This window comes from Paracoccus denitrificans (assembly GCF_900100045.1).
Classification (GTDB): domain Bacteria; phylum Pseudomonadota; class Alphaproteobacteria; order Rhodobacterales; family Rhodobacteraceae; genus Paracoccus; species Paracoccus denitrificans.
This window is the reverse complement of the sequence record NZ_FNEA01000016.1, coordinates 56,205-113,875: the sequence shown is the minus strand read 5'-3', so window position 1 is coordinate 113,875 and position 57,671 is coordinate 56,205. Positions and strand designations below refer to the sequence as shown.

Below are 57,671 nucleotides of genomic sequence, written 5' to 3'. Positions count from 1 at the left end.
GCGGCTGGCCTTCTGGGCGCGGCGCTGGGGGCCCTACAGCACGCCCGACGGCGATGACGGCATCATCCTCGACACCACCGGCGCCGCGCATCTTTTCGGCGGCGAGGCGGCGATGCTGGCCGAGATCCAGGCCGGCTTCGCCCGCGCCGGGCTGACCGCGCGGCTGGCGCTGGCGCCGACGCGCGGCGCAGCCTGGGCGCTGGCCCGCTTTGGCCCCGAGCGCGCGATCTGCACCGATCCCTTGCCCGCGCTGGCACCGCTGCCGGTGGCCGGGCTGCGGCTGTCGGGGGAAACCCTGCTGCTCTTGCGCCGGTTGGGGCTCAAGACCATCGGCGACCTTGCCGCCATCCCGCGCCTGTCGTTGATGCGCCGTTTCGCCCGGGCCGAGCCGCAGGACAATCCGCTGGTCCGCCTCGACCAGGCGCTGGGGCGCGCGGCCGAGCCCTTGGACGCGCCCGAGCCCGCCCCGGAATTCGCCGCCGAGGCCCGGCTGGCCGAGCCGGTGATGGACCCCTCGGACTGGCTGCCGGGACTGCTGGCCGATCTTTGCGCCCAGATGGCGGCGGCGGATCGCGGCTGCCGGCGGCTGTGCCTGTCGGTCTTTCGCGTCGATGGCGAGCGGCGCGACATCCGCGTCGCCATGGCCGCGCCCACGCGCGACCCCGGCCACCTGCTGCGCCTGTTCGACGGTCGGCTGGAGCGGCTGGACCCCGGCTATGGCTTCGACCTGATCCGGCTGGCGGCCGAGGCGGTCGAGCCGCTGGCCCAGGCCCAGCCCGGCCTGGACGGCGCCGCGCCGACGGGACTGGCACTGGCGCGGCTGGTGGACCGGCTGGCGGCACGCTTTGGCGCCCAGACGATCAGCCGGCCGCTGCCGCGCGAAAGCCATGTCCCCGAACGCGCGGAAGCCCCCGGCCCGCCGCTGGCCGCCACCCCTGCGCCGCCCGCGCGCCCCGACCGGCCGATCCGCCTGCTCAACCCGCCCGAAGAGATCCGCGTGCTCTACGCCATCCCCGAGGGACCGCCGGCCCAATTCGTCTGGCGCCGCCAGACCCTGCGCGTCGCCCGCCACGCGGGGCCCGAGCGCATCGCCCCGGAATGGTGGCACGACCGCCCCGGCACGCGGCTGCGCGACTATTTCCGCATCGAGGACGACAGCGGCCTGCGCCTGTGGATCTATCGCGAGGGGCTGGTTCATGACGGCCGCGGTGGGGCGCCACGCTGGTTCCTGCACGGGATATTCGCCTGATGCCCGACCATCATGCCCGCCCCGAGATCCTGCTGCCCCCGGTCGAGCACCCGAACCCGCCCGCGGATTACGTCGAACTGGCGGTGACCAGCGCCTTCAGCTTCCTGCACGGCGCCTCGCATCCGCGCGAACTGGCGCTGGCGGCGCATCTCATGGGCTATGACGCGCTGGGAATCGCCGACCTCAACAGCCTCGCCGGCGTGGTGCGGCTGCATGCCACGGCGAAGAAGCTGCACCTGCGCCCGGTGATCGGGGCGCGGATCGTGCTGGCGGACGGCACCGCTTTCCTGGCCTATCCGACCGACCGCGCCGCCTATGGCCGGCTCGCCTCGCTCATCACCAAGGGGCGGCGGCACGATCTGGCCGGGAACTGGCAGAAAAAGGGGCGCTGCGACCTGAACCTTGCCGACCTAGCCACCCATGCGCAGGGGATGCGGCTGATCTGGCTGCCGGGCGACGACCTTTCGCCCCTGCCCGATCTGGCCCTGCGCCTGCCGCAGCTGTCGCATGTCGCGGCCAGCTGGCTTTATCGCGGTGACGACCGGGCGCGGATCAACCGGCTGGACCGGGCGGCGCAGGCGGCGGGGCTCTCCATCGTCGCCGTCAACGACGTGCATTACCACGCGCCCGACCGCCGCCCGTTGCAAGACGTGATGACCTGCATCCGCGAGGGCACCACCATCGCCCGGGCCGGCCTGCTGCTGGCGCAGAACGCCGAGCGCCACCTGAAGCCGCCGGCCGAGATGGTGCGCCTGTTCGCCGACTGGCCCCATGCCATCCGCGCCACGCGCGAGATCGCCGACAGTTGCCGCTTCTCGCTGGACGAGCTGCAATACGAATACCCGCGCGAAAGCGTGCCGCCCGGCCTGACGCCGCAGCAGCATCTGGAAAACCTGACCTGGCAAGGCGCGGACTGGCGCTATCCTGCCGGTGTGCCCGACAAGGTCCGCGCCACGCTGATCAAGGAACTGGCATTGATCCGCGAGAAGAAGATCGCGCAATATTTCCTGACCATCCACGACATCGTCCGTTTCGCCGAAGACCGGGCGATCCTGCACCAGGGCCGCGGCTCGGCGGCGAATTCCGCGGTCTGCTACGTGCTGGGCATTACCCCGGTCGATCCCGCCAAGCATGAATTGCTGTTCGAGCGGTTCATCAGCCAGAACCGCAAGGAGCCCCCCGATATCGACGTGGATTTCGAGCATGAGCGGCGCGAGGAGGTGATCCAGCACATCTACGACCGCTACCGCCGCGACCGCGCCGGGCTTTGCGCCACGGTGATCCACTATCGCCCGCGCAGCGCCATCCGCGAGGTCGGCAAGGTCATGGGCCTGTCCGAGGACGTGACCTCGGCCCTGGCCGATACGGTCTGGGGCAGTTGGGGCAAGGACATGTCCGCCGCCGACACCATGCAGGCGGGGCTCGACCTGGGCGACCCGCTGCTGCGACGCACGGTCAGGCTGGCCGAAGAGATGATCGGCATGCCCCGCCACCTGTCGCAGCATGTCGGCGGCTTCGTGCTGACCGAGGGGCCGCTGTCCGAAACCGTGCCCATCGGCAATGCCGCCATGCCGGATCGCAGCTTCATCGAATGGGACAAGGACGACATCGACGAATTGCACATCCTCAAGGTCGATGTGCTGGCGCTGGGGATGCTGACCTGCATCCGCAAATGCTTTGCGCTGATCAAGGCGCATTACGGCAAGGTGCTGACGCTTTCGGATTTCGACCATGACGACCAGCCGACCTACAAGATGCTGCAAAGGGGTGACAGCATCGGCACCTTCCAGGTCGAAAGCCGGGCGCAGATGGCCATGCTGCCGCGCCTGAAGCCCAAGAGGTTCTACGACCTGGTGATCCAGGTCGCCATCGTCCGCCCCGGCCCGATCCAGGGCAACATGGTCCATCCTTATCTGCGGCGTCGAGCGGGGTTGGAGACGGTCGATTTCCCCGGTCCCAGGGATGGCGACCCGGACGAGTTGAAGAATATCCTGTTTCGCACCGAAGGCGTGCCGATCTTTCAGGAGCAGGCGATGAAGATCGCCATGGTCGCCGCCGAGTTCACTCCGAACGAGGTGGACGATCTGCGCAAGGCCATGGCCACCTTCCGCTCGCGCGGGACGATCGGGCAGTTGCAGGACAGGATGGTCGGCAAGATGGTCGAGCGCGGCTACACGCGCGACTTCGCCGAGCGTTGCTTCAACCAGATCAAGGGCTTCGGCGATTACGGCTTTCCCGAAAGCCATGCGGCGGCATTCGCACATCTGGCCTATGTCTCGGCCTGGCTGAAATGCCATCACCCGGCCGCCTTCGCGGCGGCGCTGCTGAACAGCCAGCCGATGGGTTTCTACGCCCCGGCCCAGATCGTGCGCGACGCGCGCGACCACGGCGTCACCGTGCTGCCGGCCGATGTGAACATCAGCGAATGGGACAATACGCTGGAGCCTTGCGACGGCACCTTCGCGCTGCGCCTCGGCCTGCGCCAGATCGACGGGCTGCCCGAGGCGCTGGCCGAACGCATCAAGCAGGCGCGCCACGAACCCTATGCCGACCTGGCCGACCTCAAGACCCGCGCCGGGCTCGATGCCCGGGCCATCCGGCTGATCGCGGCGGCCGATGGCTTGCGCTCGATGGGGCTCGACCGGCGGGCGGGGCTCTGGCAGGCGCGCGCCCTGCGCGATGCGCCGGAACTGCCGCTGTTCGGACGACGGGACGAAGGGCCCGAGCCCGCCGTCACCCTGCCCGCCATGCCGCTATACGAGCATGTCACCGCCGATTATCAGACCTTGCGTCTGTCGCTGAAGGCCCATCCGATGCGCTTTCTGCGCCGCAGCCTGACGGCGCAGGGCTATGTCCCGGCGGCCGGCCTTGCCGCCCTGTCGAACCGCAGCCGCCTGCGCATGGCCGGCATCGTGCTGGTCCGCCAGCGCCCTGGCAGCGCCAACGGCACCTGCTTCGTCACGCTGGAGGACGAGACCGGCGTGGCGAATCTGGTGGTCTGGGAAAAGACCTTCGCGCAGTTCCGCAAGGTGGTGATGACCGCCCGCCTGCTGGAGGTGCATGGCCAGCTTCAGCGCGCCGAGGGCGTGACCCATATCGTCGCGCATTGGCTGGGCGACCGATCCGAAGCCTTGCTGCGCCTGGCCGGAGAGGCGCCGGCCGCGCTGCCCCAGCCCCGCCCCAGCCATCCGCGCCAGGTGCGCATCCTGCCGAAATCGCGGGATTTCCACTAGGCGCACATGCAGAAACCGCGCCCCCTGCGAGACGCGGTTCCAAAGCTGTTCCGTCAGGGGCAGATCTTACTTGATCTTGCCTTCCTTGTATTCGACATGCTTGCGAACAACCGGGTCGTATTTGTTGACCGTCATCTTTTCGGTCATCGTGCGGGCGTTTTTCTTGGTGACATAGAAATGCCCGGTCCCGGCCGTCGAGTTCAGACGGATCTTGATCGTCGTCGGCTTCGCCATCTGTTTCGCTCCTGCTGCGGGGCAAAACGCATCTCGCCAACCCCGTGGAATTCTCTTGAAGCCCGCCTTTTAGCGGCAGAACGGACGAAGTCAACCGGGAATCGGCCGGAAATCGGCGGCTTTGCGGCGAAAATCGCCCGACCCGGAATTGCCCGGCGCGCATCGCATCGGCCCGGCCAGAGAGGATTTGCGCGGATGGCCTGTAAGCCGGATTTTGTTCCGGGGTCGCCCCCTTCGATGACCATTCCTCTGGCCCCGCCGTTGCCGGCGGGATCTGGCTGCCAACCCGGACCTGCTGGGGCAAAGGCGGCCCTGTCTTGCGACGCGCGGTCCCTATTCGGCATTGCTCCCGGTGGGGCTTGCCGTGCCGGGACTGTTACCAGCCCCGCGGTGGGCTCTTACCCCACCGTTTCACCCTTGCCCATGCATGCATGGGCGGTCTCTTCTCTGTGGCGCTTTCCCTGGGGTTGCCCCCGCCGGGCGTTACCCGGCACCGTGCCTTCATGGAGTCCGGACTTTCCTCGACGTTGCCGCCGCGGTCATCCGGCCATCCGCGCAGAAAGGCAGATAGGACCGACGGAGGCCAAGGTCAAGCGCCGCGCCGGTTGCGCCGCCGCATGCGTATTTGGGAAACGGTGAAGGGGTCAGGCCCGCGTCCAGCCGCGCGCGATCTGGGGCAGCGCATCCTCGATCCAGCCCAACAGCGCGCCGACCCGCAGCGCCGCCTCGTGCCCCAGCGGCGTCAGCGCATATTCCACATGCGGCGGCACGGTCTGGAAATCGCGGCGCAGCACCATGCCGTCCGCCTCCAACCCCTGAAGCGTCTGCGCCAGCATCCGCTCGCTGACGCCGCCGATGCGCTTGCGCAACGCGGAAAAGCGGTGCGGCCCCTCGGCCAGCACGCGCAGCACCAGCATGCCCCAGCGCCCGGTCAGCCGCCGCAGCACATCGCGCGAGGGGCATTCCGCCGCCATCAGATCGCCCCTGCCGGCGGCATCGGATTTTTTCATACTAACATTCCTGTATGTTCTTACGATCCGTAAGTTAGGGGCCTATCTTTCGCCGCACAAGACATTCAAGGAAAGGAAACGAGAGATGACCGTCGCCGTCACCGGAGCCACCGGCCAGCTTGGCCGCCTGACCATCGCCCGGCTGAAAACCCTGCTGCCCGCAGGCGAAATCGTCGCGCTGGCCCGCAATCCCGAAAAGGCCGCCGACCTGGGCGTCGAGGCCCGCGCCTTCGACTACGACCGGCCCGAAACGCTGGCCACCGCCCTGCAGGGCGTGGACCGGCTGCTGCTGATCTCGTCGAGCGAGGTCGGCAAGCGCGCCGCCCAGCATCGCGCCGTGATCGAGGCTGCCAAGGCCGCCGGTGTCGGGCAGATCGTCTATACCAGCCTGCTGCATGCCGACCGCTCGCCGCTGTCGCTGGCCGAGGAACATGTGGCGACCGAGGCCATGCTGGCCGCATCGGGCATTCCCCACGCCATCCTGCGCAATGGCTGGTATGCCGAGAACCATACCGGCGCGATCCCTGCGGCACTGGCGCATGGCGCGCTGATCGGCGCGGCGGGCGAGGGTCGGATCTCGGCCGCCGCGCGCGCGGATTACGCCAAGGCGGCTGCATCGGTGCTGGCGGATGGTGGCCATGCCGGCCAGACCTATGAACTGGCCGGCGATGACGGCTGGACCCTGGCCGAGCTTGCCGCCGAGCTTTCGGCGCAAAGCGGCAAGGCGATCCCCTATCGCAACCTGTCGCAACAGGATTACGCGGCTGCGCTGACGGGCGCGGGCCTGCCCGAGGGGCTGGCCGGGGCGATCGCAAGCTGGGATACGGGTGCCGCGCAAGGCGCGCTGTTCGACGACAGCCGCACGCTGTCGCGCCTGATCGGCCGTCCGACCGCGACCCTGGCCGAAGTGGTGCGCGCCGCGCTCTAGAACGGCACGTCGTCCAGCGAGCCGGCCCCACCGGCCTGCGAGGCGGGCTGCACATAGCCCGCCTTGATGGTCTTGAAGCCGGTCGGGAATTCGACGGTCAGCGTATCCTCGGCGATGCCCATGACGGTGCCGTTGCCGAATTTCTGGTGGAACACCCGGTCGCCGACCGAAAATCGCGCCGCCGGCTCGGCATCGATGACGACCGGCGTGCGGTGGACGGGCTGCGCACGCTGGGCGGACCGTTCCTGCATCCGCTTCCAGCCCGGCGAGTTATAGACATCCGCCCGCGCCGCGCGTTCATGCATGACCGATTGCGCAAAGGGCTGGACCGCCGCGCCATAGCCGCCGCCGTAAAGGCCCGGCGGGGTCAACACCTCGACATGATCCTCGGGCAGTTCGTCGATGAAGCGCGAAGGCAGCGACGATTGCCATTGCCCATACATGCGGCGGTTGCCGGCAAAGCTGATCGTCACCAGTTCCTCGCCGCGCGTGATGCCGACATAGGCCAGGCGCCGCTCTTCTTCCAACCCTTTCATGCCGCTTTCGTCCATGCTGCGCTGGCTGGGGAACAGCCCATCCTCCCAGCCCGGCAGGAAGACGATGGGATATTCCAGCCCCTTGGCGGCATGCAGCGTCATGATCGAGACCTCCTCGGACTGCTCGCCCCTGTCATTGTCCATGACCAGCGCGACATGCTCGAGGAAACCTTGAAGGTTTTCAAATTCTTCCAGCGCCTTTATCAATTCTTTCAAGTTGTCGAGCCGCCCCGGCGCGTCGGGCGACTTGTCGTTCTGCCACATGGCGGTATAGCCGGATTCGTCCAGGATCCGCTCGGCCAGCTCGACATGGTTCATGCGACTGTCCAGCGCATCGGCATGCCAGCGGCCCATGGCCTCGGTGAACTGCCGCAGCGCCCCCGCCCCCTTGCCGCCAAGCGCGCCGCTGGCCACGGCCGAGGCCGCGCCCTCCAGAAGCGACAGCCCGCGTTCCCGCGCCTCGACCTGGATCTTCTGCACCGCCTTGTCGCCCAGGCCGCGCTTGGGCACGTTCACGATACGCTCGAAGGCCAGGTCGTCGGTGGGGCTGACCGCCAGCCGGAAATAGGCCATGGCGTCGCGGATTTCCTGCCGCTCGTAGAAGCGCGGGCCGCCGATCACCCGGTAAGGCAGGCCGATGGTCATGAAGCGGTCCTCGAAGGCCCGCATCTGGTGGCTGGCGCGCACGAGGATGGCAATGTCGTTCAGGCTGCGCCGGCCGATGGAGTGGCGATGACCGCCTTGGAACGCCTCGATCTCCTCGCCGATCCAGCGCGCCTCGGCCTCGCTGTCCCAATGGCCGATCAGGCGCACGCGCTCCCCTTCTTCGGCCTCGGTCCACAGCGTCTTGCCCAGCCGCCCCTTGTTCGCCGCGATCAGCCCCGAGGCGGCGGCAAGGATATGCGGGGTCGAGCGATAGTTCTGCTCCAACCGGATCACCTGCGCGCCGGGGAAATCGCTTTCAAACCGCAGGATGTTGCCGACCTCGGCGCCGCGCCAGCCATAGATCGACTGGTCGTCGTCGCCCACGCAGCAGATGTTGCGATGCGCCTGCGCCAACAGCCGCAGCCACATGTATTGCGCGACGTTGGTGTCCTGATACTCGTCCACCAGGATATAGCGGAAACGGTCCTGCCAAGTCCGCAGCACGTCGGGATGCGCCTGGAACAGGTTGACGCAATGCATCAGCAGGTCGCCGAAATCGACCGCGTTCAGTTCCAGCAGCCGGCGCTGATAGGCGGCGTAAAGCCGCCCGCCCCAACCGTCGAAAGCGCGTTCCTCGCCCTTGGGCAGCTTGGCCGGGGACAAGCAGCGGTTCTTCCAGCCGTCGATCAGATGCGCGAGTTGCCGCGCCGGCCAGCGCTTCTCGTCGATATTCTCGGCCTGGATCAGCTGCTTGAGCAGCCGGATCTGGTCGTCGGTGTCCAGGATGGTGAAGCTGGGCTTCAGGTGCAGCTCGCCATCGCCGATGAGTTCGGCATGGCGGCGCAGGATCTTGACGCTGATCGAGTGGAAGGTGCCAAGCCAGGGCATGCCCTCGACCATCTCGCCCAAGAGCCGGCCGATGCGGTCCTTCATCTCGCGCGCGGCCTTGTTGGTAAAGGTCACGGCCAGGATCTGCCCGGGCCGGGCGAGGCCCAGGTTCAGCAGGTGCGCGATGCGCGTGGTCAGGGCGCGGGTCTTGCCGGTGCCGGCACCCGCAAGCAGCAGGACCGGCCCGTCCAGCGCCTCGACGGCCGCGCGTTGCGCCGGGTTCAACCCATCCAGATAGGGCGTCGGCCGTGCGCCCATGGCACGCTGGGAAAGCGGAACCGGGGCGGCTGCGGCCTCGAAGGCGTCCGAGTCGTCGAAATTGCTCATGCCACGAACATAGTCCGGACATCGCAGCCTTGGAAGCCTATCGTTCCTATTTCGTTCCAAAGGCGGCGAGGATGGCAAAAACCATCCACAGAAACAGCAGGATCAGGGTGAAAAAGACCGCAGAAACCAAGCTGACCCGCCCCGGGGCGCCCATGCCGCGCCGATGCAAATATTCCGAGAACCCGCCGGGATCCCACAAAAGGCTGCCATAGGAAAAAAGAAAGGCTGAATAGCCGGCAGCCCGCTTCTCGCGCAGCCGGCGGGCGCGCCATTGCGGGAACAACTCTCCGGCGCAAATGTGCACGCCAAACGCGCCGCCAAGCCAGTACGCGACGACAAGCGACATCAGCCAGAGCATTCACGCCCTGAGGCCGGCGAAGATCGCGGGATCAAGGCTGGCATGGGCGAAGGTCTCGCCCTGGGTCAGCACCGAAACCGCATCATGCGAATGCAGCGATTCCTGATGGCTGGCGACGACGCGGAAATCGCCGATGCGCGGCTCGGCCATCAGTTCGGCGGCGAAGGCGCGCACCGCATCCTCGACGAAGATCGGATTGGCGGCGTTCAGCTCGGCAAAGGCCTGCTCGTCCTCGCGCTTGACCATGACCTGGGTTTCGGTCGCCACCGCCCGGCGGCACAGCGTTACCATGTCCTCGAACCACAGCGTATCGCCCTGCATCACCACCGAGATCCGCGCGATGCTGCGCTGCGAATGCGGCGTGGCCAGTTGCCCGCGCATCTGCCGGGCGTGCTCGGCCAGTTCCAGCGAACAGGGGCAGGTCGAGGAATACACGTAATCGAAATGCATGATCCGCAGCCGCTGGCCGGCCCGCTCGGAAAGCTCCAGCGCGATGTCGTAATATTGCCAGCCGGACAGGCCCGAACGCAGCGATTCGACCCGCATCGGATAGCTGAGCCGCATCATGATGCGGGCATCGAAGCTGCCCAGGTCGGATTTGTAATCCTCCAGCGCCGCCTCCAGCACGCCCATCGAGAACTGCTTTTCCGCATGGGCATAGAACGAGCGCATGATGCGGCTCATGTTGATGCCCTTGCGGTCGGCCTCCAGGCTGACCGTGCCGGTGACGCTGGTCTCCAGCGCGATCTCGCCGCCCTCCTGCGTCTGGTAGCGGATCGGCAGGCGGAAATTCGAGATGCCGACATGCTGGATCGGGGCCCGCGCACCGACGATCAGGCTGGCCGGCCCGTTCTGAAGGTCGGGCAGGCTGGCCTTGTAGCTGTCGTCCACGCGGAAATCTGCCGGATATTCGCGGCTCAGCGCCGGATAGGCGCGTTCGGTGGCGACGGGGCGGGCCTCGGTCATGGTCGTCTCCCTGGCAGGTCGGCAACTATTTGGGGGCTCGGAGCCGGAAAGGAAAGGGGCGCCCGGCAGGTTCCGGGCACCGGCATGTCAGGCCAGCGACTGGCGGATGTCCGCGATCAGGTCGCCGGCATCCTCGAGCCCGATGGACAGGCGCAAAAGACCCGGCGTGATGCCGAGGTCCAGCCGAACCTCTTCGGACAGGCGCTGATGCGTCGTGGTCGAGGGATGGGTGACGATGGATTTCGCATCGCCCAGGTTGTTCGAGATCTGGAAGATGCGCATGCGGTTCATCGCAGCGAAGGCCGCCTCCTTGCTGCCCAGGTCGATGGCGACCATGGTGCCGCCCGCGCCCATCTGGCGCTGCACCAGGTCGTGCTGCGGATGGTCGGGCAGGCCGGGATAGATGACGCGGGCAAGCCTGGGCTCGTCCTTCAGCGCGGTCGCCAGTTGCAGGGCGCTGTCGGTCTGGGCGCGCACGCGTAGCTCCATCGTCGCAAGCCCGCCCAGCATCATCCAGGCGTTGAAGGGGCTGATCGCGCCGCCGGTATGTTTCAGATAGGGCTCGGCCACCTCGCGCACGAACTGGCGCGTACCGCAGATCACCCCGCCCAGGCAGCGGCCCGAACCGTCGATATGCTTGGTCGCGGAATAGACCACCACGTCGGCGCCCTGTTCGACCGCGCGGGAATAGACCGGGGTGGCAAAGACGTTGTCCACCACGACCAGCGCCCCGACCGCGTGGGCCAGCTCCGCCACGCCGGCGATGTCTACCACCTCCAGCGTCGGGTTCGACACCGACTCGAAGAACACGGCCCTGGTATCCGGCCGGATCGCCGCGCGCCATTGTCCAAGGTCGGTGCCGTCGACGTAAGTGACCTCGACCCCGAAGCGCGCCAGCACGTCAAGCACGTAGAGGCAGGAGCCGAACAGCGCCCGCGACGAGACGATGTGATCGCCCGGCTTGACAAGGCACATCAGCGCGCCGTTGACCGCCGCCATGCCGCTGGCGGTGGCAAAGGCGTCCTCGGTCCCCTCCAGATCGGCGATGCGGTCCTCGAACATGCGCGAGGTCGGGTTGCCGTAGCGGGCATAGATGAACTCGTCCGGGCCGGTCTTGAGGAAACGGGCCTCGGCCTGTTCGGCGCTGTCGTAGGAAAAGCCCTGGGTCATGAACAGGGCCTCGGCCATCTCGCCATACTGGCTGCGGCGAATGCCGTGATGGACGGCACGCGTGCGCGGATGCAGAGGCTGGTTCGACTCCTGGGACTTCGGCTCCTGAGACATGGCTCGCTCCTGATGGTCAGGGATTCCGGTTACCCCCGCCCGGCCAGCCATGCAAGGGGTGCAGCGGGCGCTATTCGCCGTCGCGGGGCTGGGCGTGACGCTCGAAAAGCCGCGAATTGGCGATGAAGAACGCCACCATGATCGCCGGCAGGCCGAAGGTCTTGAAATTCACCCAGGCGGTTTCGGACATCAGCCGCCAGACCGCCTCGTTCGCCGCGGCAAGGCCCAGGAACAGCAATGCCATGCGCAGGGTCAGGATACGCCAGCCCTCGGCATTCATCGGCAGCGCCTCGGACATGACCAGTTCCAGCCAGTTGCGGCGCAGGGCCAGGCTGGTGCCCAGAAGCGCGGCGAAGATCAGGTAGATGATCGTCGGCTTCATCTTGAAGAATTTCGGGTCGTTCAGCCAGACCGACAACCCGCCGAAGACCACCACCAGCACCAGCGTGGCGACCTGCATGGGCGAAAGCCTGCCCGTCAGCCGCCACAGCGCCAGCGTGCTAAGCGCCAGGACCGGCACGAAGGCCAGCGTCGCCAGGATGAAGCCGGAATAGTCGCGGCCCGCCAGGCTGACGGTCTGGTCGCGAAAGCGCATGAAGACCAGAAAGAACAGGATCAGCGGGCCGAATTCCAGCGCGGCCTTGAGCCAGGGGTTGATCTTGCGCGATTCGGTCAAGGCGGGCTCCTCTGTGCAACGATGCCGGGGTTCTGCCCCGGCCGGGGCGGCGGCGCAAGCGGCGGGCCTTGGGTCCGGCCGCATCGGTCCGGCCGCGTCAGTCCAGCCGGATCGCGGCCAGAATCGGACCGCTGGCCGAATGCGGGTCGCCGCGGCCCAGTTCCTGCGCCAGGATGGCATGGCGGGTATCGTCGGGGAAATCGGCGCTGTTCTGGCTGTCGCGCCTGACGGTCATGCGCAGGGGGGTGCGACCGTCCCATTCGGCGATGCGCTCGACCGCCAGCACCACGTTGCGGTATTCCAGCGCCATGCCGCGGTTCTCGCCCGCCTTGATCGCCACGTGCCGTTGCGGCGCATAGCGCACCAGGATGATCGCCACCCGGCCCGAGATGGCGCCGCGCGGCGTCAGCTCGATGCGATAGCCGTCCTTGCCCTGGCTGGACGAGACCATGACCGGCGCCGGCCGGGCCATCTGGGTCTGAAGCAGGCCCATCAACTCGGCCGGGCGCAGCGCGATCAGCGTATCGGTGCCGCCGACGATGATCTGCGGCGTATAGATGGCCCGCTCGCCCGTCTGGTGCGCATAGGTCTGTTGGCGGCGAGTGAATTCGGGGCGGGCGAATTCATCGGCCCAGCCCAGATAATCCCAGTAATCCACATGCCAGGACAAGGCCAGCACGTCCTCGCGATCGGCCAGATCGGCCAGCAGTTCGTCGGCCGGCGGGCAGGACGAGCAGCCCTGCGAGGTGAAAAGCTCGACCACCACGGGCGGGTGGCCCACCGGACCCATCATGCGGGCGCGCGGCTGCACCTCGGCAAAGGAAACCATGCCCGAGGCCGCCAGCGCATCGGGGTCCATGGCCGGCGGCATCCCCTCGGCCGGGACGCCCGGCGCACCCTCGGGCGCCTCGATCAGGCCGATGACGCCGTCATCCTCGTCCTCTTCGGCAAGAAAGGCCGGCGCGGCGTCGGTCGCCGCGCCACCCTCGCGGGGCTGCGATCCCATCGGGGCAGCCGCCGGCGCTGTCGCGGGGGCCGCTTCCGGGGCCGGGCCGGGCGTGGCGTCCTGCGCCCATGCCGGCGCGGCAAATCCGCCCAGCAGCACCCACAGGGCGCAGGCCAGCCCCGGCAGGATCGCCGCCTTCCGCTCTTGCCCCCGGGCCGTCGTCTTGATGCGCCTTGCAGCCATATTGTCCGTTTTCCCGGCTCTTCCGATCCGCAACAGGTAAACCGCCCGGCAGGGGAACGACAAATCAATGCTTTGTTAGTGCGCCGTTCCCGCCGCGTGACCGTGATGCAAAACCCACATCTTGCAACCCTTGCAACCGCGGCAAAAATTTGGAATACCATTGTATACAAATCTTGCCCCGCCCCTTGATCCCCATGCCGAAAAGGGGCAAATGACAAGGCAGCACCGCCATTCAGCCACCTCTTCAAGGATAGGGAGCCGAGTCCATGCCCATCGAAACCGGAACAGATACCGCAAAGACGCGCCGCCAGCTTCAGGTGGGCTCGCAGAGCTATGCCTATTATTCCATCGATGCCGCGACCCAGGCCGGCCTGGGCGATTTCTCGAAGCTGCCGGCCTCGCTCAAGGTCGTGCTGGAGAACCTGCTGCGCTTCGAGGACGGCGGCCGCACGGTCAGCGTGGACGACATCAAGGCTTTCGCCGAATGGGCGCGGCAAGGCGGCCAGAACCCGCGCGAGATCGCCTATCGCCCGGCCCGCGTGCTGATGCAGGACTTCACCGGCGTTCCTGCCGTGGTCGACCTCGCCGCGATGCGCGACGGCATCAAGGCGCTTGGCGGCGATGCGCAAAAGATCAACCCGCTGAACCCGGTCGACCTGGTCATCGACCATTCGGTGATGATCGACGATTTCGGCAATCCCCGCGCCTTCCAGCGCAATGTCGAGCTGGAATATGAACGCAACATGGAGCGCTACACCTTCCTGAAATGGGGGCAGAACGCGTTCAACAACTTCCGCGTGGTGCCGCCCGGCACCGGCATCTGCCACCAGGTGAACCTGGAATACCTGGCCCAGACCGTCTGGACCGATACCGACCAGAAGGACGAGACCGTCGCCTATCCCGACACGCTGGTCGGCACCGACAGCCACACCACCATGGTCAACGGCCTGGCCGTTCTGGGCTGGGGCGTCGGCGGGATCGAGGCCGAGGCGGCGATGCTGGGCCAGCCGGTCTCGATGCTGATCCCCGAGGTCGTCGGCTTCAAGCTGACCGGCAGGATGATGGAAGGCACCACGGCGACCGACCTGGTGCTGAAGGTCGTGGCCATGCTGCGCAAAAAGGGCGTCGTCGGCAAGTTCGTCGAATTCTACGGCGACGGGCTCGACCACCTGCCGCTGGCGGACCGCGCCACCATCGCCAACATGGCGCCCGAATACGGCGCGACCTGCGGCTTCTTCCCCATCGACAACGAGACGCTGCGCTATCTGCGCAATACCGGCCGCGACGAGGACCGCATCGCGCTGGTCGAGGCCTATGCCAAGCAGAACGGCTTCTGGCGTGGCGCGGATTACGCGCCGGTCTATACCGACACGCTGCACCTGGACATGAGCGACATCGTCCCGGCGATCTCGGGTCCCAAACGTCCGCAGGACTATACGCCGCTGAACCTGGCCGCCCGCGCCTTCTACAAGACCGTGGCCGAATATCGCGGCGTGGACATGTCGGCCGCGGCCGAGGAGATGGTCGAGGAAGGCGGCGGCGTGGTCGCCACCTCGGGCACCGACGTGCGCAAGACCGTGGCGGTCGAGGGCAAGGACTATGCCATCCGCGACGGTTCGGTGGTGATCGCGGCGATCACCTCCTGCACCAACACCTCGAACCCCTATGTGATGATCGGCGCCGGCCTGGTGGCCCGCAAGGCGCGCGCGCTCGGCCTGACCCGCAAGCCCTGGGTCAAGACCTCGCTGGCGCCCGGCTCGCAGGTCGTGGGCGAATACCTGGAGGCCGCAGGTCTGCAGGAGGATCTGGACGCCATCGGCTTCAACCTGGTCGGCTATGGCTGCACGACCTGCATCGGCAACTCGGGCCCCCTGGGCGATGCGGCAATCTCCAAGGCGATCAACGACAACGACCTGGTCGCCACCGCCGTGCTGTCGGGCAACCGCAACTTCGAGGGCCGCATCTCGCCCGACGTGCGGGCGAACTACCTGGCCTCGCCGCCGCTGGTCGTGGCCTATGCCATCGCGGGCGACGTGAACATCAACCTGACCCGGGACCCGATCGGCCAGACGCCCGAAGGCAAGGACGTCTACCTCAAGGACATCTGGCCAACCTCGCAGGAGGTCGCCGAACTGGTCGAGGCCACCGTCACCCGCGAGGCGTTCCAGAAGAAATACGCCGACGTGTTCAAGGGCGACGAACGCTGGCAGGCGGTCGAGGTCACCGACAGCGAGACCTATGACTGGCCTCCGACCTCGACCTATATCCAGAACCCGCCCTATTTCCGCGGCATGTCCAAGGAACCGGGCCGGATCGACAACATCGACGGCGCCCGCATCCTGGCGATCCTGGGCGACATGATCACCACCGACCACATCTCGCCCGCCGGTTCGTTCAAGCCGACCACCCCGGCCGGCAAATACCTGACCGAGCGCCAGGTCGCGCCCAAGGACTTCAACAGCTACGGCTCGCGCCGCGGCAACCACGAAGTGATGATGCGCGGCACCTTCGCCAACATCCGCATCAAGAACGAGATGCTGGACGGGGTCGAGGGCGGCTATACCCTGGGCCCGGACGGGCAGCAGACCTCGATCTTCGACGCCTCGATGGCCTATCAGGCTCAGGGCACGCCGCTGGTCATCTTCGGCGGCGTTGAATACGGCGCCGGCTCGTCGCGCGACTGGGCAGCCAAGGGCACCAACCTGCTGGGCGTCAAGGCGGTCATCGCCGAAAGCTTCGAGCGTATCCACCGCTCGAACCTGGTCGGCATGGGCGTGATCCCCTTCGAATTCACCGGCGGCGAGAACCGCAAGACGCTGAACCTCAAGGGCGACGAGGTGATCTCGATCGACGGGCTGGCGGGCGAGTTCAAGCCGCTGTCGCTGGTGCCCTGCACCATCCGCTATGCCGATGGCAGCGAAAAGGTGATCCAGCTCAAGGCCCGCGTCGATACCGAGGTCGAGATCGAATATCTCGAGAACGGCGGCGTGCTGCATTACGTGCTGCGCAACCTGGCCAGGGCCTGATCCGCATCACAGGGCGAGTTTAGCAGGCCGTCCCTTCGGGGGCGGCCTTTTCGCTTGTGGGACCGTTGCAGTGAGTATTTGAGGAACGAAGAAGCCGGCGGGAGCCTTGCCGGGCCGCCGGAAGGATGTTCGGAAAACGGTGAAAGCGCAGGCCGCGCGAGGCCGCCTATTCCTCGGCGCAATACCACATGGTTCCGCCCACGGCGGCCGAGCCGATCACCAGCGAGCCGACCGCCACCGGCGAGGCCGCCACGCCCATGGCCGCCGCCCCTGCCGCCTCCAGCGTGCCCACCATCTGCCCCGAGGTCGCGGCCAGGATCGTGGCGCCGGGCCGCTGCGTCACCGCGTCATAGCCGGCCAGCGCCAGCGCATTGGCGTTGCGGAAGGTCGCCTGCCGCGCCGAGTTCACCCGCTCGCACAGGGTCTTGCGGCACAGCGCATTACCTTTGCGCGCGCCCTTCTGCGCGCCGATATAGGTGTCGTTCTGCTTGTCCCAGAGCAGGCAATAGCTGCCGTCGTCGCTCATCTCGTTGCGCCGCAGGATTTCGCGCAGGGTGACATAGCCCGGACAGGTGATCCGCCCCCAGCCAGAGAAGTTCTTTTCCATCCGCCCGACATTCTGGCGAAACTCGGCATCGCGGACATAGTTGATCTCGGTCTTCTCACCCGCGATCGAGGTCTCGCAAGTCCAGAGCCGCTCGTCCTTCGCCGGCTTCTCCTGCGCCGCCACGGGCAGCGAGAATCCCATCATCCCGATCAAAGCGGCAACCAGTGCCCGCATCGCCTCCCCCATGTGCTTCCTGCGCGCCGGTTTTCCCGAATATGCCGCCACCATGCAAGCCGCTCGCCCCGCGCTTGCCGGATTGTGAACGGCACCCGGCTTCTTCGTTCCCCAAATACTCACCGCAACGGCCCCACAAGCGAAAAGGCCGCCCCAGAAGGGACGGCCCTGAAACCTGCGATCCCGAAAGGATCAGTTCTTCGCGTAGAATTCGACGACCAGGTTCGGCTCCATCTGCACGGCATAGGGCACGTCGCCCAGGGCCGGAGTGCGCACGAAGGTCGCGGTCATCTTGTTGTGGTCCACTTCCAGGTAGTCCGGCACGTCACGCTCGGCCAGGCCCACCGATTCCAGCACGATGGCCAGTTGGCGCGACCGCTCGCGGATCGAGACCACGTCGCCTTCCTTGACGCGATACGAGGCGATGTTCACGCGCTTGCCGTTCACCTCGACATGGCCGTGGTTCACGAACTGGCGGGCGGCGAAGATGGTCGGCACGAACTTGGCGCGATAGATCACGGCGTCCAGGCGGCGCTCCAGGAGGCCGATCAGGTTCTCGCCGGTGTCGCCCTTGACGCGCTCGGCCTCGGCATAGATGCGACGGAACTGCTTCTCGGTCAGGTCGCCGTAATAGCCTTTCAGCTTCTGCTTGGCGCGCAGCTGGGTGCCGAAATCCGACAGCTTGCCCTTGCGGCGCTGGCCGTGCTGGCCGGGGCCGTATTCGCGGCGGTTGAGCGGCGACTTGGCGCGGCCCCAGATGTTTTCGCCCATGCGGCGGTCGATCTTGTACTTGGCAGCGGTGCGTTTGGTCATCGCTGATCTCCTTCTTTTACGTTGTCGAAGGGCGTTGTCCTCTGGCAAGATGCCTGACAGGGTTCCCCTTGCGGGGTCCACCAACACCAATGAAGCGGCGCTTATAGCCGCATCGGCACCCGAGTCAAGCGCCCCTGGCCCTTGAGCGGCAGCTTCGATGCCCCTAAATGAGAGACAGCGAACATAAAAAGGCCCGAGATGTTTTCGATCCCCGGCAAATCCCCCGTGACCATCACCCAGGCGGCCGAGCGGCAGATCGCCAGGCTCATGGCCCAGAAATCCGCCAGCGGGCTGCGCATCGGCCTGAAGAAGGGCGGCTGCGCCGGCATGGAATACACCATGGAACTAGCCGAAACCCCCGCCCCGGGCGACGAGGTGGTCGAACAGGGCGAGGCGCGGGTGCTGATCGCCCCTACCGCGCAGATGTTCCTGTTCGGGACCGAGATCGACTATGAATCCGGCCTCTTGGAATCCGGCTTCAAGTTCCGCAACCCGAATGTCACCGACAGCTGCGGCTGCGGCGAATCGGTCAACTTCGCCCCGCTGGAAGGCTCGCGCGCGAAAGCCTGAGCCTTTTTGCCGCAAGTTAGCGCCCACATCGCGCCAGCCGTCTTGATCGCGGGGACCCCCCGGCCTAATCCCTGTCAGACCAAGACAGAGGGAGAGGCAGATGGCCCCGCGCAAGCTCGCCGCCGGCAACTGGAAGATGAACGGAACCCTGGCCGCACTGGCCGAGATCGACCGGCTGCTGGCCGATCACCCGGCACCCGGCTGCGAGGTGCTGATCTGCCCGCCCGCCACGCTGATCCACCCCATGGCCGCCCGCAGCCAGGGCAGGATCGCTGTCGGCGGCCAGGATTGCCACGCCAAGACCTCGGGCGCCCATACCGGCGACATCGCCGCCGCCCAGCTTCGCGATGCGGGCTCGAGCCACGTCATCCTCGGCCATTCCGAGCGTCGCACCGACCATGCCGAGACCGACGAACAGGTGCGCGCCAAGGCGGCCGCCGCGCATGAGGCTGGGCTTGTCGCGGTGATCTGCGTCGGCGAGACCGAGGTGCAGCGGGACGCCGGCCAGACGCTCGACGTGATCTCGGCCCAGCTTGCCGGCTCGGTCCCGGATGGCGCGACGGCCGCGAACACGGTGATCGCCTATGAGCCGGTCTGGGCCATCGGCACCGGCCGCACGCCCACCTCCGACCAGATCGCCGAGGTGCATGCCCTGATGCGCGAGCGCCTGTCGGCCCGTCTGGGCGACGGCGCCGACTTCGCCCTGCTCTACGGCGGTTCGGTCAAGCCGGGCAACGCGGCCGAGATATTTGCCATCCCGCATGTGAACGGCGCGCTGGTCGGCGGCGCCAGCCTCAAGGCCGAGGATTTCGGCCCGATCATCGCCGCGCTTTCCGCAGCGTAACGCCCCCGAAAAGAACGCCATTCCATCCGGCCGGCCCGGTTTGGAATGGCATTGCCCTTTTGCGGGGTGCCAGCCCCTTGCAAAGCCCGGCCCGGCGGGCATAGGTCTCGCCTGACATTCAAGGCAAGGGCGATGACAGGGCCGGCAATCTCATTTCAGGGCGTGACGCGCCGTTATCCGCAAAAGGGCGACAGCGATGTCGTGGCGCTGCACGACATCTGGCTGGACGTGCCGCAGGGCGCGATCACCGGCATCATCGGCCGTTCCGGCGCCGGCAAGTCGACGCTTCTGCGCATGGTGAACGGGCTGGAACGTCCCAGCGCTGGCAAGGTGATCGTGAACGAGCGTGACGTGGGTGCCGCCTCGGATGCCAGCCTGCGCCGCATCCGGCGCGAGGTCGGCATGATCTTCCAGCATTTCAACCTGCTGGCCAGCCGCACCGTTGCCGAGAACATCGCCCTGCCGCTGGAGATCGCCGGCGAGGACCGCGCCAGGATCGCCCCCCGCATCGCGGAACTGATCGAGCGCGTCGGCCTGACCGCGCAAGCCGGCCGCTATCCGGCCGAGCTTTCCGGCGGCCAGAAACAGCGCGTCGGCATCGCCCGCGCGCTTGCCACCGGGCCGCGCGTACTCTTGTCGGACGAGGCGACCTCGGCGCTCGACCCCGACACCACGCGGCAGGTGCTGGAACTCTTGCAGCGCATCAACCGCGAACTGGGCCTGACCATCCTGCTCATCACCCATGAAATGGCGGTGGTGCGCGACATCTGCAGCCATGTGGCGGTGATCGAGGGCGGCCGCATCGTCGAGACCGGCGAAACCTACGAAGTATTCTCGAAACCCGCCCATCCCACCACGCGCTCGTTCCTGACCGGCGTCACCGGCGTCGCCGTGCCGCAATTCGTCGCCGGCCAGATGCAGGACACGCCGCAGGGTCCCGAGGCACAGGCGGTCACGCAGATCACCTTCATCGGCAGCCATGCCACCGACCCGATGCTGGCGCGGCTGACGGCCGAGCGCGGCATCAGCATCAACATCCTGGCCGGCGCCATCGAAGAGATCGGGACCAAGCCCTTCGGCAGCCTGATCGTCGCCCTGCCTGCCGCGCGGCTGGAGGAATCGCGCCGCTTCCTGGAAGAACACGGGCTTCTGACCGAGGTGCTTGGCTATGTCGGCTAACCTGATCCCGATCCTGTGGCAGGCGACGCTGCAAACGCTCTACATGGTCGCCATGTCCACCCTGATCGGCACGCTGATCGGCGGGCCGCTGGGCGTATTCCTGGCCACCTCGCGCCGGGGCGAACTGCTCTCGGCGCCCTGGCTGAACACCACCCTCGGCCTGGTGGTGAATGCGGCGCGCTCGACGCCCTTCATCATCCTGGTGGTGGCGATCATCCCGTTCACGCGGCTGATCGCCGGCACCTCGATCGGCACCACCGCCGCCATCGTGCCGCTGACCATCGCCGCGGCGCCCTTCATCGCCCGCCTCATCGAGACCGCCATCCGCGAAGTCGATGCCGGCCTGATCGAGGCCGCCCGCGCCATGGGCGCCACCCCCGGCCAGATCGTCCGCAAGGTGCTGATCCCCGAGGCGATGCCCGGCATCATCCTGGGCCTGACGCTCGCCGTGGTCAGCCTGATCGGCTATTCCGCCATGGTCGGCGCGGTCGGCGGCGAGGGGCTGGGCGATCTCGGCATCCGCTACGGCTACCAGCGCTTCATGCCCGAGGTGATGCTGGCCGTGGTCGTGATCCTGATCGTGCTGGTGCAACTGGTGCAGTCGGCCGGCGAATGGATCGCTGCCCGTTTCGACAAGCGCGCGCCCCGCAACCGGGGCCGATAAGCAGAAAGGACCAATCATGCGCACATTCAGCCTTGCCGCCCTGACCTCGGCACTCGCCATCTCTGCCACCATGGCCGCCACCATGGTCTCGGCCGAGGAAATCAAGGTCGGCGTCTCGCCGGGGGAACATGGCGAGATCATGGAAGAGGTCGCCAAGGTCGCCAAGGACAAGGGCCTGACCATCGACATCGTCGAGTTCACCGATTACGTGGTGCCGAACCAGGCGCTGGCCGATGGCGACCTGCAAGCCAACAGCTTCCAGCACCAGCCCTATCTGGACAACCAGATCAAGGACCGCGGCTTCGACCTGGTCGCCATCGCCAGGACCATCACCACGCCGATGGGCGTCTATTCGGACAAGCTGAAATCGCTGGACGAACTGCCCGATGGTGCCAAGGTCGCGATCCCGAACGACCCGACCAATGGCGGCCGCGCACTGCTGCTCCTGCAGGACAAGGGCGCGATCACGCTGGCCGAGAACACCGGCCTCACCCCTTCGCCGCTCGACGTGACCGGGAACCCCAAGAACTTCAGGTTCCTGGAACTCGACGCCGCGCAACTGCCCCGCGCGCTGGCCGATGCCGACATCGCCATCATCAACACCAACTATGCGCTGGATGCCGGCCTCAACCCGAACGAGGACGCCATCGCCATGGAAAAACCCGACAGCCCCTATGCCAACATCATCGTGGTGCGCAATGGCGACGAGGACGCGGCCTGGGCCAAGCAACTGGTCGAGGCCTATCACGACCCGGCGGTGAAGCAGTTCATCGAGGAAAAATACCAGGGCGCCGTCATCCCGGCCTGGTGATCCTTTCCGTTTTCCAAATACCCCGGGGGAGTCGCGGCACGCGACGGGGGCAGAGCCCCCACCCCCGGGTCACGCAGGAAACGCCCCGCCGACGAAGTGGGGCGTTTTCTCATTCCGGCTTCATGCTGCCGCCGCGGCGCAGGCGGTCGTGCCAGCTCAGCGCCTCCTCGATCAGGTGCGGCGTATGCCCGCCCCGTGCCAGCGCCCGGCCATGGTAGTCCTCCAGCGCGTCGCGCCATTCCGGCGCCACGCAGTTTCGCAAGACCACCTGCGCCCGCTCGCGCGGGGACAGGCCGCGCAGGTCCGCCAGCCCCTGCTCGGTGACCAGGATGTCCACGTCGTGCTCGGTATGATCGACATGGCTGACCATCGGCACCACCGAGGAAATCCGCCCGTCCTTGGCCATGGACTTGGTGACGAAGACCGACAGATAGGCGTTGCGCGCGAAATCGCCCGAGCCGCCGATGCCGTTCATCATCTGCGTGCCCATGACATGGGTCGAGTTCACGTTGCCGTAAAGGTCGAATTCCAGCGCCGTGTTGATGCAGATCAGCCCCAGCCGCCGCACCACCTCGGGGTGGTTGGAAATCTCTTGCGGGCGCAGCACCAGCTTGGGCTTGAACTCGGCAAAGCGCGCCATCACGTCGCGGTATTTCGGCGCCGAAAGCGTGATCGAGGAGCCCGAGGCAAAGACCATCTTGCCCGCATCCATCAGGTCGAAGGTCGAATCCTGCAAGACCTCGCTATACATGGTCAGGTCGTGGAACGGGCTGTCGACAAAGCCGTGCAGCACCGCGTTCGCAATGGTGCCGATGCCGGCCTGCAGCGGGTGCAGGTGGCTGGGCAGGCGGGACTGCGCGACCTCGTGCTTCAGGAATTCGGTCAGGTGGCCGGCGATGGCGCGGGTCTCGGCATCCGGGTCGTGGATGGTCGAGGACGAGTCGAGCTTGGTCGAGATCACGATGGCCGCGATGCGCTCGGGCGGCACCGGGATGAAGGGAAAGCCGACGCGGCTTTCCGGCGTCACCACCGGGATCGGCGTGCGGGTCGGACGGTAGGTCGGGATATAGATGTCGTGCAGCCCCTCCAGCGCCTCTGGCTGGCTCAGGTTGATCTCGACGATCACCTTCTCGGCCAGAAGCGCGAAGCTGGCGGAATTGCCGACCGAGGTGGTGGGGACGATGCCCCCGGTCTCGGTGATCGCCACCGCCTCGATGATGGCAATGTCCACCGGCGGCAACTGGCAGGTGCGCAACTGCTCGACCGTCTCGGACAGGTGCTGGTCGATATACATCACCTCGCCCGCGTTGATCGCCCGACGCAGCGCCGGGTCGGACATGAAGGGGATGCGGCGCGACAGCACCTTGGCCTCGGCCAGCGTCTTGTCCAGATCGTTGCCCAGCGACGCCCCGGTCATCAGCGTGACCTTCAGCGGCGCGGCCTTGGCGCGCTCGGCGAGCGCCATGGGCACGGCCTTGGCCTCGCCGGCGCGGGTAAAGCCGCTCATGCCCAGCACCATGCCGTCGCGGATCAGGCTTGCGGCCTGATCGGCACCGACCACGCGCTCGCGCAGAGCCTTGTGGCGGATGCGGTGAAGGTAATTCTCGGTCATGGCGGCCTCCCTGATCTTGGCGGGATGATTAGGCGCAAAGCCGGGAACTGACAAATCAACCCAGCCATGCGCGCAAGGAAAAGCCGGCCCGAAGGCCGACTTGCGCAACATCGTTTCCCACTCGTTACCGACAGCTTGTCAGCGGCGCTTGCCCAGCGACCAGGCCCCGTCGCCCAGAAGCGCCAGCGCAACCATGGTGATGGCCCAGAGCACGGGGTATTCCCAGCCGCCGCCCGGATTGCTGAAGGTGAAGCCCGCACCGCCATGCCCGAACCAGGCGGCGCCCAGCAGCACGGCAACCATCGCCAGCGCGACCTGGCGGGTAAAAAGCCCGGCGATCAGCGCCAGGCCGCCCAGGATCTCGGCCAGGATGGTCAGGTAGCCCAAGGCGCCGGGCAGGCCGATGGACTGGAAATAGCCCGCCGTGCCCGCGGGAGTGAAGACCACGAGCTTGATCAGCCCGTGGACGAGGAACCAGGCGCCGGTCGAGACCCGCAGGATGAAGGCGGCGATGTCGGCATTGCGCTCGGCCAGGGTCGGGGTCGGTGCCAGGGTCGGGGCGCTTTGGCTCAGGTCGGTCATGGTGTGTTTCCTTGCAACTGTTCGTTGCGCATCAGATAGCCCTTGGCCATTGTCGCGAAAATTGCCATATTCGTGGAAACATTGTCGCCACTTTGGGGATGCAGATGGACAGGATCGACGGCATCCGCGCCTTTGTCGCCGTGGTCGATGCAGGATCGTTCACCCGCGCGGGCGAGCGGCTGGGGATCTCGAACAAGCTGGTCAGCAAATATGTCGCGGCGCTGGAGGGGCAGCAGGGCGTCACGCTGCTTAACCGCACCACCCGCGCGCTGTCGCTGACCCCGGCGGGCGAGCGCTACCTGACCGCCGCCCGCCGCGTGCTGGCGGCGGTCGAGGAACTGGATGCGCAGGCCCATGCCGAGGAGGGTGCGCTGACGGGCCGGCTGCGCATCACCGCACCCGTCGCCTTTGGCGAGATGTTCGCGACCACCCTGACCCGCGATTTTGCCCGTGTGCATCCGGGCATCGATATCGACCTGAACCTGTCGGATCGCTATGTCGACCTGGCGGCCGAGGGCTTCGACCTGGCGCTGCGCATCGGCCAGCTTCCCGATTCCAGCCTGATCGCCCGCCGCATCGGCCAGACCGAGACCTGGGTGGTGGCCAGCCCCGCCTATCTGGCCGCGCATCCACGCCCGAACCGGCCCGAGGATCTGCGCGACCATGTGAACATCCGCGACAGCAATGCCCAGAATCCGGGCCGGGCCGTCTTTCTGATCGAGGGCAAGGCGGTCAGCGTCCCCTTGCCCGGCCGCATCACGGTCAACAGCGCCCAAGCCGTGCGGCGGTTGGTGCTGGAGGGCGAGGGCGTCGCGCTGATCCCCAGCTTCGTCGTCGCCCGCGACGTGGCCGAGGGCCGGCTGGAACGACTGCTGCCCGGTTTCGTCCGCCCGCAACTGGACATCCAGGCACTGTATCTGCCGCGACCCTTCCTGCCGCCACGGCTGACGGCCTATCTGGACCACCTGCGGATGGGGCTCAGCCCGCTGCTGAAAGCACCGCGCCCGGATTCATGATGCCCAGCGGATCGAGCGCCGCCTTGATCGCTCGCATCGCCGCCAGCCGCACCGGATCGCCCCAGCGGGCCAGATCGCCGGTCTTCAGCCGCCCCACGCCATGCTCGGCCGAGAACGAGCCGCCGCGCGCGACCACCATGCCATGCACCCGTTCCGACAGCGCCTTGCGCCGGTCGTCATAATCCGCGCGATGGCGTCCCGGCGCCGGGAACAGGTTGTAATGCAGGTTGCCGTCGCCCAGATGGCCGAAGCAGTTGATCCGCACCCCCTCGCCCGACAACGCCGCGCCGGCATCGCGGATGAAGCCGGCGATTTCCGACAGCGGCAGGCTGATGTCATGGCTGGCGACGGCGCCGATGCGGCGGTTCGCCTCGGGGATATGTTCGCGCAGGTGCCAGAAGCCCGCCGCCTGCGCCCCCGATTGCGCGATCACCCCATCGGTGACAAGGCCGCGCTCCATGGCATCCATGAGCAGCCCCTCCAGCGCCGCCTCGGGGGCCATCCCTTCGGGCAGGCCAACCTCGACCAGCACCGACCATTCCACGCCGGGCAGGGGCTGGCGGATCTCGGGCAGCACCTCGGCCAGAAAGGCCAGTCCCTGCCCGCCGATCAGCTCGAAGGCGGTGACGCCGCCGGCCATGCGCCCCTCGGCCAGCGCAAGAAGCGTCAGCGCCGCCTCGGGCGAGGGCACTTGCAGCATGGCGGTGCCGATATTCGGCGGCGGCACCACCAGCTTGAGGCTGGCGGCGGTGATGACGCCCAGCGTGCCCTCGGCCCCGATCAGCAGGTCGCGCAGGTCGTAGCCGGTATTGTCCTTGCGCAGCCGCTTCAGGTCGTGGACGACCGAGCCGTCGGGCAGCACCGCCTCGATGCCCAGGCACAGCGCGCGGGCCGTGCCATAGCGCAGCGCGGTGACGCCGCCGGCATTGGTCGCAAGGCAGCCACCGATGGCCGCGGTGCCCTGGCTCGCCAGCGACAGCGGGAACAGCCGGCCCGCGCCCTCGGCCGCGTCGCGCACGGCTTGCAGGGTCATGCCGGCCTCGGCCACCAGCACGTTCTCTTCGGGCCAGACGCCGCGCAGCGCGGTCATCCGCTCCAGCGACAGGATCAGCGGCGCCGGACCGTCGGGCATCACCTGGCCCGCGACCAGCCCGGTGCCGCCGCCGCGCGGCACGATGGCGACGCGGGCCTCGGCGCAGGCGCGGACCACAGAGGCGACCTCATCGGTATTGCGCGGTGCGGCGACCAGCCCGGCATGGCCCCGCCAGCGGCCGCGCGGCTCCTCCAGATAGGCGGGCGTCACCTCGCGCAGCACGCCGGCGGGCAGGCGCGCGGCCAGGGCGTCGTCGGCGGGATTCAGCATCAGCGCACCTCGGTCTTGCCGCGCCGGTCGTGGCGCAGGTTGGAATAAAGCACATGATTGCGCCAGCGGCCGTTGATCTGCAGATAGCTTTGCGCGACGCCCTCATACTTGAAGCCCGAGCGTTCCAGCACCCCGCGCGAAGGGGTGTTCTCGGGCAGGCAGGCGGCCTCGATGCGGCTCAGGTCCATCTCGCTGAACGCATGCTGCACCAGCGCGCCGATGGCCTCGCGCATGTAGCCCTGCCGGGCGAAGGGCTGGCCGATCCAATAGCCGATGGTCGCCGATTGCGCCGGGCCGCGGCGGATATTGTCCAGCGTGATCGCCCCCAGCAGCGTGCCGTCGCGCCGGATCAGGAACAACGGCAGCGCCGTGCCGTTGCGGCTGGCGCGCTGCGCCCAATAGACCCGGTTGGTGAAGCTGCGCTTCGACAGGTGATCGGGCGCCCAGACCGGCTCCCACGGGGTCAGGAAGGCGCGGCTTTCGACCCGCAGCGCCACCCATGGCCCGAAATCCGCATGCGCCGGCAGGCGCAGCACCATCCGCTCGGTTTCCAGGCGCGGCGGACGGCGGCGGGAGAACATCAGGCGGCAAGCCTTTCGGCAAGCACCTCGCGCGAGGGCGCGCCCTCGACCGGCCCGTAAAGCGCCAGCGCCGGACGGGCATGGGCGATCAGCCGCTCGGCATGGGCGCGGATAGCGGCGACGGTCACGGCGTCGATGCGCTCGGCCACCTCGGCGGGATCGGGCACCCGGCCCCAGATCGAGAGCGAGCGCGCCATGCGCTCGGCCTGGCCGGTCGGGCTTTCCAGGCCCATCAGCAGCCCGGCCTTGAGCTGCGCCCGCGCGCGGGCCACCTCGGTCTCGGTCATGTCCTCGGCCGAGCGTTTCAACTCGTCCACGGTCAGCGTGGCCAGGTCGGCGATCTGCTCGCCCGAGGTGCCGGCATAGATCGTCACCATGCCGGTATCGTCATGAAAGCCGCTTTGCGCAAAGATCGAATAGCACAGGCCCTTTTCCTCGCGCAGCTTCTGGAACAGGCGCGAGGACATGCCGCCCCCCAGCGCCGAGGTCCAGATCTGCGCGGCATAGAAATCGGGCGCCTGATAGCCCGGCCCCTCGAAGGCCAGCGCGAAATGCGCCTGCTCCAGCCCCTTGACGCGACGGGCCTCGGCGCCCTGCCAGCGGGCGGGCTCGCGCTTGGTCAGGGCACGGGCCGGCAGATGGCCGAAGATCGCCTCGACCTGGCGCAGGATGCGGTCGTGCTCGACCGCGCCGGCGGCGGAAACGATCATGCGCTCGGGGCCGTAATGTTCGCCGATGAAACCCGACAGGTCGTCGCGGCCGAAGCGGCTGACCCGCTCGGCCGGCCCCAGGATGGTACGGCCCATGGGCTGGTCGGGATAGGCCGCCTCTTGCAGCCAGTCGAAGATCACATCGTCGGGCGTGTCCAGCGCCTGGCCGATCTCTTGCAGGATCACGCCGCGCTCGACCTCGATCTCGCGCTGGTCGAAGACCGGATTCATGACGATGTCCGAGATGACGTCCAGCGCCAGCTCCACATCCCCCGCCAGCACCCGCGCGTAATAGGAGGTCACGTCGCGCGAGGTATAGGCGTTGATATAGCCGCCGACATTCTCGATCGACTCGACGATCTCCAGCGCGCTGCGCCGCGCCGTGCCCTTGAAGGCCATGTGTTCAAGGAAATGGGCGATGCCGTTCTGCTCGGCGCGCTCGTCGCGGCAGCCGGCATTGACCCAGATGCCGATGGCGGCGGAATGCAGGCCGGGCATGTCGCGGCTGACGACACGCAGGCCGTTGGGAAGGGTGCTGATGCGGATCTGGCTCACACTGTTCTCCGTTCAAGGATCAGCGATTTAATGGCATCGGCGTCATTTGCAATACGGGTGATGCGTTCGTCGCGCTGGAACAGGTCGGCCATGTGCGGCGGCAGAGGCGGGCGAATGCCGATGGCGGCCTCGACCGCATCGGGGAATTTCGCCGGATGCGCGGTCGACAGGCTGACCATCGGCACGCCGGGACGCATATGCTCGCGCGCCACCTTCACGGCGACGGCGGTATGCGGGCAGATCACCTCGCCCGTCTCCTCGCGGATGGTGGCGATCATCGCCGTCGTCTCCGCCTCCGAGGCGCGCCCCGAGACATAGGTCTCGCGCAACTGCTGCAACGCGCCCTGGCTGATGGCGAAGCCGCCGGATTTCAGCTCGTCCATCAGCCGCGACACGGCATTGCCGTCATGGTCATAGGCCAGCCACAGCGCGCGTTCGAAGTTCGAACTGACCTGGATGTCCATCGAAGGGCTGATCGAGGGACGGGCGGTGCCGACGCGGTATTCGCCGCTGGTCAGCGCCCGGTGCAGGATGTCGTTCTGGTTGGTGGCCACGATCAGCTTGCCGATGGACAGGCCCATCGTCCTGGCGATGGAGCCGGCGAAGATATCGCCGAAATTGCCGGTCGGCACGGTGAAGTCCACCTCGCGCCGCGGCGCGCCAAGGCTGACGGCGGCGGTGAAGTAATAGACGATCTGCGCCAGCACCCGCGCCCAGTTGATCGAATTGACGCCCGCAAGCCCGACCGCATCGCGGAAATCGTGGTCGTTGAACAGATCCTTCAGCCGCGCCTGGCAATCGTCGAAGGTGCCGTCGACCGCCAGCGCATGGACGTTGGCGTCGGCAGGCGTGGACATCTGCCGGCGCTGCACCTCGCTGACGCGGCCATGCGGATACATGATGAACACGTCGACATTGGACAGGCCCCGGAACGCCTCGATCGCGGCCGAGCCGGTATCGCCCGAGGTCGCGCCAAGGATCGTGACCCGCTGCCCCGAGCGCGCCAGCGCCAGCTGGAACAGCTGGCCGATCAGCTGCATGGCGAAGTCCTTGAAGGCCAGCGTGGGCCCGTGGAACAGCTCCAGCAGGTGATGGCCGGGCGCAAGCTGGACCAGCGGCGCACGGGCGATATGGTCGAAGCCCTGATAGGCCCGGGCGATGGCATCGCGCAACTCGGCATCGTCGAAGCTTTCGCCGACGAAGGGGCTGATGACGCGCCGCGCGACCTCTTCATAGGGCAGGCCCTCGAAGCGGGCGATCTCATCGGCCGAGAACATCGGGATCGCCTCGGGCAGGTAAAGCCCGCCATCCCGCGCCAGCCCGGTCATCATCGCCTGTTCGAAGTCCAGGACCGGAGCCCGCCCCCGTGTCGAAACGTAACGCATCGCGTCCCCCTAGAATTGCCGCTGCCTGATACGCCAGATCAGCGCCACTGTCATCCCTGCCCAAACCGCAGCGATCATGAACCATTGCGCGGCATAGCTCAGGTGGTTGTTCGGAATGCCCTCGACCGCGACCGGGATCGGCCGCACCCCCTGCGCATCGCCCCGCACCTCGGCCGCCACGACCAGCACCGGCTCGGTCCCCAGCTGCGCGGCCATGGCGGGCACGTCGCGGGCGAACCAGACATTCTCGGTCAGGTTGGGCTCGGGCGTGGCGCTGCCCTTTTCGTCGGGCCAGTGCAGGTTGCCCGCCACCTCCAGCCGCACCGGCGGGCGCGGGGCACGCTTGTGGTCCTGATCGACGAAGCCCCGATCCAGCAGGATCCTGCGCCCGTCATCGGTGACGAAACCCGAGACGACCTGATAGCCGCCGCCCGCCTCGCGCGTGCCCGACAGCACGTCGATCTCCTGACCCGTGGTCTGGCCCGAAACCAGCACCGGCATGTATTTCATCGACGGATTCACCGCCGCCGGCAGGGGCACGGGCCGGCCCTCGATCCTTTGCTGAATCTGGGCGATCAGCCCTTCTTTCCAGTCCAGCCGCTGAAGCTGCCACATGCCCAGCGAAATCAGGATGGCGCAGCCCACCACACCGACGATCAGCGGGAACAGGTAACGGCGCATGGGTGGGCCTCCAAAGCAAACGGCGCGGGAACATCTGCCCCGCGCCGTGGAAATCTCTGTCGGGATCAGCGGCCCCAGATATAGATCACGACAAAGAGGAACAGCCAGACCACATCGACGAAATGCCAATACCAGGCGGCGGCCTCGAAGCCGACATGCTGCTTCTGGGTCATCTGGCCCTTGAGCAGGCGGATCAGGCAGACGAACAGGAAGATCGTGCCGATGATGACATGGGCACCGTGGAACCCGGTGGCCATGTAGAAGGCGCCGGCATAGACCGTATCGGCCAGGCCAAACGCCGCGTGGCTGTATTCATAGGCTTGCAAGCCGGTGAAGCAGACGCCCAGGATCACCGCGACGATCAGCCCGTTGATCGTGGTCTTGCGATCGCCTTCATGCACGAAGGCATGGTGCGCCCAGGTCACGGCAACGCCCGAAAGCAGCAGGATCAGCGTGTTGATCAGCGGCAGGTGCCAGGGGTCGAAGGTAACGATGCCCTCGGGCGGCCAGACGCCGTCCTTGATCGGGCTGTCCGGTCCCATCGGATACAGGGCGTTCTTGATGAAGGCCCAGAACCAGGCGACGAAGAACATCACCTCGGACATGATGAACAGGATGAAGCCGTATTGCAGGCCGATGCGCACCACCGGGGTATGTTCGCCCGTCTCGCCCTCGTTCACGACATCGGCCCACCAGCCGAACATGACGTAGAGCACGCCCACCAGACCGATCAGGAACATCCACGGCCCCTCGACAGGAAGCCCGAAGAAGGTGATGCCCTTCATCCAGGCGACCGCGCCGGTCAGCATCACGAAGGCGCCGATCGCGCCGAAGAACGGCCAGATCGATGGCGGCAGGATCTGATAGTCGTGGTTCTTTACATGGGCCATGGCTGCATTTCCGGCTGTTGCTGGTTCTTGTTGCTCAGTTTACGGTCGGTTCCGTTTTCGCGTCCAGCGCCGCCTGTTTGGGCGCGGGCGGATCGGTCCGATGGAAGGTATAGGACAGGGTGATGTCGCGGATGCGACCGGCGTCGCGGTCGTTCACCAGATCGGCATCGACGAAGAAGCTGACCGGCATCTCGACCCGCTCCCCCGGCTGCAGGGTCTGCTCGGTAAAGCAGAAGCATTCAATCTTGTTGAAGAAATAGCCGGCCGCATCGGGCGCCACGTTATAGCTCGCCGTGCCGGTCACCGGCTCGTCGGTGTTGTTGATCGCCTCGTAGAAGGCGATGGCGTTCTCGCCGATCTTCAGCTCCATCTCGCGCTGCATCGGGCGGAAGGTCCAGCCGAGATTGCTGTCCGCATTGGCGTCGAAGCGCACCCGGATCTTTTCGTCCAGCACCGTGTCCGACGCGGCCTCGGCCACGTTGGTGGTGCCGGCAAAGCCGGTTACCTTGCAGAACCAGGAATAGAACGGCACCGCCGCCCAGCTGAGCGCACCCATCAGCACCACGACGCCGGCCAGCATGGCCACGGTGCGGGTGTTCGACCTTGGCTTCCCGCCGCTCATTGGTTCGCCTCCTGCGTGACGCCCTGCGTGGCGGCAGGGGTGCCCGGCGCGGCCACGGGCGCGGCATTCGGCGCCGGCGGATCGGGATCGGGCGGCAGCATCGAGGCGCGCGGCCGGTGGTCATAGCCCTGCATCATGTCGCCCTGGGTGATCTTGACCACCGAGAGCCCGAAGACCAGCGCGACGAAGGCCAGCAGCACGACCAGCAGGCCGATGTTCCGGCTGCGGCGGCGCTTGTGCAACTCATGCTCGACCTGGGGCAGCATCACCATCCTCCGACCCAGTGCTGGACCAGCAGCGCCAGGAAATGCAGGAAGGTGTAATAGAGCGACAGGCGGAAATAACGCTTCTCGACCCGGTAGCCATCGGCCTGGGCCTGGTCCTCGCTGCGGCGCAGGATCTGCCAGCCGCCGGCGATGAACAGCGCATTCAGCACCACCGAGACCGCCAGGTAGAGCGGCCCGCCGACCGAGGTGAAGCCCAGCCAGAGCGCAAAGGGCGCGAGCACCAGCGTATAGGCGAAGATATGGCAACGCGTGACCTTGCGGCCATGGGTCACGGTCAGCATCGGCACGCCGGCCTTGGAATAGTCGTCCTTCATGAACAGCGCCAAGGCCCAGAAATGAGGCGGCGTCCAGAAGAAGATCAGCGCGAACATCAACAGCGACTCGATGCCGATGCCGCCGGTGGCGCAGGCCCAGCCGATCATGGGCGGGAAGGCCCCGGCCGCGCCGCCGATGACGATGTTCTGCGGCGTCGAGCGTTTCAGCCAGATCGTATAGACCACGGCATAGAAGAAGATGGTGAAGGCCAGGAACCCGGCCGCGAACCAGTTCGCCGCCAGCCCCAGCATCATCACCGACAGGCCCGACAGCGCGATGCCGACCGCCAGCGCCTCTTGCGAGGTGACGCGGCCCGAGGGCACGGGACGGCCCGCGGTGCGACGCATCACCGCATCGATGTCGGCGTCATACCACATGTTGAGGGCGCCCGAGGCCCCGCCCCCCAGCGCGATGAACAGCACCGCGCAGAAGGCGACGAAGGGGTTGACCGGCTGCGGCGCGATCCACAGCCCCACGAAGGCCGTGAACACCACCAGCGACATGACGCGCGGCTTCAGAAGCGCGACATAGTCCCCGAAGCCCGCCTCGGCAGGCCCCTCATATGCGTTGATATCGGCCACGGCCCGGCCTTACTCTGCCGAGGCCAGCTTGACGGGGCTGGCGGGCAGGTAGTCCGAGGCGTCGGCGGCGAATTCCTCTTTCGCGCCGGCAAGCCAGGCTTCGTATTTCTCCTGGCTGACCGCCTTGACGACGATGGGCATATAGGCGTGGTTGATGCCGCAAAGCTCGGAGCACTGGCCGAAATAGACGCCCTCCTGGTCGACCGAGAACCACAGCTGCGCGATGCGGCCCGGCACGGCGTCCTGCTTGACGGCGAAGGCGGGGATGGTCCAGGCGTGGATCACGTCGGTCGCGGTCACCTGGACCAGGACCTTCTTGCCGACCGGAACCACGACCGGGTTGTCGGTCGCCAGCAGATACTCGTCCTCGGAATAGCCGGCATCGGCCAGGGCCTCTTTCTCCAGCATCAGCGCGTCGAAGGCGACGCCGTCATTGGGGTATTCATAGGACCAGTACCACTGGTGGCCGATGGCCTTGATCACCAGGTCGGGATCGTTCGGCATCTCCTGGCTGCGGAACAGGATCGGCAGCGAGAAGGCCCCGATCGCCACCAGGATCAGCACCGGGACCAGGGTCCAGATCACCTCGATCGGGGTGTTGTGGGTAAAGCGCGCCGGCACCGGATTCGCCCGGCGGTTGAAACGGACGATGCAGATCAGCAGCAGCAGGCAGACGAAGATCGTCACGGCCGTGATGATGTAGAGCACGAAATGATCCAGCCATTGCTGGTCATGCGCCAGCGGGCTCGACGCCGGTTGGAAGTTCATCCCGCCGTTCACCGGCTTGCCGATCACCGGCAGATCGCCCAGCACGTCCTGCGCCAAGGCCGGCACGGCCGTCATCGTCGCAACTCCCAGGCTCATCACCGCCGCCACCCCGCGGCGCTTGGTCGCAATTGCCATCATCCCATCCCGTTGCCTATCATGCCGCCGGCAGGCCCCTGTCCTGAGGCCGCCGGCATTCGGTCCTGCACCAGAACCATATCTTACCCCGGCGGGCAAGCCATACCTATCGACTTCTTGTCAAAAAAGCCCTAGGCGGGGCTTCATGACAAGGACCGGTTCCATGACAGACGCTTCGTTTTCACCCTTCCGGACGCATCTCGATCAGGACCGCGCGCTGCGCATCCTGCGCGACGCCCTGGCCGGCGCGGATGACGGCGAACTTTTCCTGGAACGCTCCCGTTCCGAGGCGCTGGTCTTCGACGACGGCCGGCTGCGCACCGCAAGCTATGATGCCGAGCAGGGCTTCGGCCTGCGTGCCGTGCGGGACGAGGTCACCGGCTATGCCCATTCGACCGAGATCGACGAGGCTGCGCTGAAGAAGGCGGCCCAGACCGTGCGGCTGGCGGTCGGCGCCGGCGGCGGCACGCTGGCCCTGCCGCCCGAGGGCGAGATCCGGCCGCTCTATGCCGCCATCGACCCGGCCGAGGACGTTCCCTTCGCCGCCCGCGTGGCCCTCCTGCGGGAAATCGACGCCTTCGCACGCGGGCTGGACCCGCGCGTGGTGCAGGTCTCGGCCAGCATCGCCACCTCGGTGCAGGAGGTGGCGATCCTGCGCCCCGAGGGCGGGCTTGCCACCGATATCCGGCCGATGGCACGGCTCAACGTCTCGGTGATCGTCGAATCGAACGCGCGGCGCGAGTCGGGCACCGCCGGCGGCGGCGGGCGCATCGGCCTTGCCGGCATGGTCGCCCCCGAGCACTGGCAGGGGCTGGTGCGCGAGGCGCTGCGCATCGCGCTGGTCAACCTGCGCTCGGTCCCCGCGCCTGCCGGAGTGATGGATGTGGTGCTGGGTCCGGGCTGGCCCGGCATCCTGCTGCACGAGGCCGTGGGCCATGGGCTCGAGGGCGATTTCAACCGCAAGGGCCATTCCGCCTTTGCCGGGCTGCTGGGCCGGCGCGTCGCGGCGCCCGGCGTGACCGTCGTCGACGACGGCACCATTCCCGACCGGCGCGGCTCGATCTCGGTCGATGACGAGGGCACGCCGCCCGGCCGCAACGTCTTGATCGAGGACGGGATTCTGGTCGGCTACATGCAGGACCGGCAGAACGCCCGGCTGATGGGGGTGGCACCCACCGGCAACGGCCGGCGGCAAAGCCACGCCCATGCCCCCATGCCGCGCATGACCAACACCTTCATGCTGGCGGGGTCCGAAGATCCGGCCTCGATCCTTGCCGGACTCGAGGACGGCATCTATGCGGTCGGCTTCGGCGGCGGGCAGGTGGACATCACCAACGGCAAGTTCGTGTTCTCGTGCACCGAAGCCTATCGGGTCAGGAACGGCCAGGTCGGCGACCCGATCCGCGGCGCAACGCTGATCGGCGACGGCGCCACCGCGCTGGAGCAGATTCGCGCCATCGGAAACGACCTGTCGCTGGACCCGGGAATCGGCAATTGCGGCAAGCAGGGCCAATGGGTTCCGGTCGGCGTCGGCCTGCCCACGCTGCGCATCGGCGGGCTGACCATCGGCGGGTCTGCGGCCTGAATCGCTTGTATTCCAATATCTTGAAGGATTCCTTGGGCCGCTAACCCATTCTTAACCATTGCCATGCCATGACTCGGCCTGCGGATGAGGCAAAGGCATGGACACGATGGCAAGGCTGCTTTCTTCGGATCCCCAGTATACCCCTCCCGGGCCTAAGGGGGACGGGCTTGCCATCCTGCGCCTCATCCGCTCGCGCAGGGTCGGGCCGGCGACCTTCCACCGGCTGCTGGACGAGCATGGCAGCGCCGAAGCGGCATTGGCCGCCCTGCCGGCCATCGCCCGCGCCGCAGGGGTCGAGGATTACGCCCCCTGCCCCAGAGCCGCGGCCGAGGCCGAGATCGCGGCCGGCCATCGCGCCGGCGCCCGACTTCTGACCTGGGGCGACCCGGACTATCCCGCTCTGCTGCGCGAGGTGGCCGATGCGCCTGCGGTGCTGTGGCTGCGCGGCGACATATCGGTTCTGGCGCGCATGCCGGTGGCGGTGATCGGTGCGCGCAACGCCTCGTCGCTGGGCTTGCGCATGGCGCGCGGCATGGCCTCGGGCCTGTCGCAATCGGGCGCGGCGGTCGTCGCGGGCCTCGCGCGCGGCATCGACACCATCGCGCATGAAGCCGCGCTGCATGGCGGCACCATCGCGGTCATGGCCGGCGGCATCGACAAGATCTATCCCGGCGAGAATGCGGCCCTGGCCGAAGAAATCTGCGAAACCGGCCTGCTCGTTACCGAACAGCCGCCGGGAACCGAGCCCGTGGCCCGGCATTTCCCCGCCCGCAACCGCATCATCTCGGGCCTGTCGCGCGCCGTGGTGGTGGTCGAGGCTGCATATCGTTCCGGCAGTCTGATCACCGCGCGCTGCGGGCTGGACCAGGGGCGCGAGGTGATGGCGGTGCCGGGCCATCCGATGGATGCGCGGGCCGGCGGCTGCAACGCGCTGATCCGCGACGGCGCGACCCTGGTGCGCAATTCGGCCGATGTGCTGGCGGCGCTGCAATCGAACGACCCCATAGCCGCGAAGCAGGCACCGGCGGAAAACCCGGTCGAGGCCACCCCCGCCGCGGTGGCAGCGATGCCCGTACAGGTCCGACAACCAGCCGCGGTCGCCCGCCGGCTTGCGGAACTGGGTCACGGCATCCACCACAGGCCGATGATGGGCAGGCCGCGCGACGCGGGCGGTCCGGTGAACCTGGAAGGACGGATCCTGGCCCGGCTGGGCCCCAGCCCGACCGAGGAAAACATGCTGATCCGCGATCTCGGGGTGCCGGCAGCCGTCCTCGCGCCTGCCATCCTGGCGCTGGAACTGTCCGGTCGGGTGCAGCGCATCGCCGGCGGCAAGCTGGCGCTGAACGGCGGTTAAGGGCCGAGTTGGGACCGATCCAGCCGCTTCTGCCCCCGAGCCGCGCGGGATGGACGACCGGCGCTATCGCCAACAGGGCTTTGCCGACCGCTTTTTCAGCACGCCGAAGCATTTGCGAAACGACACCGCCAGCCTCCAAGAAGGCCGCGAGGAATCAATGCGCATCACCGTCCCGCCGCGTGCCCACTGCTCCTGAACCGTAATCACGGCGCGGTCACGCGCTTGTTTGGGAACTGGGCCCTCCGCCAAAGGTTGACGAACGATCCAGCGACCATCGGAAAGAGGACCGACATGCGCCGCATCTACAAGACGACGACAGCGATCGTGACCAGCCTGTCCCTGATCGCCCCGCAACTGGCGGTGGCGCAGGACCAGCAGGCCCCCGACACCGGCGAACAGGTCATCCTGCCGCAGGACCAGCCCGGCCAGCCCGAAACCGAGCAGGCGCAGGAGCCGCAGTCCGCGCCCGAACCCGCTCCGGCAGAGGCGGAGGCAGAGGCCGAATCCCAGGCCGAGCCCGAGAGCCCCGGCGAGCCGCAGCCCCAAGCCGATGCGCCTGAAGCCGCAGAGCCGCCCCCCGAACAGCCGCAAGAAGGCGGCCAGCCATCCGACGATCAGCAGGAACCGCAACCTCGGAGCGAAGCGGCCCCCGAGGAGCAGGAGACCTCGCCCCCCGCAGCAAAGCCCGAAGTGACGCGGGCCGAAGAACCCCAGGCCAAGCCGCCCGTGGTCGAGGCCGCCGAGCCGCCGGCCAAGCCCCAGGCGGCCCAACCCGACCAGGCGGCGGATCAGGATGGGCTTCCCGCGCCCAAGCCCGACACGCCAGACGCCGTCACCACAACCGATCCGGCCCCGGCACAGAAGCCGCAGGCGGACGCGGCCGATCCGCAAGGCTCGCGCCCCGCCGCTCAGCCCGAAGCAGCCCCGGATGCCGAGACGCAGGCCACGACGGAAACCACGCCCGCAGAGCCGCGTCCCGAACAGTCCGACGAGCCGCCGACGGCTGCGCCCGACGCCCAGCAGGACGACGCCGCGCACCAGGCGCCCGGGGCGGAACCGCCCCAGCCGGCTGAACAGCAGGCCGATGACGCTCCGGCCACGGAGACACCGGATGCGCAGGAATTGGAGCGCCGCTTGCAGGAGCAATCGCAAGAGGCCGCGCCCCAGCCGGACCAGTCCGACGAACAGCGCGCCGAAGACGGCCAGCGCCCGGACGCGCAAGAGCTGGAAGGCCGCTTGCAGGAACAGGCCGACGGCCAGGCACAGCCGGAGGCCGAGCAGGCCACAGAAGTGCAGGCACCCGAAGTCCAGGCCCAGCCGAATGCCGTGGCGCAGCGCGCCGCCGAAGAGGCGGCCCCCGCAGCGGCAGCCGCACTGTCGGCCGGCGAGGAGCAGGAGGAGGGCCAGGGCGAGTTGAACGAGGTGCAGATCACCGACGAGAACGCGCGCAGTTCGGCCGAGGAATTTGCCACTTCGGTCGCGCAGGGCCTGCAACAGCAACAGCCGGCCGAGGCCCCGCAAGAGGAAGCCCGCCGCGACGACGGCGACGATACGGTCAAGGACATCGCCAAGCTGCTCCTGGCCGGCGCGGCTGGCATGGCGGTCGGCAAGATGCTGTCGAACGACCGGCAGGTGGCGCTGAACACCGGCGACCGGGTCGTCGTCACGCTGCCCGACGGCAGCCAACAGGTGATCAAGGACGACAACACCCTGCTCTATCGGCCCGGCTCGAACGTGCGGACCGAGACCTTCGACGACGGCTCGACCCGGACCACGGTGCTGCGCGAGGATGGCAGCCGCGTCGTCACCATCCGCGACGCGAACATGAACATCCTGCGCCGTACGCTCATGCGCGCCGACGGCACGGAAACCCGGCTCATCGACGATACCGAGGCGCAACCCGTGCAGATCTCGACCCTGCCCGCGCCGCCGCCGGTCCGCATCAACCGCGAACGGCTGGACGAGGCCGCGCTGCGCGAGGCGCTGCGCCGCGAGGCGGCGATCGATCGCCGCTTCAGCCTGGGCCAGATCCGCAACATTCCCGAGGTGCGTGCCCTGGTCGCGCCGGTGAACGTGCCCGAGATCACCTTCGACACCGGCTCCTCGGCCATCACCCCCGACCAGGCGCAAGAGCTCGCGACTCTGGGCAAGGTGATCCGCGACAGCATCGACCAGGACCCGCGCGAGATCTACATGATCGAGGGCTATACCGACGCCGTCGGCTCGGATGCCGCCAACCTGGCCTTGTCGGACCGCCGCGCGGAATCGGTGGCGCTGGCCTTGACGGAATATTTCCAGGTGCCGCCCGAAAACATGGTGGTGCAGGGCTATGGCGAGCAGTTCCTGCTGGTGCCGACCGACGGGCCCGAGCGGCAGAACCGCCGCGTCGCCGTGCGCCGGATCACCGACCTGCTGGCGCAGAACTGACTGCGCCGACCCGAAAAGGAAACCGCGGGGGCGACCCCGCGGTTTTCGCTTGCCCGGCAAGCCCGGGCTTCGTCTGTCCGGCCGTGCCGGCTCAGCCCAGCGAATAGCCGGTGCCGCGCACCGTGCGCACCGGGTTGTTGCCGCCATTGGCCATCAGCGCCTTGCGCAGCCGCCCGACATGCACGTCGATGGTGCGGGTATCGACATAGATGTCGCGGCCCCAGACCCGGTCCAGCAGTTGCTCGCGCGTCCAGACCCGGCCGGGCTTCTCCATCAGCGTGGAAAGCAGGCGGAACTCGGTCGGGCCCAGATGCACCGGCTGGCCGGCGCGGAACACCCGATGCTCGCCCGCATCCAGGATGATGTCGGCAAAGCTGAGCCTTTCGCCCATCGAGGCCGGGCGGGTGCGGCGCAGTTGGGTGCGCAGCCGCGCCATCAGCTCGACCACGGAATAGGGCTTGACCACATAGTCGTCCGCGCCCGTCTCCAGCCCGCGCACCCGGTCCACCTCTTCGGAGCGCGCCGACAGCATGATGATCGGGATCTGGCGCGTCGAGGGGTCGGCCTTGACCCGGCGGCAGATCTCGATGCCGCTGACATTGGGCAGCATCCAGTCCAGCACGATCAGGTCGGGCTGCTCCTCGGCGACCAGCAGCATCGCCTCGTCGCCGTTCTCGGCCAGCACCACGTCGAAGCCCTCGGCCTCGAGGTTGTATTTCAGCACCTCGCGCTGTGCGCCTTCGTCCTCGACGACCAGGACACAGGGTTGGGTCTGCGCCATGGATCAGGCCCCCTCCATGCGCGGCACGCTTTCACCCTTGGGCCGCGGCTCGTCGGGCAGTTCGCCGGTGGCCAGATAGATCACCTGCTCGGCGATGCCGGTGGCATGGTCGCCCATGCGCTCGATGTTCTTGGCGATGAAATGCAGGTGCATGCAGGCGGTGATGTTGCGCGGATCCTCCATCATATGGGTCAGGAACTCGCGAAACAGCGCGTTATACATCTGGTCCACCTCCAGGTCGCGCTTGCGCACGTCGGCGGCCAGCGCGGCGTCGCGCTGGATATAGCTGTCCAGGGCGTCCTTCATCATCGCCTCGACCGTGGCGGACATGCGGCGCAGCGCCATGCCGGCGCCCTCGATGGCGGGCATCTCGGCCAGAACGTCGCTGCGCTTGGCGATGTTCTTGGCGTAATCGCCCACGCGCTCGAGGATATGCGAGATCTTGATGACCGACAGCACCATGCGCAGGTCGGTCGCCCGCGGTGCGCGCAGCGCGATCAGGCGCGCTGCCTCCTCGTTGATCTGGTGCTCCAGCGCGTCGACGGCCTTGTCGCGGCGGCGGATGTCGTCGGCCAGTTCGCCGTCGCGGGTCTCCAGCGCGATGGCGGCGTCGTGGATGGCGCTTTCGACCATGCCGCCCATCTTGACGACCAGCGCCTGCACGGTTTCCAGGTCGCGGTCGAAGGCAGAGAGGATATGGCGTTCGTTGTTCATGTCAGCTCCTGTCCGGCCTAGCCGATGCGGCCCGAGATATAGCTTTCGGTGCGCGGATCGCGCGGATTGGTGAAAATGTCGTCGGTATTGCCGTATTCCACCAGATTGCCCAGGTGGAAGAAGGCGGTCTTCTGGCTGACGCGCGCCGCCTGCTGCATGGAATGGGTCACGATCACCACCGAGAATTCGGCGCGCAGCTGGTCGATCAGTTCCTCGACCTGGCTGGTGGCGATCGGGTCCAGCGCCGAGCAGGGCTCGTCCATCAAGAGCACTTCGGGCTGGGTCGCCACGGCGCGGGCGATGCAAAGCCGTTGCTGCTGGCCGCCCGACAGGCCGGTGCCGGGATCGGCGAGCCGGTCCTTGACCTCGTTCCACAGCGCGGCGCCGCGCAGCGATTTCTCGACGATCTCGTCCAGCTCGGCGCGGTTGCGTGCCAGGCCGTGGATGCGGGGACCGTAGGCCACGTTGTCATAGATCGATTTCGGGAAGGGGTTCGGTTTCTGGAACACCATGCCGACGCGGGCGCGCAGCTGCACGGGGTCCACGCGCTTGTCATAGATGTCCTCGCCGTCCAGCATGATCTTGCCCTCGACCCGGCTGATGTCGATGGTGTCGTTCATGCGGTTCAGGCAGCGCAGGAAGGTCGACTTCCCGCAACCCGAAGGACCGATGAAGGCGGTCACGGTCTTGTCCAGCAGGTCGACGTTCACGTCCCTGATCGCGTGCTTTTCGCCATACCAGACCTGCACGTCCCGCGCCGAGATCTTGATTTCCGTCTGGTCCACGCTGCGCTCCAGAAGTCTCATGTCGTTCATATCGGGTCTCCTTCCCGGGATTACCACCGGCGCTCGAACTTGCGGCGCAGGAGAATGGCAAGCAGGTTCATGCAGAGCAGGAACGCCAGCAGCACGATGATCGCCCCCGAGGCACGCTCGATGAAGGCGGGGTCGGCGCGTTGGGTCCAGTTATAGACCTGGACCGGCAGGGCCGAGGCCGGCTCGAACAGCCCGTCCGGCGGCGCCGAGGGGAAGTTCTTGACGAAGGCCACCATGCCGATCAGCAGCAGCGGCGCGGTCTCGCCAAGCGCCTGCGCCAGGCCGATGATGGTGCCGGTCAGGATGCCCGGCATGGCCAGCGGCAGGACGTGGTGGAACACCGACTGCATCTTCGAGGCCCCGACCCCCAGCGCCGCGTCGCGGATCGAGGGCGGCACCGCCTTCAGCGCGGCGCGGGTGGCGATGATGATCGTCGGCAGCGTCATCAGCGTCAGCACCAGGCCGCCGACGATGGGCGCCGATTGCGGCAGGCCGGCGAAGTTGATGAAGGCGGCAAGGCCCAGGATGCCGAAGACGATGGAGGGCACCGCCGCGAGGTTCGAGATGTTGACCTCGATGATGTCGGTCCAGCGGTTCTTGGGTGCGAATTCCTCGAGATAGATCGAGGCGGCGACGCCGATCGGCACCGCGAGCGCCAGCACCACCAGCATCATGTAGAGCGAGCCGAGGATGGCGATGCCCACCCCCGCGGCCTCGGGGCGCTGGTCCGAGGCGTCGGGGCTGGTCAGGAAGGACCAGTTCCACTCCGTCGCCAGCATGCCCTGCGCCTTCAGCGCATCGGCAAGCTGCAACTGCGCCGGCGAGGTATTGGCGTCGCGCGCAGCACTCTCCATGCTGACGCGGCCCTTGTAATAGCCGTCCACCCGGCCGTTCACCAGCACGCGGGCCTCGACGGTCTGGCCGATCAGTTCGGGATCGGCCAACACGCGATTGCGCAGCTGCGCCGAAGCCTCCTTGGAGATCAGGTTCGAGACGTCCTTGGCCGACAGCTCGGCGACGGCGATGCCCTTGTCGGCGATGGCCTGTTGCAGCGACTGCTCCAGGATCTTGCCATAGGTCAGGGTCAGGACCTTGCGGATGTCCGCGGGGTCGCGATTGCCGTTCTTGTCCAGCTGCGCCGCATCCAGCGCCACCGGGATTTCCAGATAAGTCTGCCGAAAGGCGCCGACGCCGCCGGTGACGATGGTAAAGAGCAGGATCACCAGCATGATCATCGAGATCACGATGGCGCCCAGCCCATAGGCGCGGAACCGCGCCTCGGCGGCGTTGCGCTTGCGGGTGCGCGGATCGGCGACCAGCAGCGAGGACCGGGGCTGCGCGCCGTCGAGGGTTGCATCGCTCATTCGTATTGCTCCCGGTATTTGCGCACGACGTAGAGGGCGACGATGTTCAGCCCCAGCGTGATGACGAACAGGGTCAGGCCAAGCGCGAAGGCGACCAGCGTCTCGGGTGCGGCGAAGTCGTTGTCGCCGGTCAGCTGGCTGACGATCTTGACGGTGATCGTGGTCATCGCCTCGAACGGGTTCAGGTCCATGCGGGCGGCGGCGCCCGCGCCCAGGACGACGATCATCGTCTCACCGATGGCGCGCGAGGCGGCCAGCAGGACGGCGCCCACGATGCCCGGCAGGGCGGCGGGCAGCACCACCTTGCGCACGGTTTCCGATTGCGTCGAGCCAAGCCCCAGCGCGCCGTCGCGCAAGGATTGCGGCACCGCGTTAATGATGTCGTCTGAAAGCGAGCTGACGAAGGGGATCAGCATGATGCCCATGACCAGCCCCGCCGTCATCACCGACGAGCCGGAATTGCCCAGGCCCAGCGGCTGGGCGAAATAGTCGCGCAGCATCGGGCCCACGGTGATCAGCGCGAAAAGGCCGTAGACGATGGTCGGGATGCCGGCCAGCACCTCGATCATCGGCTTGGCGACCCCGCGCAGCCGGGGCGAGGCGTATTCGGACATGTAGATCGCCGCGAACAGCCCGATCGGCACCGAAACCGCCAGCGCGATCAGCGAGATGTAGAGCGTGCCCCACAGCAGCGGCAGGATGCCCAGCTGCGAGCCGCCGCCGAAGCGCGGCGACCATGTGGTGCCGAAGAAGAAGTCATGCCAGGGATACTGCCGGAAGAAATGCCCCGATTCGAACAGCATCGAAAAGACGATCCCGGCGGTGGTCAGGATGGCGATGCTGGAACACAGGATCAGCAGGCCCTTGACCATGCTTTCGACCGCATTGCGGGCCCGGAAGCCCGGCGCGCTGCGGACAAGCGCGAAGCCAAGCCCGGCAGCGGCCAGGACCAGCGCCAGGATCGCGACGGGCGTCGCATTCGCGGCCGGTTGCACAAAGCGCCAGATGGCGATCAGGAACAGCGCCGGCAGCGCCGTCAGCAGCGCCGCGTTCCAGCCGTGATAGCTGGGCCGCGAATGCAGCCGCCGCACGTCGCCCCCGGCCAGCGCGACGACGCGCGCGCGGGTGACGAAATAGCCCGCGCCGGCAAGGGCAAGGACGAGCAGCAAGGTCCATGAGACAGGCATGTGAGCCCTCGGAACAGGGAAGGGAAGCGGCGCGGGGAACACGCCCCCGCGCCGGGCGGATCACTGGGCGAGGGTCGCTTCGTCGGCGACGGCCGCCTGCGTCGTCGCCAGTTCCGGGTCCGCCACCAGGCCATAGGCGGCCAGCGGCCCGTCAGGCCCCGCGAGTTCGTCCGAGACGAAGAATTCCGCGAATTCCTTCAGCCCCGGCACGGTGTCGATATGCTGTTTCTTGACATAGAAGAACAGCGGGCGCGAAACCGGGTATTCGCCCGAGGCGATGCTCTCGGTCGAGGGCTGGACGCCGGCGATGGTCGCGACCTTCAGCTTGTCGGTGTTGTTTTCATAGAAGGACAGGCCGAAGACGCCGATGCCGTTCTTGGCCGACTGGATGCGGGCCAGGGTCTCGGTATAGTCGCCGTCGATGTCGATGGACTTGCCGTCGGTGCGCAGCGCCATGCAGGCCGATGCGCCCTCGTCCTCGCCCTTCTCGGCCTTCAGGACCTCGGCGGCGCCCGATTCCTCGCAGCCCGCGGCGATCACCTTTTCCTCGAAGACCTCGCGGGTGCCGTGCTTGGTGCCGGGCACGAAGGCCAGGATTTCCTGGTCGGGCAGGTCCGAGCGGATCTCGTTCCACTTGGTATGGGGGTTCGGGACGACCTTGCCGTCGACCACGATCTCGGCGGCCAGCGCGTTGAACCAGTCGGCCGGGGTAAAGGCGAAATCGTTGCCGCCGATATCGCTGGCAAAGACGATGCCGTCATAGCCGATGCGGACTTCCATGATGTCGGTCACGCCGGCGGCCTTGCAGGCCTCGATCTCGCTTTCCTTGATCGGGCGGCTGGCATTGGCGATGTCGATGGTGTTGTCGCCCACACCCTCGCAGAATTTCTTCAGGCCGGCCGAGGAGCCGCCCGATTCGACCACCGGGGTCGGGAAATCGGTGTTCTCGCCGAAGGCTTCGGCGACGATGGTGGAATAGGGCAGCACCGTGGACGAGCCCGAGACCTGGATCTGGTCGCGGGCGGCAGCCACCGTGGCCGAGGCAGCGATCACGGCCAGCGCCGACACGGTGAGTTTCGCGGATTTCATAGGATCACTCCTGACATTTCCATGGGGCCGGATTCGGCCTGTGCGTTCTCTAGAACGCCGGTGCGACGGTTATGCGAAAGGAATGTAACAGTTCCGCGACAATCGAGATGCGTCTGGAAAATGGCGAAAAGCGCAGCCGGCCACGCTCCGTCCTTCTCTGTTCTCCAAATACTCCATGGGGTGAATTGGCCCGGCACGGGCCAAGAGGGGAACAGCGTTCCCCTCCCCTTTTCCCGCATCCGCGCCTTGCCTAGCCGATGGTGCCGCGCCGCCCGCCGGTCTGCGCCCGGTCCAGCAGCAGGTGGTCCAGGACCACGCAGGCCGCCATGGCCTCGGCGATGGGCACGGCGCGGATGCCGACGCAGGGATCGTGGCGGCCCTTGGTGATCAGCTCGATCTCCTCGCCCTTCCGGTTGATCGTCCGGCGCGGGGTCAGGATCGAGCTGGTCGGCTTGACCGCGAAGCGGACCACGATGTCCTGCCCGGTCGAGATGCCGCCCAGGATCCCGCCGGCATGGTTGGACAGGAAGCGCGGCCCCTCGTTGCCCATGCGGATCTCGTCGGCATTCGCGGTCCCGGTCAGGGCGGCCGCCGCCATGCCCTCGCCGATCTCGACGCCCTTGACCGCGTTGATCGACATCATCGCGGCGGCCAGGTCGGTATCCAGCTTGGCATAGACCGGGGCGCCAAGGCCGGGCGGGCAGCCCTGGATCAGCACCTCGACGGCGGCCCCGACGCTGTCCTGCGCCTTGCGGATGGCGTTCAGATAGTCCTCCCATGCCGGCACGGCACCGGCATCGGGCAGGAAGAACGGGTTGTTGCCGATCTCGGCCAGATCGAAATTCGCGCGGTCCAGATGCAGATCGCCCATCTGCACCATGTAGCCGGCGATCTTCAGTCCCGGCACCAGGTCGCGCAGCACCGCCTGCGCGACGCCCCCCGCCGCGACCCGCGCCGCCGTCTCGCGCGCGCTGGAGCGCCCGCCGCCGCGATAGTCGCGAATGCCGTATTTCAGGTGATAGGCGATGTCGGCATGGCCGGGCCGAAACGCCTGGGCGATCTCGCCGTAATCCTTGCTGCGCTGGTCGGTGTTCTCGATCATCAGCTGGATCGGCGTGCCGGTGGTCCTGCCCTCGAAAACGCCCGAGAGGATGCGCACCCGGTCCGGCTCCTGCCGCTGGGTGGTGAATTTCGAGCTGCCGGGGCGGCGGCGGTCCAGGAACTGCTGGATCCAGCCTTCGTCCAGCGCCACGCCCGGCGGGCAGCCGTCCACCGTCGCGCCAAGCGCCGGGCCGTGGCTTTCGCCCCAGGTGGTGAAGGTGAAGACGCGGCCGAAGGTGTTGAAGCTCATGGTTCCCGGATCCCCTTTTTGCCTGCGATAGCCGCAGGCAGGGCAAGGGGCAATCCCCAGCCCCGCCCGGCCGCGACTCGGCTGCGGACAAGGCCCGCCGCCGGGCGCATCGCGAATCGAAAATTTCAAAGAAATTACCCTTTTTCTTCAAACCGCAACGGCGTTTCACACGACGATCACGCCCGCCGGCGCATTGTGGTTATCGCAAGGCAGGCCGGCCATCCGCGCCATCGGACGCCGGGGGAAAGCGACAGCCCCGGAACCGATGGCGATGACCCGGCACACTGGCCACGAGGGCAGTGGACCATGTCTACGAAAGCTTTTCGGGACCCCGGGACCACCTCCTCGGGCTTGGGGAACACTATGCCTTATGGCGTCTGAAGCGCCGAGATCATGTTGAAACTGGTGTTAACGATTACGTCCATGAAGGTGCCGGCAACGGCTGTATTTCAGCCGAGGCCGGCACGATCACCCGCAACGATGACCCCATGCCGGGCCGGAACCGAAAGGATCCGGCCCGGCAACGCGCGTAAGGTGCCTCGTCGGGGCCACGAAGATAGCGACCTGCGACCGCCCGAAAACCTGTCTGCGACGGCATCACGAAGATGCGGGGCAAGGGCCAGCTGCGCCCTGCCCCGCATCGGGCGGGAACCCGCCGGCCCCCGTGGCGATTGGGAAACAGGGCCATCGCATGCAACCGATGCGGGTTGCCCGGAAAGCGTGATGGGAGCACCCTTTCGGACACCAGCCCGGAAACCAGGGGGGATCACAAATGACGACCGCAACAGGGACCAGGACGGAACCGGAGCAGCACACGCTCAAGCGGGTCATCGGACCCAAGCTGCTTTTGCTTTTCATCGTGGGCGACATTCTCGGCACCGGGGTCTATGCCCTGACCGGCACCGTGGCGGGCGAGGTGGGCGGCGCGGCCTGGGCGCCGTTCCTGGTCGCCTTTCTCGTCGCCACCATCACCGCGCTGTCCTATCTGGAACTGGTCACGCGCTATCCGCAGGCGGCGGGTGCGGCGCTTTATGCCCATCGCGCCTTCGGCATCCATTTCCTGACCTTCCTCGTGGCCTTCACCGTCATGTGCTCGGGGATCACTTCGGCCTCGACGGCGTCGAACGCCTTCGCGGGCTTCATGAACGACGGCTTCGGCCTGGGCTTTCGCAAGGACGGCAGCGGCATCCTGATCATCGCGCTGGGGTTCATGGCGCTGGTCGCCGCGATCAACTTCCGCGGCGTCGGCGAAAGCGTCAAGGCCAACGTGGTGCTGACCTGCGTCGAGCTTTCGGGCCTGCTGATGATCATCTTCATCGGCTTTTACGCCATGGGCCAGGGCCGGGCGGATTTCAGCGAGGTTATGATCTTCCGCTCGCCCGACGAAAAGGGCGCCTTCCTGGCGCTGACGGCCGCGACGGCGCTGGCCTTCTTCGCCATGGTCGGTTTCGAGGATTCGGTGAACATGGCCGAGGAGGTCACGGACCCGGTCCGCATCTTTCCCCGCATCATGCTGACCGGGCTGGGCATTACCGGGGTGATCTATGTGCTGGTGGCGATCTGCGCCGTGGCGCTGGTGCCGGTGGGCGACCTGTCGGACCCCGACAAGGGCTCGGCGCTGACGCAGGTGGTGCGGGCGGGGGCGCCGAACTTCCCCTTCGACAAGATCTTTCCCTTCATCGGCATGTTCGCGGTGGCGAACTCGGCGCTGATCAACATGCTGATGGCCAGCCGGCTGCTTTACGGCCTGGCGCGGCAGGGGGTGCTGCCGCACGGGCTGGGGCTTGTGCATCGCGAACGGCGCACGCCCTGGGTCGCGATCATCTTCACCACGCTGCTGGCCTTCGGGCTGATCTATTTCGTCGTCACCCGCTCGGACCTGCCGGCGGTCAGCCTGCTGGGCGGCACCACGGCCCTGCTGCTGCTGTGCGTCTTTACCGTGGTCAACATCTCGCTGCTGGTGCTGCGCAAGCGCCCGGTCGAGCGTCAGCATTTCAAGGCGCCGGGCTGGGTGCCCTGGGTCGGCGCGGCGACCTGCGCCTTTCTGGCCGGACCCTGGGCGCGCTCGGCCGCGCAGATGGACCAATACAAGGTGGCGGGCTGGCTGATCGGGATCGGCATCGTGCTGTGGGCCGCGACCTATCTGTGGAACCGCGCGACACGGCACCATGTGCCGGGCGGGCTGGAGCATGTCGAGGATCTGGCCGAACATCACGGCGATTCGACCCGGAACTGATCTCCCGCGGGCCGGCGGCACCGTGGCCTAGTTCTCGCGGAAGGCGCGCGAGAGGCTGTCCTCGATCGGCTTGATCAGGTATTGCGCAAAGGTTCTGGCGGAGGTCTCGATCATCACCTCCGCCGGCATCCCCGGCGTCGGCCTGAAGCCGTGGACCCGCTCCAGTTCCGCAGCCGGCAGGTCGATCCGAACCACATAGACCTCGCGCGCGATGCCGTCGGTTTCCGTCGTCAGCGCATCGGCCGAGACATAGACCAGATGCCCCTGAAGCACCGGCGTCGTGCGCTGGTTCAGCGAGGTCAGCCGCACCGACGCCTTCTGGCCGATCTCGATCTCGTCGATATCGGTGCGCGCGACATGGGTCTCGATGATCAGCGGCGCATCCAGCGGCAGGATTTCAAGGATCGGCTTGCCCGCCTCGATCACGCCGCCGGGCGTGTGGTAATGCATGCGCACGATGGTGCCCGCCACGGGCGAGGTGATATAGGCGCGCTCCAGCACGTCCTGCGCCTTCAGCGACTGCTCGCGCACGCTGTCCAGCTCGGCCTCGATGCCCTGGCCTTCGTCCAGCGCGGTCTGCCTGTGCTGGGTCAGGACCTGCTCGATCTCGCTTTCGGCCTTGCGCACGGCCTCTTCGGTTTCGGCGATCAGCGATCTTATGCGGCCGGCCTCGCCCTCGGCATCGGCGATGGCGCGCGCCAGCATGTTGACGTCGCTGCGCCGCACCAGCCCGCGCTGAAGCAGCGTGTCGCGGGCGCCGTGATCCTCGCGCAGCAGGGCAAGCTGGGTTTCGACGGCGGCAAGCTGCCCCTCGTAGCCCTCGATGCGGGAGCGGCTGGCGGCGATATTGCTTTGCAGCAGGATGACCTCGCCGTCCAGCTTGGCGCGGGCGGCGCGAAAGGCGGCCTGCTGCTCGGCCATGATGGCGGCAAAGCTGGGCTCGTCCTCGTGCTCTTGCAGGAAGGCGCCGAAGGCCAGCGTCTCGACCCCCGCATATTCGGCCCGCAACCGGGCGCTGATCGCCTCCAGCCGGGCGCGGCGCAACTCCAGCTCGCGTCGGTTGGCGATGGCGGCGGTGCGGTCCAGCTGGACCAGCACCTGGCCCGCCGTCACCGCGTCGCCCTCATCGACCAGGATCTCGCGGATGATGCCGCCCTCCAGGTGCTGGACGATCTTGTTGCGGCCGGTCGCCACGAAACTGCCCGGCGCCATCACCGCCGCCGCAAGCGGCGCCCGAAAGGCCCAGCTGCCGAACCCGCCCAGGGACAGGACCAGCAGGGCAAGGCCAAAGACCAGATGCGTCCTGACCGAGCGCGGCACCCGGTCATAAAGGCCGTCGGGATCACTCCTGCTGGTCATGGCCTGCCTCCGATGCGGGGGGTGTCATGGCTTGCCCGCCCGGCGCGGGCGGCTGCGCCGCGACGGGCGGCGCGTTGCCGGGCTGCTTTCTGTTGGCCAGCCGCTCCAGCATCTGGTCGCGCGCGCCGAAGGCGGCGATCTGGCCGTCGGCCAGCAGCATGATGTTGTCCACATCCTGGAGAAGCTGGTATTTCTGGGTCACGACGATCATGGTGATCCCGTCCTTCTTGGCCAGCGCCATCGCCCGCGACAGCGCACGGTCCCCTGCGGTGTCCAGGTTCGAGTTCGGCTCGTCCAGCACCACCAGCCGGGGGCTGCCGAAAAACGCCCGTGCCAGGCCGATGCGCTGCTTCTGCCCGCCCGAAAGCGGCGATCCGTCGGCGGACACGACCGTCTCATAGCCCTCGGGCAGCTTGGCGATCATGTCGTGGACATCGGCCAGCACCGCGGCCTGATAGATCTCGTCGTCGCGGGCGTCGGGCCGCATCCGGGCGATGTTGTCCTTGATGGTGCCGGGGAACAGCTGCACGTCCTGCGGCAGATAGCCGATGCACTGGCCCAGCTGGCGCTGGTCCCAGTTGCGCAGGTCCATCAGGTCCAGCCGCACGCTGCCCGAGGTGGGCAGGATCGAGCCGACCAGCATCTTGCCCAGCGTCGTCTTGCCGGCGCCGGACTTGCCGACGATGGCCAGCGACGTGCCGGGGTTCAGCGAAAAGGTGATCGCGTTCAGCACCACCCGCTTGGTCCCGTTCGGAACGTAGAGCAGCCGCTCGACATCCAGCCGCCCCTCGGGATGGGGCAGTTTCAGGCGCTGCTGGTTCAGCGGCGAGGATTTCAGCAGCGCCGAGATGCGCCCATAGGCGGCGCGCGACAGAAGCACGCTGTTCCAGCCCTCGATGGCGCCCTCGATGGGTGCAAGCGCGCGGCCGGCGATGATCGAGGCGGCGATGACCATGCCCCCGGTGATCTCGCCGCGCAGCGCCAGATAGGCGCCCCAGCCCAGCAGTCCCACCTGCGTCAGCAGCCGCACCCCGCGCGAAGCGCCGGCGAACATGATGTTGCGGTCCTGCGCCCGCACCTGCGCCGCCATCGAGCTGGCGGCATCCCGGCCCCAGATGGTCACGGCCTCGGGGATCATCGCCAGCGCGTTGATGATCTGGGAATTGCGCATCATCGAATCCAGGTGCAGGTTCGCGCGGCTCAGGTGCCGGTTCGCCTCGGCAAAGGATTTCGCGGTGGCGCGCTGGTTCATCAGCGCGATGGCCAGAAGCACCCCCGCCGTGGCCAGCACGATCAGGCCCAGATGCGGATGGACCAGAAAGATCGCCAGGATGAACAGCGGCGCGAAGGGCAGGTCCAGGACCGACAGCAGCGTTCCCGACACCAGAAAGCTGCGCACCTGCTGCAAGTCGCCCAGCGTCTGGTATTCCTGCCCGTTGCTTTGCAGCGAGGCGCGTGCGGCGGCCGCCAGGATGGGCGAGCCGAGCCGGGCCGAGATATCGACCGAACTGCGCAGAAGCATGCCGCGCCGGATGGCGTCGAAGACCACCTGCAGCAGCACGGCGCCGACGATCACCACCGTCAGCATGACCAGCGTGTCGATCGAGCGGCTGGTCAGCACCCGGTCCGAGATCTGGAACAGATAGACCGGGATCGCCAGCACCAGCAGGTTGGTCACGCCGCTGAACAGCAGCACGCCCAGGATATTGGCCCAGATCCGGCGGATCGTGGCCCCCAGCGCCCCGGCGATATCGGGCTCCGAGACGCGCTTGTGAAAGGCCGCGCCGTCCTTCGAGGGCACCACGGCCGGCTCGGCGGGAAGGCGTCCGGCCTGCCGGTCGATGGTCGGGCCGGTGCCCAGGGGCTTCGAGGCCGGCGCACGGGGCCGGTCACCCTGCCAGCCGACGCTCATCTCGGGCTCCAGCAAAAGGCGTCCGCCCGCCTGCGGGTCTCGGGTCGTCCGGTCGCGCTTCATGCCAGCACCGTCTGCATGATGTCGGCGGGCACATCGGCATTCGCGCCTATCGGCACGAAGCCTGCGTCGGCATCGTCCTCGCCCAGCATGCCCTCGGCCAGAAACAGCACCGCCTCGCTGGCCAGGCCGGATGGCGGGGCGGGCATCAGCGGATCGTCGGTCATCACCAGTTCGGCCTGATGCAGCAGGGCGTCGGAATAGACCTCTCCGCCCGAATGGATCGTGGCATCGACGCCGAACTCGGCGATCACCGCCGCGTTGACCAGCAGGTTGGAGCCCGAGACCACGCCGATCTCGCCGCCGCCGGCCAGAAGGTCGTCGCGATAAACCTCGATCTGGTCGGCATCGCCCAGCACGTTCGTCTGCCGGATGACGTTGACCGAGACCATGTCGCCCTTGACATGCAGCACCCGCACCACGCCCAGCCCCTGAAAGGCGGGGTCGTCCAGCACCGATTGCGGCAAGGCGACCTCGCCCGCCGCCGCCCCCGCCAGCATCGCGTCATGGCCGGGGCTCGTCGCGACGATGCCGGACAGGCCGACCTGGACGATGGTCGCATCGTTGATCAGCAGATTGTCGCCCGAACTGATCCGGGCCCCCAGGCCGTCGCTGACCGTGATGCGGTCGTCGTCCAGCAGCACGTTGGTTTGCAGGATGGTGTTCAGGTTGATGATCTGGCCGTCGATGATGATCAGGTCATAGCTCATGCCCAGTTCCAGCAGCGAAACCTGGTTCAGCGCGCCGTTCTGGCCCATCAGCAGCAATGTCTGGTTCGCGTGAACGGTGACCGAGGCGATGTCGTTGTCGGACATCAGGTTGTATTGCTCGATCCAGTTCATGCTGATCAGGCTGCCCTCCAGCGTCGCCGTCACCCAGTATTGCGGCGCCTCGCCGTCGCCCTGCACCACCGGCATCGGGTTCGAGAACGAGGCATAGCTCGCATAGTTGAGCGCCTGGGTCGGGGCTCCGACAGGCTGGCCATGCGCCGCGCCGAACAGGCCGGCCAGCACGTCGGAATCGCTCCAGACATTGGTCTGGCTGACGATGTTGTAGCTGTAGACGCCGGCCGCCACGACGATGACCGGCGCGGTCGGCGCGGCGGAATTGATCGTGACCTGATTGACCAGCGTGTTGTTGCCCAGGATCAGGTCATGGCCCTGCCCGCCCTCGCCCGGGCCGGTGGCGAATGCCGACCCGGCCGACGAAGGCCCCTCATGCCTTGGGGGCGCGGCGTTCTCTTGGGCCTCGCGCGCCTGTTCGGCCGCCTGTTCCTTGCGGTATGCGGGCATGAGCGCGTCGATATCGGGACGGGTATCGACCGCGGCGCCGTTCAGATACTGGCCCTCGACATCGGCACCCTGCCGGGCGTGGACTTGCGCGCCCGCGGCCTCGGCCTGGGGCAGACCGGCTTGCCGGAAGGTCTCGGCGATCAGGCGAAAGGCCGGCTCGTCCGCAGGCATCGCGACCGGCAGGGCGATGCCAAGCTGGCCGGCCTGCGCCGCCAGCGCCTCCAGCCGGCCCGCGAGCAGGTGCGCATCGACCAGGCCGCCCCGGATGCCGTCGGCATTCATCTGGTCGTCGTCGGCCAGCCGGGTCTTCTGGATCACGATCACAGCGACCGATCCCGGCACGGGCAAGGTCCAGTTGGGATCCTCGGGCGTCAGGAAACGGCCCGGCGGCGTGGCCGACCATGGAATGCCGCCGGACAGCGTTGCGAGAAACGCCACCTCGGGCGAGACCGAGAAGCGCGGGAAATAGGTCTCCAGCTCCATCAGGGGCGGCCTGGGATCGGCCGCCAGCCCCTCGACCGGGCGATGGGGCGGCACATAGGGAATGTCGGGCAGGTGATCGAGCGGGCGATAGGGATGCTGGCCCGACAGGTCCAGCGGCTCGACCGGGCCCAGATCGGGATCGGCCTTCTTCGGCGTCAGCCGGTCGTATTCGATCCGCATCCGGCCGCGTTCTTCCCCGATGTGAAAAAGCCCGATGAAGTGCCAGATCGCTTCGTCCGCCGCGTCGATCGTAAACATGGCTGCCACCTTCCTCGATAAAGCACTTTCGGCGGGGCGCCGAAGGGAAATGACCTAAAGTGAATCCTGCGCGGGATGGCCCCGCGCAGGGTGTTCGCTTGCGCGACTCTCAGGAGAGGTCGTCCTGGCCGACCACGGTCGAGCTGAGATCGCCGCCGACCACCGTCATGTCGACGGTGTTGCCCAGGATGTTCGCACCCATCACGATGCTCTGGTTGAAGGCCGTCGTATCCAGGATCGCATCGGCCGAGGCGGTCGAATAGCCGGTGACATAGCCGTCGTCGCCGTTGTTCGACCCCCAGGTGCCGGCATGCGCATAACCACCGTCGCCGGACATCACCTGGCCGCCATCGCCGCCATTGCCGCTGTTGGTGTTCATGCCGTTGCCGCCGGTGGCATAGCCGCCCGTCGCGCTGGCAGCGCCGCCATAGCCGCCGGTGATGCCGCTGACCGCACCGCCGATGCCGTTGCCGGCAGCGGCATCACCATAGCCCGCGCCCGAGCCGTCCGCGCTGCCGCCATTGCCGGCCGCCGCCCAGACGGCGCCAAGGCCGGCACCGCCCGCATCGCCCGAGGTCGCATCGCCGGCCATCGCCGCCGCGGCCGAAAGGGCTGCGCCGATCCCGGCACCGATGCCGCCATCGCCGCCTGCAGCGCCCGCGCCGCCGTCACCGCCGTCGCCGGTGGTGCCGCCATTGCCGCTGTCGCTGTTGACGCCCACGCCGATAAGGCCAAGGCCAAGCGCACCGGTCGGGCCGGCATCGGCCGCGCCGCTGTCGCCGCCCGCACCGCCCGAGCCGCCGGAGCCGCCAGGGCCCCCCGCGCCGGCGCCAAGCGCGCCCGCCAGGCTGCCGGCACCCGCATCGCCGCCATTGGCGTCGCCGCTCAGGCCGGCCCCGATGCCTGCCGCAAGGCCGCCCGCGTCGCCGCCGTTGGCCGTGCCGCCCAGGCCGACGCCCAGGCCGACCCCCAGCGCATCGCCGCCGGAGCCGGAACCGCCGGTCGCCGCGGCACCGCCGCCCGAACCGCCATGGGCGTCGCTGCCGGTCGCAAAGGCCTTGCCGCCATCGGCATCCGCATCGCCCGAGCCGCCGTCGGCGCTGCCGCCGGCACCACCTCCGCCGCCTTCACCGCCGGCATCGATGCCGCGCTCGGCCGTGGCCGTGCCGCCATAGACGCTGCCGTTCTGGTTGAAGTCGGCATTGTTGGTGACGGTGGGATCGCTCAGGTCGTCCTGATCGTTCATCGTCGCCGATTGCGGAATGATGATGCCGGTATCGTTGCCGCCACCGTTCAGGGCATTGTTCAGCACATTGCTGATATTGATGTCGTCAGTGCCGATGCTGATATTGCCGTCACGGTTGACCAGCAGGTCGCCCATGCTGCCATGCATGTTGTCCAGGTCGATGTCGGCATAGTCGTTGTCGGTCGGCTCCCATCCGTTCAGATCGAGGCCCACGCTGACATTGGTCGAGACGTTGGTCTCGACATCGGTGTTGTTATAGGCCGTGTTCACCGCCTTGTTGTAGGCATCGTTCGTCGCATCGTTATGCGCCGCGTTGCTGGCGTCGTTGTCGGCCGCGTTCTTGGCGGCATTGCCGGCAAGGTTGCCCGCCACATTGCCCGCAGCGTTATAGGCAAGCGTCTCGGACGAACTGCTGTTCGCATTGGCATTCGCATTCGCGTTGTCGTTCGCGTTGCTCTGGCTTTGATGCTGGCCCTGACCCTGGTCTTGGCCCTGTCCCTGGCCCTGATCCTGGTCTTGGCCCTGGTCCTGACCCTGGGCCTGCTTGTTCAGCTGGCCCTGGCCTTGCCCTTGGCCCTGACCCTGTCCTTGACCCTGTCCTTGGCCCTGCTCTTGATCCTGGTCCTGACTGTCGATCGGCCAGGCAAAGAGGTTCATGTTACGGCTGGCAACCATCGTCGTTTCCTCCTGTCAGAGGCGGGTGAGATGCGGCCAGATCATTCGCAAGCCCGCTTGCCCGCCCGGTTCCGGTGGATGAAAGGCAAGCCGGTCCCGGTCGCCGGGCCAACGCCCACCGTCACGACGGCACGACCGTCCTCGACCTGCTGCGGATACGGAATGGCGCACGCCACCTCGCGCGGCACCCGTCCGGCCGGCGCGGGGATGCCCCGTCCAGCCTGCAAGAAGGCTACGCCCCGCCGACCGATTCGGCCTAGCCGCACGAAAAGGCTAAGCCGGGACAGTTCGAATTCAGGGGAAAGCCACCCCCGGGGGTCTAGCCAGGCGGCCCTGTCCGCACCGCGCATCGCCCGAATGGGTTAATCCGTTTCGCCAGGGGAAGCGGCTTTGCCCCGGTCGTGGCGCCCGGCAGGGACAGGTTCCGCCGCGATCACTCTACCCTGGATGGAAAAGCTCGGTGGCCTTACAACTAACTCCCTGCAATTCCTGCATTTATGCTGCGCTCTCGCTTTCGGGAAGGGCGGCGATTTGCTATGGTGAACAGATCGGTCCGCTTGGGAGAGCCGACCGATACGGGGGAAAAGACCATACGCAAGAAGGTAGGAATGACATGAACATGGCATCTTGCGATGGCGTATCCAGTACAATTCATACGCTGTCTGACCAGCCTGCGCGTGGAACGGCGGAGATTCTCTTCGTCGGAACGCAATGCAATTTTTCACATAGCCTGATTTCGGTAACCAGCCAGGAACTGGGACATATCACCGTCGCCGCTGCATCATCCTTCAACGATTTCCGCAGCCTGTCCGAACTGACCCATGAAAGGCCCACGCTGCTGGTCCTGGACGAGCCGACGATGCGCGGCCTGACAAGGGAGGATCGCACCTATCTGCTGGGCCTGACCGACATGGCGCTGGCCGTCGCCTTCTGCACCGGCGCCTTCGGGCGCGCCTGTTATGAGGATGAAGAGCTGCGGCGGCACGCAACCAGCATCTTCCCGCTGAATGTCCGGCTGGACGTATGGCTTTCCGTCATCAAGCTGGTCGCACATGGCGGCAACTACATCTTTCCCGAGATCATCTCGCCGGTCGGGGTCGCGATGCCGGTCCCGGCCACGGACGAGCTTGGCCTGACCCGGCGCCAGCAGGACGTGCTGCGTCTGGTCGCCGACGGCCAGTCGAACAAG

Annotated in this window: 48 protein-coding genes and 1 other RNA gene (2 of these 49 cut by a window edge); 15 read left to right on the top strand and 34 right to left on the bottom strand. The window is 67.4% G+C overall.

The genetic code is table 11. The features are described from left to right. A protein-coding gene (locus BLT64_RS15405) for a Y-family DNA polymerase (RefSeq protein ID WP_011750516.1) crosses the window boundary here: on the top strand, positions 1-1,249 show its 3' portion. Its footprint begins 272 nt before the window's first position; the window shows 1,249 of its 1,521 coding nt (coding positions 273-1,521); the start codon falls outside the window, past its left edge; its stop codon occupies positions 1,247-1,249. Beyond that, positions 1,249-4,482 carry an error-prone DNA polymerase gene (locus BLT64_RS15400; protein ID WP_011750517.1) on the top strand — a complete coding sequence of 1,078 codons (3,234 nt, stop codon included), beginning with the start codon at positions 1,249-1,251 and terminating at the stop codon, positions 4,480-4,482. Before BLT64_RS15405 ends, BLT64_RS15400 begins: the two co-directional genes overlap by 1 nt. A 66-nt stretch (positions 4,483-4,548) precedes the next feature. Here BLT64_RS15400 and rpmG read toward each other — a convergent pair whose 3' ends face one another. From rpmG to BLT64_RS15385, 3 genes are all read right to left on the bottom strand, one after another. Further along, positions 4,549-4,716 carry a 50S ribosomal protein L33 gene (gene rpmG / locus BLT64_RS15395; RefSeq protein WP_011750518.1) on the bottom strand — a complete coding sequence of 56 codons (168 nt, stop codon included), beginning with the start codon at positions 4,714-4,716 and terminating at the stop codon, positions 4,549-4,551. A gap of 187 nt (positions 4,717-4,903) precedes the next feature. Further along, positions 4,904-5,271: RNase P RNA component class A (rnpB, locus tag BLT64_RS15390), an RNA gene on the bottom strand. An 89-nt stretch (positions 5,272-5,360) separates the two neighbouring features. Beyond that, complete coding sequence (locus tag BLT64_RS15385) at positions 5,361-5,726, bottom strand: winged helix-turn-helix transcriptional regulator (protein ID WP_011750519.1); 366 nt, start codon at positions 5,724-5,726, stop codon at positions 5,361-5,363. Positions 5,727-5,811: 85 nt separating this feature from the next. Here BLT64_RS15385 and BLT64_RS15380 point away from each other — a divergent pair, with 85 nt between their 5' ends. Next, complete coding sequence (locus BLT64_RS15380; protein ID WP_011750520.1) at positions 5,812-6,654, top strand: SDR family oxidoreductase; 843 nt, start codon at positions 5,812-5,814, stop codon at positions 6,652-6,654. On the opposite strand, the gene BLT64_RS15375 is transcribed toward BLT64_RS15380, so the two are convergent. The 6 genes from BLT64_RS15375 to BLT64_RS15350 form a co-directional block, all read right to left on the bottom strand. Next, on the bottom strand, positions 6,651-9,050 hold the full coding sequence (locus BLT64_RS15375) for an ATP-dependent helicase (RefSeq protein ID WP_011750521.1): 2,400 nt from the start codon (positions 9,048-9,050) through the stop codon (positions 6,651-6,653). The two genes, BLT64_RS15380 and BLT64_RS15375, sit on opposite strands and share 4 nt — an antisense overlap. A gap of 46 nt (positions 9,051-9,096) precedes the next feature. Next, positions 9,097-9,408, bottom strand: coding sequence for a hypothetical protein (locus tag BLT64_RS15370; RefSeq protein ID WP_011750522.1), 312 nt, complete (start codon positions 9,406-9,408; stop codon positions 9,097-9,099). Then, the gene (gene folE2 / locus BLT64_RS15365) at positions 9,409-10,374 is read right to left on the bottom strand and encodes a GTP cyclohydrolase FolE2 (protein WP_011750523.1); all 966 of its coding nucleotides are present in this window, start codon (positions 10,372-10,374) and stop codon (positions 9,409-9,411) included. Between the two features lie 87 nt (positions 10,375-10,461). Beyond that, a complete protein-coding gene (metZ, locus tag BLT64_RS15360; protein ID WP_011750524.1) occupies positions 10,462-11,658 on the bottom strand; it encodes an O-succinylhomoserine sulfhydrylase in 1,197 nt (398 codons plus the stop codon). A 70-nt stretch (positions 11,659-11,728) separates the two neighbouring features. Next, complete coding sequence (locus tag BLT64_RS15355) at positions 11,729-12,334, bottom strand: inner membrane-spanning protein YciB (protein WP_041530463.1); 606 nt, start codon at positions 12,332-12,334, stop codon at positions 11,729-11,731. Between the two features lie 97 nt (positions 12,335-12,431). Then, on the bottom strand, positions 12,432-13,523 hold the full coding sequence (locus BLT64_RS15350; protein WP_011750526.1) for a DUF1223 domain-containing protein: 1,092 nt from the start codon (positions 13,521-13,523) through the stop codon (positions 12,432-12,434). Between the two features lie 266 nt (positions 13,524-13,789). Between BLT64_RS15350 and acnA the strand changes: the two genes are divergently transcribed. Next, complete coding sequence (gene acnA, locus BLT64_RS15345) at positions 13,790-16,549, top strand: aconitate hydratase AcnA (RefSeq protein WP_011750527.1); 2,760 nt, start codon at positions 13,790-13,792, stop codon at positions 16,547-16,549. Positions 16,550-16,715: 166 nt separating this feature from the next. Here acnA and BLT64_RS15340 read toward each other — a convergent pair whose 3' ends face one another. Both BLT64_RS15340 and rpsD read right to left on the bottom strand, forming a co-directional pair. Further along, positions 16,716-17,330 carry a hypothetical protein gene (locus BLT64_RS15340; protein ID WP_041530668.1) on the bottom strand — a complete coding sequence of 205 codons (615 nt, stop codon included), beginning with the start codon at positions 17,328-17,330 and terminating at the stop codon, positions 16,716-16,718. Positions 17,331-17,522: 192 nt separating this feature from the next. Then, the gene (gene rpsD / locus BLT64_RS15335) at positions 17,523-18,143 is read right to left on the bottom strand and encodes a 30S ribosomal protein S4 (RefSeq protein WP_011750529.1); all 621 of its coding nucleotides are present in this window, start codon (positions 18,141-18,143) and stop codon (positions 17,523-17,525) included. A gap of 198 nt (positions 18,144-18,341) precedes the next feature. On the opposite strand from rpsD, the gene BLT64_RS15330 reads away from it, so the two are divergent. The 5 genes from BLT64_RS15330 (at position 18,342) to BLT64_RS15310 (ending at position 22,211) form a co-directional block, all read left to right on the top strand. Beyond that, the gene (locus BLT64_RS15330; RefSeq protein ID WP_011750530.1) at positions 18,342-18,713 is read left to right on the top strand and encodes a HesB/IscA family protein; all 372 of its coding nucleotides are present in this window, start codon (positions 18,342-18,344) and stop codon (positions 18,711-18,713) included. A gap of 100 nt (positions 18,714-18,813) precedes the next feature. Continuing rightward, a complete protein-coding gene (gene tpiA, locus BLT64_RS15325; RefSeq protein ID WP_011750531.1) occupies positions 18,814-19,557 on the top strand; it encodes a triose-phosphate isomerase in 744 nt (247 codons plus the stop codon). A gap of 132 nt (positions 19,558-19,689) precedes the next feature. Next, positions 19,690-20,736 carry a methionine ABC transporter ATP-binding protein gene (locus BLT64_RS15320; RefSeq protein WP_041530464.1) on the top strand — a complete coding sequence of 349 codons (1,047 nt, stop codon included), beginning with the start codon at positions 19,690-19,692 and terminating at the stop codon, positions 20,734-20,736. Beyond that, a complete protein-coding gene (locus BLT64_RS15315) occupies positions 20,726-21,400 on the top strand; it encodes a methionine ABC transporter permease (RefSeq protein ID WP_011750533.1) in 675 nt (224 codons plus the stop codon). Before BLT64_RS15320 ends, BLT64_RS15315 begins: the two co-directional genes overlap by 11 nt. A 16-nt stretch (positions 21,401-21,416) precedes the next feature. Continuing rightward, on the top strand, positions 21,417-22,211 hold the full coding sequence (locus BLT64_RS15310; RefSeq protein ID WP_011750534.1) for a MetQ/NlpA family ABC transporter substrate-binding protein: 795 nt from the start codon (positions 21,417-21,419) through the stop codon (positions 22,209-22,211). Between the two features lie 109 nt (positions 22,212-22,320). Here the strand turns inward: BLT64_RS15310 and scpC are convergent, their stop codons facing one another. Next, positions 22,321-23,823 (bottom strand): succinyl-CoA:acetate CoA-transferase ScpC, encoded by a 1,503-nt coding sequence (scpC, locus tag BLT64_RS15305; RefSeq protein ID WP_011750535.1) that lies wholly within the window; start codon positions 23,821-23,823, stop codon positions 22,321-22,323. Positions 23,824-23,961: 138 nt separating this feature from the next. After that, positions 23,962-24,405 (bottom strand): DoxX family protein, encoded by a 444-nt coding sequence (locus tag BLT64_RS15300; RefSeq protein ID WP_011750536.1) that lies wholly within the window; start codon positions 24,403-24,405, stop codon positions 23,962-23,964. Positions 24,406-24,509: 104 nt separating this feature from the next. On the opposite strand from BLT64_RS15300, the gene BLT64_RS15295 reads away from it, so the two are divergent. Continuing rightward, complete coding sequence (locus tag BLT64_RS15295) at positions 24,510-25,421, top strand: LysR family transcriptional regulator (protein WP_011750537.1); 912 nt, start codon at positions 24,510-24,512, stop codon at positions 25,419-25,421. Here the strand turns inward: BLT64_RS15295 and BLT64_RS15290 are convergent. The 10 genes from BLT64_RS15290 to coxB form a co-directional block, all read right to left on the bottom strand. Beyond that, a complete protein-coding gene (locus BLT64_RS15290) occupies positions 25,384-26,784 on the bottom strand; it encodes an FAD-binding oxidoreductase (RefSeq protein WP_011750538.1) in 1,401 nt (466 codons plus the stop codon). The genes BLT64_RS15295 and BLT64_RS15290 overlap by 38 nt on opposite strands. After that, on the bottom strand, positions 26,784-27,365 hold the full coding sequence (locus tag BLT64_RS15285; RefSeq protein WP_011750539.1) for a GNAT family N-acetyltransferase: 582 nt from the start codon (positions 27,363-27,365) through the stop codon (positions 26,784-26,786). The genes BLT64_RS15290 and BLT64_RS15285 overlap by 1 nt, the downstream gene beginning before the upstream one ends. Next, entirely contained in the window at positions 27,365-28,630 is a 1,266-nt protein-coding gene (locus BLT64_RS15280; protein ID WP_011750540.1) for a M16 family metallopeptidase, read from the bottom strand. The genes BLT64_RS15285 and BLT64_RS15280 overlap by 1 nt, the downstream gene beginning before the upstream one ends. Beyond that, on the bottom strand, positions 28,627-30,015 hold the full coding sequence (gene thrC, locus BLT64_RS15275) for a threonine synthase (protein ID WP_011750541.1): 1,389 nt from the start codon (positions 30,013-30,015) through the stop codon (positions 28,627-28,629). Before thrC ends, BLT64_RS15280 begins: the two co-directional genes overlap by 4 nt. 9 nt (positions 30,016-30,024) lie before the next feature. Continuing rightward, positions 30,025-30,696: an SURF1 family protein gene (locus BLT64_RS15270; protein WP_011750542.1), complete on the bottom strand. Its 672-nt coding sequence runs from the start codon at positions 30,694-30,696 to the stop codon at positions 30,025-30,027. 65 nt (positions 30,697-30,761) lie between these two features. Next, positions 30,762-31,586 (bottom strand): cytochrome c oxidase subunit 3, encoded by an 825-nt coding sequence (locus BLT64_RS15265; protein WP_011750543.1) that lies wholly within the window; start codon positions 31,584-31,586, stop codon positions 30,762-30,764. Between the two features lie 34 nt (positions 31,587-31,620). Then, a complete protein-coding gene (locus BLT64_RS15260; RefSeq protein ID WP_011750544.1) occupies positions 31,621-32,208 on the bottom strand; it encodes a cytochrome c oxidase assembly protein in 588 nt (195 codons plus the stop codon). Further along, positions 32,205-32,474 (bottom strand): cytochrome c oxidase system small membrane protein, encoded by a 270-nt coding sequence (locus BLT64_RS15255; RefSeq protein ID WP_041530670.1) that lies wholly within the window; start codon positions 32,472-32,474, stop codon positions 32,205-32,207. Before BLT64_RS15255 ends, BLT64_RS15260 begins: the two co-directional genes overlap by 4 nt. Beyond that, the gene (gene cyoE, locus BLT64_RS15250; RefSeq protein WP_011750546.1) at positions 32,474-33,391 is read right to left on the bottom strand and encodes a heme o synthase; all 918 of its coding nucleotides are present in this window, start codon (positions 33,389-33,391) and stop codon (positions 32,474-32,476) included. Before cyoE ends, BLT64_RS15255 begins: the two co-directional genes overlap by 1 nt. Positions 33,392-33,400: 9 nt before the next feature. Next, complete coding sequence (coxB, locus tag BLT64_RS15245; RefSeq protein WP_011750547.1) at positions 33,401-34,297, bottom strand: cytochrome c oxidase subunit II; 897 nt, start codon at positions 34,295-34,297, stop codon at positions 33,401-33,403. Positions 34,298-34,457: 160 nt separating this feature from the next. Here coxB and tldD point away from each other — a divergent pair, with 160 nt between their 5' ends. From tldD to BLT64_RS15230, 3 genes are all read left to right on the top strand, one after another. Beyond that, positions 34,458-35,879, top strand: a complete 1,422-nt coding sequence (tldD, locus tag BLT64_RS15240) for a metalloprotease TldD (protein WP_041530465.1) — start codon at positions 34,458-34,460, stop codon at positions 35,877-35,879. Between the two features lie 97 nt (positions 35,880-35,976). Then, complete coding sequence (gene dprA / locus BLT64_RS15235; protein ID WP_011750549.1) at positions 35,977-37,233, top strand: DNA-processing protein DprA; 1,257 nt, start codon at positions 35,977-35,979, stop codon at positions 37,231-37,233. Between the two features lie 291 nt (positions 37,234-37,524). After that, on the top strand, positions 37,525-39,660 hold the full coding sequence (locus BLT64_RS15230) for an OmpA family protein (protein WP_011750550.1): 2,136 nt from the start codon (positions 37,525-37,527) through the stop codon (positions 39,658-39,660). A gap of 91 nt (positions 39,661-39,751) precedes the next feature. On the opposite strand, the gene phoB is transcribed toward BLT64_RS15230, so the two are convergent. From phoB to aroC, 7 genes are all read right to left on the bottom strand, one after another. After that, positions 39,752-40,441, bottom strand: coding sequence for a phosphate regulon transcriptional regulator PhoB (phoB, locus tag BLT64_RS15225; protein WP_011750551.1), 690 nt, complete (start codon positions 40,439-40,441; stop codon positions 39,752-39,754). Between the two features lie 3 nt (positions 40,442-40,444). After that, positions 40,445-41,155, bottom strand: a complete 711-nt coding sequence (gene phoU, locus BLT64_RS15220; protein WP_011750552.1) for a phosphate signaling complex protein PhoU — start codon at positions 41,153-41,155, stop codon at positions 40,445-40,447. 17 nt (positions 41,156-41,172) lie between these two features. Continuing rightward, positions 41,173-41,970 carry a phosphate ABC transporter ATP-binding protein PstB gene (pstB, locus tag BLT64_RS15215; RefSeq protein ID WP_011750553.1) on the bottom strand — a complete coding sequence of 266 codons (798 nt, stop codon included), beginning with the start codon at positions 41,968-41,970 and terminating at the stop codon, positions 41,173-41,175. A gap of 20 nt (positions 41,971-41,990) precedes the next feature. After that, entirely contained in the window at positions 41,991-43,334 is a 1,344-nt protein-coding gene (gene pstA, locus BLT64_RS15210) for a phosphate ABC transporter permease PstA (protein WP_011750554.1), read from the bottom strand. Continuing rightward, positions 43,331-44,521 carry a phosphate ABC transporter permease subunit PstC gene (gene pstC, locus BLT64_RS15205; protein WP_011750555.1) on the bottom strand — a complete coding sequence of 397 codons (1,191 nt, stop codon included), beginning with the start codon at positions 44,519-44,521 and terminating at the stop codon, positions 43,331-43,333. Before pstC ends, pstA begins: the two co-directional genes overlap by 4 nt. A 60-nt stretch (positions 44,522-44,581) precedes the next feature. Continuing rightward, positions 44,582-45,610, bottom strand: a complete 1,029-nt coding sequence (locus tag BLT64_RS15200; RefSeq protein WP_011750556.1) for a substrate-binding domain-containing protein — start codon at positions 45,608-45,610, stop codon at positions 44,582-44,584. Between the two features lie 250 nt (positions 45,611-45,860). Next, positions 45,861-46,961 (bottom strand): chorismate synthase, encoded by a 1,101-nt coding sequence (gene aroC / locus BLT64_RS15195; RefSeq protein WP_011750558.1) that lies wholly within the window; start codon positions 46,959-46,961, stop codon positions 45,861-45,863. 772 nt (positions 46,962-47,733) lie between these two features. On the opposite strand from aroC, the gene BLT64_RS15190 reads away from it, so the two are divergent. Beyond that, entirely contained in the window at positions 47,734-49,197 is a 1,464-nt protein-coding gene (locus BLT64_RS15190) for an APC family permease (protein ID WP_011750560.1), read from the top strand. Between the two features lie 27 nt (positions 49,198-49,224). On the opposite strand, the gene BLT64_RS15185 is transcribed toward BLT64_RS15190, so the two are convergent. The 4 genes from BLT64_RS15185 to BLT64_RS15170 all read right to left on the bottom strand — a co-directional run bounded on the left by BLT64_RS15185 (position 49,225) and on the right by BLT64_RS15170 (position 56,482). Beyond that, the gene (locus tag BLT64_RS15185; RefSeq protein ID WP_011750561.1) at positions 49,225-50,556 is read right to left on the bottom strand and encodes an HlyD family type I secretion periplasmic adaptor subunit; all 1,332 of its coding nucleotides are present in this window, start codon (positions 50,554-50,556) and stop codon (positions 49,225-49,227) included. Further along, positions 50,540-52,531 (bottom strand): type I secretion system permease/ATPase, encoded by a 1,992-nt coding sequence (locus BLT64_RS15180; RefSeq protein ID WP_011750562.1) that lies wholly within the window; start codon positions 52,529-52,531, stop codon positions 50,540-50,542. Before BLT64_RS15180 ends, BLT64_RS15185 begins: the two co-directional genes overlap by 17 nt. Next, positions 52,528-54,561 carry a hypothetical protein gene (locus BLT64_RS15175; RefSeq protein ID WP_011750563.1) on the bottom strand — a complete coding sequence of 678 codons (2,034 nt, stop codon included), beginning with the start codon at positions 54,559-54,561 and terminating at the stop codon, positions 52,528-52,530. The genes BLT64_RS15180 and BLT64_RS15175 overlap by 4 nt, the downstream gene beginning before the upstream one ends. A gap of 109 nt (positions 54,562-54,670) precedes the next feature. Then, a complete protein-coding gene (locus BLT64_RS15170) occupies positions 54,671-56,482 on the bottom strand; it encodes a hypothetical protein (RefSeq protein ID WP_011750564.1) in 1,812 nt (603 codons plus the stop codon). A gap of 613 nt (positions 56,483-57,095) precedes the next feature. Between BLT64_RS15170 and BLT64_RS15160 the strand changes: the two genes are divergently transcribed. Continuing rightward, a protein-coding gene (locus BLT64_RS15160) for a helix-turn-helix transcriptional regulator (protein ID WP_011750565.1) crosses the window boundary here: on the top strand, positions 57,096-57,671 show its 5' portion. It continues 126 nt past the right edge of the window; 576 of the gene's 702 nt are visible here — the first part of the coding sequence; its start codon is at positions 57,096-57,098; its stop codon lies off the right edge, out of view.

Bases quoted from the DNA above. Each gene is read 5' to 3' on its own strand.
- BLT64_RS15340 (WP_041530668.1), bottom strand. From the start codon at position 17,330: ATGCGGGCACTGGTTGCCGCTTTGATCGGGATGATGGGATTCTCGCTG.
- metZ (WP_011750524.1), bottom strand. From the start codon at position 11,658: ATGTCTCAGGAGCCGAAGTCCCAGGAGTCGAACCAGCCTCTGCATCCG.
- phoU (WP_011750552.1), bottom strand. From the start codon at position 41,155: ATGAACAACGAACGCCATATCCTCTCTGCCTTCGACCGCGACCTGGAA.
- BLT64_RS15350 (WP_011750526.1), bottom strand. From the start codon at position 13,523: ATGGCTGCAAGGCGCATCAAGACGACGGCCCGGGGGCAAGAGCGGAAG.
- BLT64_RS15190 (WP_011750560.1), top strand. From the start codon at position 47,734: ATGACGACCGCAACAGGGACCAGGACGGAACCGGAGCAGCACACGCTC.
- thrC (WP_011750541.1), bottom strand. From the start codon at position 30,015: ATGCGTTACGTTTCGACACGGGGGCGGGCTCCGGTCCTGGACTTCGAA.
- BLT64_RS15400 (WP_011750517.1), top strand. From the start codon at position 1,249: ATGCCCGACCATCATGCCCGCCCCGAGATCCTGCTGCCCCCGGTCGAG.
- BLT64_RS15260 (WP_011750544.1), bottom strand. From the start codon at position 32,208: ATGAGCGGCGGGAAGCCAAGGTCGAACACCCGCACCGTGGCCATGCTG.
- pstC (WP_011750555.1), bottom strand. From the start codon at position 44,521: ATGCCTGTCTCATGGACCTTGCTGCTCGTCCTTGCCCTTGCCGGCGCG.
- BLT64_RS15290 (WP_011750538.1), bottom strand. From the start codon at position 26,784: ATGCTGAATCCCGCCGACGACGCCCTGGCCGCGCGCCTGCCCGCCGGC.
- BLT64_RS15315 (WP_011750533.1), top strand. From the start codon at position 20,726: ATGTCGGCTAACCTGATCCCGATCCTGTGGCAGGCGACGCTGCAAACG.
- BLT64_RS15385 (WP_011750519.1), bottom strand. From the start codon at position 5,726: ATGAAAAAATCCGATGCCGCCGGCAGGGGCGATCTGATGGCGGCGGAA.
- BLT64_RS15265 (WP_011750543.1), bottom strand. From the start codon at position 31,586: ATGGCCCATGTAAAGAACCACGACTATCAGATCCTGCCGCCATCGATC.
- BLT64_RS15375 (WP_011750521.1), bottom strand. From the start codon at position 9,050: ATGAGCAATTTCGACGACTCGGACGCCTTCGAGGCCGCAGCCGCCCCG.
- acnA (WP_011750527.1), top strand. From the start codon at position 13,790: ATGCCCATCGAAACCGGAACAGATACCGCAAAGACGCGCCGCCAGCTT.
- phoB (WP_011750551.1), bottom strand. From the start codon at position 40,441: ATGGCGCAGACCCAACCCTGTGTCCTGGTCGTCGAGGACGAAGGCGCA.
- BLT64_RS15200 (WP_011750556.1), bottom strand. From the start codon at position 45,610: ATGAAATCCGCGAAACTCACCGTGTCGGCGCTGGCCGTGATCGCTGCC.
- BLT64_RS15285 (WP_011750539.1), bottom strand. From the start codon at position 27,365: ATGTTCTCCCGCCGCCGTCCGCCGCGCCTGGAAACCGAGCGGATGGTG.
- BLT64_RS15170 (WP_011750564.1), bottom strand. From the start codon at position 56,482: ATGGTTGCCAGCCGTAACATGAACCTCTTTGCCTGGCCGATCGACAGT.
- pstB (WP_011750553.1), bottom strand. From the start codon at position 41,970: ATGAACGACATGAGACTTCTGGAGCGCAGCGTGGACCAGACGGAAATC.
- tldD (WP_041530465.1), top strand. From the start codon at position 34,458: ATGACAGACGCTTCGTTTTCACCCTTCCGGACGCATCTCGATCAGGAC.
- BLT64_RS15255 (WP_041530670.1), bottom strand. From the start codon at position 32,474: ATGCTGCCCCAGGTCGAGCATGAGTTGCACAAGCGCCGCCGCAGCCGG.
- BLT64_RS15185 (WP_011750561.1), bottom strand. From the start codon at position 50,556: ATGACCAGCAGGAGTGATCCCGACGGCCTTTATGACCGGGTGCCGCGC.
- BLT64_RS15310 (WP_011750534.1), top strand. From the start codon at position 21,417: ATGCGCACATTCAGCCTTGCCGCCCTGACCTCGGCACTCGCCATCTCT.
- BLT64_RS15370 (WP_011750522.1), bottom strand. From the start codon at position 9,408: ATGCTCTGGCTGATGTCGCTTGTCGTCGCGTACTGGCTTGGCGGCGCG.
- BLT64_RS15175 (WP_011750563.1), bottom strand. From the start codon at position 54,561: ATGTTTACGATCGACGCGGCGGACGAAGCGATCTGGCACTTCATCGGG.
- BLT64_RS15180 (WP_011750562.1), bottom strand. From the start codon at position 52,531: ATGAAGCGCGACCGGACGACCCGAGACCCGCAGGCGGGCGGACGCCTT.
- pstA (WP_011750554.1), bottom strand. From the start codon at position 43,334: ATGAGCGATGCAACCCTCGACGGCGCGCAGCCCCGGTCCTCGCTGCTG.
- BLT64_RS15295 (WP_011750537.1), top strand. From the start codon at position 24,510: ATGGACAGGATCGACGGCATCCGCGCCTTTGTCGCCGTGGTCGATGCA.
- coxB (WP_011750547.1), bottom strand. From the start codon at position 34,297: ATGATGGCAATTGCGACCAAGCGCCGCGGGGTGGCGGCGGTGATGAGC.
- BLT64_RS15330 (WP_011750530.1), top strand. From the start codon at position 18,342: ATGTTTTCGATCCCCGGCAAATCCCCCGTGACCATCACCCAGGCGGCC.
- BLT64_RS15230 (WP_011750550.1), top strand. From the start codon at position 37,525: ATGCGCCGCATCTACAAGACGACGACAGCGATCGTGACCAGCCTGTCC.
- BLT64_RS15300 (WP_011750536.1), bottom strand. From the start codon at position 24,405: ATGACCGACCTGAGCCAAAGCGCCCCGACCCTGGCACCGACCCCGACC.
- BLT64_RS15270 (WP_011750542.1), bottom strand. From the start codon at position 30,696: ATGCGCCGTTACCTGTTCCCGCTGATCGTCGGTGTGGTGGGCTGCGCC.
- rpmG (WP_011750518.1), bottom strand. From the start codon at position 4,716: ATGGCGAAGCCGACGACGATCAAGATCCGTCTGAACTCGACGGCCGGG.
- BLT64_RS15380 (WP_011750520.1), top strand. From the start codon at position 5,812: ATGACCGTCGCCGTCACCGGAGCCACCGGCCAGCTTGGCCGCCTGACC.
- tpiA (WP_011750531.1), top strand. From the start codon at position 18,814: ATGGCCCCGCGCAAGCTCGCCGCCGGCAACTGGAAGATGAACGGAACC.
- folE2 (WP_011750523.1), bottom strand. From the start codon at position 10,374: ATGACCGAGGCCCGCCCCGTCGCCACCGAACGCGCCTATCCGGCGCTG.
- aroC (WP_011750558.1), bottom strand. From the start codon at position 46,961: ATGAGCTTCAACACCTTCGGCCGCGTCTTCACCTTCACCACCTGGGGC.
- BLT64_RS15320 (WP_041530464.1), top strand. From the start codon at position 19,690: ATGACAGGGCCGGCAATCTCATTTCAGGGCGTGACGCGCCGTTATCCG.
- dprA (WP_011750549.1), top strand. From the start codon at position 35,977: ATGGACACGATGGCAAGGCTGCTTTCTTCGGATCCCCAGTATACCCCT.
- scpC (WP_011750535.1), bottom strand. From the start codon at position 23,823: ATGACCGAGAATTACCTTCACCGCATCCGCCACAAGGCTCTGCGCGAG.
- rpsD (WP_011750529.1), bottom strand. From the start codon at position 18,143: ATGACCAAACGCACCGCTGCCAAGTACAAGATCGACCGCCGCATGGGC.